55 protein-coding genes (2 of these 55 running past the window's edge) are annotated in these 55446 nt (G+C 66.9%); 40 read left to right on the top strand and 15 right to left on the bottom strand.

Features of this window, described 5'->3' with window-relative positions; translation table 11 throughout:
* The 14 genes from ACN5KJ_RS16170 to ACN5KJ_RS16105 form a co-directional block, all read left to right on the top strand.
* On the top strand, positions 1-418 hold the 3' portion of the coding sequence (locus ACN5KJ_RS16170) for a thioesterase family protein (protein ID WP_418595015.1). It extends 65 nt beyond the left edge of the window; 418 of the gene's 483 nt are visible here — the last part of the coding sequence; its start codon lies off the left edge, out of view; the stop codon is at positions 416-418.
* Positions 419-1101: 683 nt separating this feature from the next.
* A complete protein-coding gene (locus ACN5KJ_RS16165) occupies positions 1102-1407 on the top strand; it encodes a DUF6525 family protein (protein ID WP_418595014.1) in 306 nt (101 codons plus the stop codon).
* 106 nt (positions 1408-1513) lie between these two features.
* Positions 1514-2119, top strand: a complete 606-nt coding sequence (zrgA, locus tag ACN5KJ_RS16160; RefSeq protein ID WP_418595013.1) for a zinc uptake protein ZrgA — start codon at positions 1514-1516, stop codon at positions 2117-2119.
* Positions 2116-2811, top strand: a complete 696-nt coding sequence (locus tag ACN5KJ_RS16155; protein WP_418595012.1) for an ABC transporter ATP-binding protein — start codon at positions 2116-2118, stop codon at positions 2809-2811. Before zrgA ends, ACN5KJ_RS16155 begins: the two co-directional genes overlap by 4 nt.
* The gene (locus tag ACN5KJ_RS16150; protein WP_418595011.1) at positions 2808-4058 is read left to right on the top strand and encodes an ABC transporter permease; all 1251 of its coding nucleotides are present in this window, start codon (positions 2808-2810) and stop codon (positions 4056-4058) included. The genes ACN5KJ_RS16155 and ACN5KJ_RS16150 overlap by 4 nt, the downstream gene beginning before the upstream one ends.
* Positions 4055-4567 carry a DUF3299 domain-containing protein gene (locus tag ACN5KJ_RS16145; protein ID WP_418595010.1) on the top strand — a complete coding sequence of 171 codons (513 nt, stop codon included), beginning with the start codon at positions 4055-4057 and terminating at the stop codon, positions 4565-4567. The genes ACN5KJ_RS16150 and ACN5KJ_RS16145 overlap by 4 nt, the downstream gene beginning before the upstream one ends.
* A 729-nt stretch (positions 4568-5296) precedes the next feature.
* Positions 5297-5803 (top strand): ferredoxin-type protein NapF, encoded by a 507-nt coding sequence (napF, locus tag ACN5KJ_RS16140; protein ID WP_347168547.1) that lies wholly within the window; start codon positions 5297-5299, stop codon positions 5801-5803.
* Positions 5800-6072 carry a chaperone NapD gene (locus ACN5KJ_RS16135; protein WP_418595009.1) on the top strand — a complete coding sequence of 91 codons (273 nt, stop codon included), beginning with the start codon at positions 5800-5802 and terminating at the stop codon, positions 6070-6072. Before napF ends, ACN5KJ_RS16135 begins: the two co-directional genes overlap by 4 nt.
* Positions 6073-6075: 3 nt before the next feature.
* Entirely contained in the window at positions 6076-8571 is a 2496-nt protein-coding gene (gene napA, locus ACN5KJ_RS16130) for a nitrate reductase catalytic subunit NapA (protein WP_418595008.1), read from the top strand.
* Between the two features lie 64 nt (positions 8572-8635).
* The gene (napG, locus tag ACN5KJ_RS16125) at positions 8636-9454 is read left to right on the top strand and encodes a ferredoxin-type protein NapG (protein WP_418595007.1); all 819 of its coding nucleotides are present in this window, start codon (positions 8636-8638) and stop codon (positions 9452-9454) included.
* Positions 9451-10362, top strand: a complete 912-nt coding sequence (gene napH / locus ACN5KJ_RS16120) for a quinol dehydrogenase ferredoxin subunit NapH (protein WP_418595006.1) — start codon at positions 9451-9453, stop codon at positions 10360-10362. Before napG ends, napH begins: the two co-directional genes overlap by 4 nt.
* A 21-nt stretch (positions 10363-10383) precedes the next feature.
* A complete protein-coding gene (locus tag ACN5KJ_RS16115) occupies positions 10384-10824 on the top strand; it encodes a nitrate reductase cytochrome c-type subunit (RefSeq protein WP_418595005.1) in 441 nt (146 codons plus the stop codon).
* Between the two features lie 23 nt (positions 10825-10847).
* Positions 10848-11549 (top strand): NapC/NirT family cytochrome c, encoded by a 702-nt coding sequence (locus ACN5KJ_RS16110; protein ID WP_418595004.1) that lies wholly within the window; start codon positions 10848-10850, stop codon positions 11547-11549.
* A 55-nt stretch (positions 11550-11604) separates the two neighbouring features.
* Complete coding sequence (locus tag ACN5KJ_RS16105) at positions 11605-11877, top strand: hypothetical protein (RefSeq protein WP_418595003.1); 273 nt, start codon at positions 11605-11607, stop codon at positions 11875-11877.
* Between the two features lie 16 nt (positions 11878-11893).
* Here the strand turns inward: ACN5KJ_RS16105 and ACN5KJ_RS16100 are convergent, their stop codons facing one another.
* The 6 genes from ACN5KJ_RS16100 to ACN5KJ_RS16075 all read right to left on the bottom strand — a co-directional run bounded on the left by ACN5KJ_RS16100 (position 11894) and on the right by ACN5KJ_RS16075 (position 18711).
* Positions 11894-12397 carry a DUF2478 domain-containing protein gene (locus ACN5KJ_RS16100; protein ID WP_418595002.1) on the bottom strand — a complete coding sequence of 168 codons (504 nt, stop codon included), beginning with the start codon at positions 12395-12397 and terminating at the stop codon, positions 11894-11896.
* 75 nt (positions 12398-12472) lie between these two features.
* Positions 12473-13162, bottom strand: a complete 690-nt coding sequence (locus tag ACN5KJ_RS16095) for a Crp/Fnr family transcriptional regulator (protein WP_418595001.1) — start codon at positions 13160-13162, stop codon at positions 12473-12475.
* Between the two features lie 456 nt (positions 13163-13618).
* A complete protein-coding gene (locus ACN5KJ_RS16090; protein ID WP_418595000.1) occupies positions 13619-15193 on the bottom strand; it encodes an ABC transporter transmembrane domain-containing protein in 1575 nt (524 codons plus the stop codon).
* A gap of 5 nt (positions 15194-15198) precedes the next feature.
* Positions 15199-16284: a hypothetical protein gene (locus tag ACN5KJ_RS16085; protein ID WP_418594999.1), complete on the bottom strand. Its 1086-nt coding sequence runs from the start codon at positions 16282-16284 to the stop codon at positions 15199-15201.
* A gap of 50 nt (positions 16285-16334) precedes the next feature.
* On the bottom strand, positions 16335-17171 hold the full coding sequence (locus ACN5KJ_RS16080) for an alpha/beta fold hydrolase (RefSeq protein ID WP_418594998.1): 837 nt from the start codon (positions 17169-17171) through the stop codon (positions 16335-16337).
* Positions 17172-17247: 76 nt separating this feature from the next.
* Positions 17248-18711, bottom strand: a complete 1464-nt coding sequence (locus ACN5KJ_RS16075) for a S8 family serine peptidase (RefSeq protein WP_418594997.1) — start codon at positions 18709-18711, stop codon at positions 17248-17250.
* Positions 18712-18824: 113 nt separating this feature from the next.
* On the opposite strand from ACN5KJ_RS16075, the gene ACN5KJ_RS16070 reads away from it, so the two are divergent.
* Both ACN5KJ_RS16070 and ACN5KJ_RS16065 read left to right on the top strand, forming a co-directional pair.
* The gene (locus ACN5KJ_RS16070) at positions 18825-19313 is read left to right on the top strand and encodes an RNA polymerase sigma factor (protein ID WP_206563582.1); all 489 of its coding nucleotides are present in this window, start codon (positions 18825-18827) and stop codon (positions 19311-19313) included.
* 43 nt (positions 19314-19356) lie between these two features.
* Positions 19357-20121: an anti-sigma factor family protein gene (locus tag ACN5KJ_RS16065; protein ID WP_418594996.1), complete on the top strand. Its 765-nt coding sequence runs from the start codon at positions 19357-19359 to the stop codon at positions 20119-20121.
* A gap of 269 nt (positions 20122-20390) precedes the next feature.
* On the opposite strand, the gene ACN5KJ_RS16060 is transcribed toward ACN5KJ_RS16065, so the two are convergent.
* Complete coding sequence (locus tag ACN5KJ_RS16060; RefSeq protein ID WP_418594995.1) at positions 20391-21146, bottom strand: sulfite exporter TauE/SafE family protein; 756 nt, start codon at positions 21144-21146, stop codon at positions 20391-20393.
* A gap of 77 nt (positions 21147-21223) precedes the next feature.
* Here ACN5KJ_RS16060 and ACN5KJ_RS16055 point away from each other — a divergent pair, with 77 nt between their 5' ends.
* The 3 genes from ACN5KJ_RS16055 (at position 21224) to ACN5KJ_RS16045 (ending at position 24455) form a co-directional block, all read left to right on the top strand.
* The gene (locus ACN5KJ_RS16055) at positions 21224-21919 is read left to right on the top strand and encodes a FadR/GntR family transcriptional regulator (protein WP_418594994.1); all 696 of its coding nucleotides are present in this window, start codon (positions 21224-21226) and stop codon (positions 21917-21919) included.
* A gap of 175 nt (positions 21920-22094) precedes the next feature.
* Positions 22095-23207, top strand: coding sequence for a CobW family GTP-binding protein (locus ACN5KJ_RS16050; protein ID WP_418594993.1), 1113 nt, complete (start codon positions 22095-22097; stop codon positions 23205-23207).
* A gap of 36 nt (positions 23208-23243) precedes the next feature.
* The gene (locus tag ACN5KJ_RS16045) at positions 23244-24455 is read left to right on the top strand and encodes a GTP-binding protein (protein ID WP_347168526.1); all 1212 of its coding nucleotides are present in this window, start codon (positions 23244-23246) and stop codon (positions 24453-24455) included.
* Positions 24456-24765: 310 nt separating this feature from the next.
* On the opposite strand, the gene ACN5KJ_RS16040 is transcribed toward ACN5KJ_RS16045, so the two are convergent.
* Positions 24766-25698 carry a hydroxymethylglutaryl-CoA lyase gene (locus ACN5KJ_RS16040; protein ID WP_418594992.1) on the bottom strand — a complete coding sequence of 311 codons (933 nt, stop codon included), beginning with the start codon at positions 25696-25698 and terminating at the stop codon, positions 24766-24768.
* 189 nt (positions 25699-25887) lie between these two features.
* Between ACN5KJ_RS16040 and ACN5KJ_RS16035 the strand changes: the two genes are divergently transcribed.
* From ACN5KJ_RS16035 to ACN5KJ_RS16010, 6 genes are read left to right on the top strand one after another with little or no spacing between them, the layout of a single operon-like run.
* The gene (locus tag ACN5KJ_RS16035; RefSeq protein WP_418594991.1) at positions 25888-27300 is read left to right on the top strand and encodes an aldehyde dehydrogenase family protein; all 1413 of its coding nucleotides are present in this window, start codon (positions 25888-25890) and stop codon (positions 27298-27300) included.
* Between the two features lie 4 nt (positions 27301-27304).
* A complete protein-coding gene (locus tag ACN5KJ_RS16030; protein ID WP_418594990.1) occupies positions 27305-28417 on the top strand; it encodes an iron-containing alcohol dehydrogenase in 1113 nt (370 codons plus the stop codon).
* A gap of 27 nt (positions 28418-28444) precedes the next feature.
* Positions 28445-29110 carry a GntR family transcriptional regulator gene (locus ACN5KJ_RS16025; RefSeq protein ID WP_418594989.1) on the top strand — a complete coding sequence of 222 codons (666 nt, stop codon included), beginning with the start codon at positions 28445-28447 and terminating at the stop codon, positions 29108-29110.
* A 14-nt stretch (positions 29111-29124) separates the two neighbouring features.
* Positions 29125-30087 (top strand): TRAP transporter substrate-binding protein, encoded by a 963-nt coding sequence (locus ACN5KJ_RS16020; protein ID WP_418594988.1) that lies wholly within the window; start codon positions 29125-29127, stop codon positions 30085-30087.
* Entirely contained in the window at positions 30084-30659 is a 576-nt protein-coding gene (locus tag ACN5KJ_RS16015; protein WP_347168520.1) for a TRAP transporter small permease, read from the top strand. The genes ACN5KJ_RS16020 and ACN5KJ_RS16015 overlap by 4 nt, the downstream gene beginning before the upstream one ends.
* Before the next feature lie 27 nt (positions 30660-30686).
* A complete protein-coding gene (locus ACN5KJ_RS16010; protein ID WP_418594987.1) occupies positions 30687-31943 on the top strand; it encodes a TRAP transporter large permease in 1257 nt (418 codons plus the stop codon).
* Positions 31944-32175: 232 nt separating this feature from the next.
* On the opposite strand, the gene ACN5KJ_RS16005 is transcribed toward ACN5KJ_RS16010, so the two are convergent.
* Entirely contained in the window at positions 32176-33975 is a 1800-nt protein-coding gene (locus tag ACN5KJ_RS16005) for an NAD(P)/FAD-dependent oxidoreductase (RefSeq protein WP_418594986.1), read from the bottom strand.
* Between the two features lie 140 nt (positions 33976-34115).
* Positions 34116-35864, bottom strand: coding sequence for a sigma-54-dependent Fis family transcriptional regulator (locus tag ACN5KJ_RS16000; RefSeq protein ID WP_418594985.1), 1749 nt, complete (start codon positions 35862-35864; stop codon positions 34116-34118).
* A 984-nt stretch (positions 35865-36848) separates the two neighbouring features.
* Between ACN5KJ_RS16000 and repA the strand changes: the two genes are divergently transcribed.
* The 15 genes from repA (at position 36849) to ACN5KJ_RS15925 (ending at position 52371) form a co-directional block, all read left to right on the top strand.
* Positions 36849-38033 (top strand): plasmid partitioning protein RepA, encoded by a 1185-nt coding sequence (gene repA / locus ACN5KJ_RS15995; protein ID WP_347168517.1) that lies wholly within the window; start codon positions 36849-36851, stop codon positions 38031-38033.
* Positions 38033-39004, top strand: coding sequence for a plasmid partitioning protein RepB (gene repB, locus ACN5KJ_RS15990; protein WP_418594984.1), 972 nt, complete (start codon positions 38033-38035; stop codon positions 39002-39004). Before repA ends, repB begins: the two co-directional genes overlap by 1 nt.
* Before the next feature lie 220 nt (positions 39005-39224).
* Positions 39225-40538 carry a plasmid replication protein RepC gene (repC, locus tag ACN5KJ_RS15985; RefSeq protein WP_418595065.1) on the top strand — a complete coding sequence of 438 codons (1314 nt, stop codon included), beginning with the start codon at positions 39225-39227 and terminating at the stop codon, positions 40536-40538.
* 361 nt (positions 40539-40899) lie between these two features.
* Positions 40900-41655, top strand: coding sequence for a FadR/GntR family transcriptional regulator (locus ACN5KJ_RS15980; RefSeq protein ID WP_418594983.1), 756 nt, complete (start codon positions 40900-40902; stop codon positions 41653-41655).
* A gap of 21 nt (positions 41656-41676) precedes the next feature.
* Positions 41677-42666 (top strand): TRAP transporter substrate-binding protein, encoded by a 990-nt coding sequence (locus ACN5KJ_RS15975; protein WP_418594982.1) that lies wholly within the window; start codon positions 41677-41679, stop codon positions 42664-42666.
* A 53-nt stretch (positions 42667-42719) separates the two neighbouring features.
* On the top strand, positions 42720-43169 hold the full coding sequence (locus tag ACN5KJ_RS15970; protein WP_347168512.1) for a TRAP transporter small permease: 450 nt from the start codon (positions 42720-42722) through the stop codon (positions 43167-43169).
* Position 43170: 1 nt separating this feature from the next.
* Positions 43171-44445 carry a TRAP transporter large permease gene (locus ACN5KJ_RS15965; protein ID WP_418594981.1) on the top strand — a complete coding sequence of 425 codons (1275 nt, stop codon included), beginning with the start codon at positions 43171-43173 and terminating at the stop codon, positions 44443-44445.
* 21 nt (positions 44446-44466) lie between these two features.
* On the top strand, positions 44467-44916 hold the full coding sequence (locus ACN5KJ_RS15960) for an RpiB/LacA/LacB family sugar-phosphate isomerase (protein ID WP_418594980.1): 450 nt from the start codon (positions 44467-44469) through the stop codon (positions 44914-44916).
* 426 nt (positions 44917-45342) lie between these two features.
* Positions 45343-46203 (top strand): dihydrodipicolinate synthase family protein, encoded by an 861-nt coding sequence (locus tag ACN5KJ_RS15955; protein WP_418594979.1) that lies wholly within the window; start codon positions 45343-45345, stop codon positions 46201-46203.
* Position 46204: 1 nt separating this feature from the next.
* Positions 46205-46861, top strand: a complete 657-nt coding sequence (locus ACN5KJ_RS15950; protein WP_418594978.1) for a GntR family transcriptional regulator — start codon at positions 46205-46207, stop codon at positions 46859-46861.
* Positions 46862-46901: 40 nt separating this feature from the next.
* Positions 46902-47897 (top strand): TRAP transporter substrate-binding protein DctP, encoded by a 996-nt coding sequence (dctP, locus tag ACN5KJ_RS15945; RefSeq protein WP_418594977.1) that lies wholly within the window; start codon positions 46902-46904, stop codon positions 47895-47897.
* A gap of 49 nt (positions 47898-47946) precedes the next feature.
* A complete protein-coding gene (locus tag ACN5KJ_RS15940; RefSeq protein WP_418594976.1) occupies positions 47947-48507 on the top strand; it encodes a TRAP transporter small permease in 561 nt (186 codons plus the stop codon).
* Positions 48504-49799 (top strand): TRAP transporter large permease, encoded by a 1296-nt coding sequence (locus tag ACN5KJ_RS15935; protein ID WP_418594975.1) that lies wholly within the window; start codon positions 48504-48506, stop codon positions 49797-49799. Before ACN5KJ_RS15940 ends, ACN5KJ_RS15935 begins: the two co-directional genes overlap by 4 nt.
* A 568-nt stretch (positions 49800-50367) precedes the next feature.
* Entirely contained in the window at positions 50368-51489 is a 1122-nt protein-coding gene (gene nirK, locus ACN5KJ_RS15930; RefSeq protein WP_418594974.1) for a copper-containing nitrite reductase, read from the top strand.
* Between the two features lie 72 nt (positions 51490-51561).
* Complete coding sequence (locus ACN5KJ_RS15925; RefSeq protein ID WP_418594973.1) at positions 51562-52371, top strand: formylglycine-generating enzyme family protein; 810 nt, start codon at positions 51562-51564, stop codon at positions 52369-52371.
* On the opposite strand, the gene hemN is transcribed toward ACN5KJ_RS15925, so the two are convergent.
* The 5 genes in view from hemN to ACN5KJ_RS15900 are tightly spaced (at most 51 nt apart) and all read right to left on the bottom strand, a layout consistent with a single transcriptional unit that may run on beyond the window.
* On the bottom strand, positions 52368-53723 hold the full coding sequence (gene hemN, locus ACN5KJ_RS15920; RefSeq protein WP_418594972.1) for an oxygen-independent coproporphyrinogen III oxidase: 1356 nt from the start codon (positions 53721-53723) through the stop codon (positions 52368-52370). The genes ACN5KJ_RS15925 and hemN overlap by 4 nt on opposite strands.
* Positions 53724-53774: 51 nt before the next feature.
* A complete protein-coding gene (locus ACN5KJ_RS15915) occupies positions 53775-54455 on the bottom strand; it encodes an NnrU family protein (protein ID WP_418594971.1) in 681 nt (226 codons plus the stop codon).
* A complete protein-coding gene (locus ACN5KJ_RS15910; RefSeq protein WP_206565745.1) occupies positions 54452-54670 on the bottom strand; it encodes a hypothetical protein in 219 nt (72 codons plus the stop codon). The genes ACN5KJ_RS15915 and ACN5KJ_RS15910 overlap by 4 nt, the downstream gene beginning before the upstream one ends.
* The gene (locus ACN5KJ_RS15905; RefSeq protein WP_418594970.1) at positions 54667-54837 is read right to left on the bottom strand and encodes a hypothetical protein; all 171 of its coding nucleotides are present in this window, start codon (positions 54835-54837) and stop codon (positions 54667-54669) included. The genes ACN5KJ_RS15910 and ACN5KJ_RS15905 overlap by 4 nt, the downstream gene beginning before the upstream one ends.
* Position 54838: 1 nt before the next feature.
* A protein-coding gene (locus tag ACN5KJ_RS15900; protein ID WP_418594969.1) for a nitric oxide reductase activation protein NorD crosses the window boundary here: on the bottom strand, positions 54839-55446 show its end. Its footprint extends 1270 nt past the window's final position; 608 of the gene's 1878 nt are visible here — the last part of the coding sequence; the start codon falls outside the window, past its right edge — the gene reads right to left on this strand; it ends in the stop codon at positions 54839-54841.

Here is a 55446-nt window from a genome sequence, read left to right as displayed (position 1 = left end):
CGGACACATGACCGAGTTTCGCTATCTTGAGGTCTTCGGGGACTCCTCCGACTCGCTTTACAAGGAAATCGGCGTCGATCCGGAACAGGCCGTCCTTGGCGCGTTCTTCACCCTGGAAAGCCATGTGCGCCACGTTGCCGAATGCCACCTCGGGACCAAGCTTCACACCACCACGGAACTGCTTGGATACGATGAGAAACGTGTTCATCTTTTCCATCGCCTCTACGACGACAACGATCGGCTGCTGGCGACAGGCGAGCATCTGGCGATCCACGTGGCGCATGGGAAGGCAGGCCCTGCCTCGGACGATATGCAGGCGAGGATCGCCGCGTTCTTCGAAGCGCAAGAAGACTGGCCCCTGGACAATCGGATTGGCAGTGTCCTCGCGAAACCACTCAAGGTGTCGCGGATCACATGACGATCCATCGACATCCGCGCGATTACGACTGACCCGCTCGATACGTCTTGCCGCGCGCACTTTCGCTCGGCGGCCATGTATCGACCGGCGAACTCTGCGCGGGTGAAGCCGTTGATCTAATGCCTCGTCAGGCCTGCGCATTAGCAAGCGCCTGACGAGGGCGCATCCTTGCCGCCATCTCGCCCCCGCCCGGGGTGGCGGCTTCGGCACGGCTGTCGCATTCGTCTTGCCACCGCCAGCACGGACACTGCCGGTGCGGGTCATCGGCGGCGGCGAGCGCAGAGGCGTCACTTTCCCAAAACCCTCCGTCACCCTGCGCCTGTGATCCGCGCACCGCCGGGCAGGCACGCAGGTGCCCGTTGCCCGGTCTCGCCCCCAGAGAGGGCGGGCAGAGGCGACCCGCGCACGGCCCGCCAGGGCGATCCACCGAAATCCGGGCTTGAACATCACGGGCGTTACAAGATAACGTATTTGATACGTTATAACAAACTGACGCCGGATATGGCGGTGGCCCATCATCCCTGCCCCGGCCGCCTGACCCGCCCCGGTCGGAACACGGGAGGCCCCGCCATGCTCGATGCCGCTGTACCCGGCGCCCGCCTCGCTGGCCGCGACACCCCGTCGCAACGCGCCCGCATCGCCGGGGCGACCCCTGTGGCCCGCGCAGAGACGGGGGCCCGCTGATGGCGCGCCGCTCCAACCTGGGCGCGACCGGCCTTCACCGGCGGGCACGCGCGGGCGACCCGATGGGCGCCTTCGATGCCCTGCCCGCCCCCCTGCGGCGCTGGCTGGCCGAGGCCGCGCTGCCTTGGTCGCCCGCCTCCTGCCGCCGCATCTGGACCAGGGCCCGTGCCGAAGGCGCAAGCCCCGAGGACATCCTCGAACGGCTGGACCGGGCCGAGCGGACAACCCTGTCCCGCGACCGGCAGGCGCGGCGCCTCCCGAACGCCCTGCCCCTGAACGACACGCCTGTCCGGCTGCGGCGGTGATGGGCGCGCCCCGATCCTCCCCCAGCGGGAAAACCGGGCCGCGCGCCCAAGGGGCGTTGCAATGCCCCCTTCGACTCTTCATCAATCAACCCCGAAAGGACGCCTCATGAAACCGACCCTTCTGGCCCTGACCGCCGCAACGCTCGCGCTGCCCGCCGCCGCGCAGGACACGCGCGGGATGGACGCCCATGTCCACGGCGTCTCGACCGTGGAAATCGCCATCGAACACGGCACGGTCGGGATCGATCTGCTGTCGCCCGGCATGGACATCGTCGGCTTCGAATACGCGGCCAGCTCGGCAGAGGACAAGGATGCGGTCGAGGCCGCCCTCCGCGCCCTGCTGGTGCCCGAGACCGTCGTGACCCTGCCCGAGGCCGCCGGGTGCCGCCTGACCGAGGTCTTGGCGCATCTGCATACGGGCGATCATGACCACGCCGAGGCGCATGACCACGACCACGACCACGACCACGACCACGACCACGACCACGACCACGCGGAACATGACCACGATCACGGGGACAAGGCGCAGCACAGCGAATTCCACGTCAGCTACGCCTTCGCCTGCGAGGACGAAGACGCGCTGACCGCCATCGCCTTCCCCTTCTTCGACAGCTTCGCGGGTGCTCAGAAGATCGCGGCGCACTACGTCACCGAGGCCGGTGCCGGGCAGGCCGACCTCGGGCGCGACGCGCCGACCCTGACGTTAAAATGACGGTGACGGACCCGGCCCTGACCCTGAGCGATGTCCGCTTCCGCTGGCCGGGGCCGGGGTCCTTCGGGCTGTCGGTTCCGGAGTTCCGCATGGCGCAGGGCGAAAGCCTGCTGCTGCTGGGCGAAAGCGGGTCGGGCAAGTCGACCCTGCTGTCGCTGATCTGCGGCATCGTCACCGCGGACAGCGGGCGGGTGGCGGTCGGCGGCACCGACCTCTCTGCCCTGCGCGCCGGGGCGCGGGACCGGTTCCGGGCCGAAGGGATCGGCGTGATCTTTCAGCAGTTCAACCTGCTGCCCTATGCCAGCGTGGCGGACAATATCTTGCTGCCGCTGCGCTTTGCCCCGGCCCGGCGCAGGCGCGCGGCGCCGGACGAGGCCGCCAGCCTCTGTGCGGCGCTCGGCCTGCCCGAGGGGATCACCGGCACCAGCGCCGGACGCCTGTCGGTCGGGCAGCAGCAGCGGGTCGCCGTGGCCCGCGCACTGATCGGCCAGCCGCCGCTGATCGTCGCGGACGAGCCGACCTCGGCGCTGGATGCGGCGACGCAGGACAGCTTTCTCGGCCTGCTCTTCGACCGCATCGCCGCGACCGGCTCTTCGCTGCTCATGGTCAGCCACGACGAACGGCTGGGGGCGCGCTTCGACCGGGTGCTGCGCCTGACCGAAATCGCGCAGACGGAAAGGCGGGCGGCATGATCCTGCGTCTCGCCTTTGGCTCTCTGATGGCGCGGGCGCTGACCGTCGGCATGACGGTGCTGGCCATCGCGCTTTCGGTGGCGCTGTTCCTTGGCGTCGAGAAGGTGCGCACCGGCGCGCGGGCCAGTTTCGCCGACACGATTTCCGGCACCGACCTGATCGTCGGCGCGCGCTCGGGATCGGTTCAGCTGCTGCTCTATTCGGTCTTCCGGATCGGCCATGCGACGAACAACGTGACATGGGAAAGCTATCAGGACATCGCCGCGCGCCCCGAGGTCGACTGGATCGTGCCGATCTCTCTGGGCGACAGCCACCGGCAGTTCCGGGTCATGGGCACCACGCAGGCCTTCTTCGAGCACTACAGGTATCGCGGCGGGCGGGCGCTGGAGGTCGGTCAGGGACAGGGTCTGGGCGACCTTTACGACGCGGTGATCGGCGCCGAGGTCGCGGCGGCGCTTGGCTATGCGGTGGGCGATCCCATCGTCCTGTCCCATGGCCTTGCCAGCTTCAGCGATCACGCCGACCAGCCCTTCCGCATCGCGGGTATCATCGACCGCACCGGCACCCCGGTGGACCGCACCGTCATCGTCAGTCTGGAAGCCATCGAGGCGATCCACGTCGACTGGCGGTCCGGCGCGCAGATCCCCGGCCAGTCGACCCCGGTCGAGCGCATCCGGCAAATGGACCTGACGCCCTCGGCGGTGACGGCGGCACTGGTGGGCGTGAAGTCGCGCCTGCAGATCTTCGGCCTGCAACGCGCCATCAACGAATACCCCGAAGAGCCGCTGCTGGCGATCCTGCCCGGCGTCGCCCTGCAAGAGCTGTGGCAGATCGTCGGCGTTGCGGAAACCGCGCTGACGGCGGTTTCGGCCATGGTGGTCGTGACCGCGCTTCTGGGCATGATGGCGATGATCTTCTCGTCGCTGAACGAGAGGCGCCGCGAGATGGCGATCTGGCGCGCCATGGGGGCGCGGCCCGCGACCATCCTCGGCCTGCTGGTGCTGGAGGCGGCCATGATGGCCGCCATCGGGGCGGTTTTGGGGCTGGCGCTGCTTTATGGCGCGCTGGTCGTCGCGCAGCCGCTGGTGGACAGCGCCTTCGGTCTCTGGCTGCCCGTCGGCCCGCCCACCGCACGAGAGCTGGCGGTTCTCGCAGGCGTGATCGTCGCGGCGGCCATCGCAAGCCTTCTGCCCGCCCTCCGGGCCTACCGCCTGTCGCTCGCCGATGGCATGATGGTGAGGATATGACCCGGATCCACCCGACCCGCCGCGCCTTCATGGCGCTTACCGCCGCGACCCTTGTGCCGGGGCGTGCCATGGCCAGCCCGTTCCGGCAAATCGGCTGGGACGACCTGATCCCCAAGGGCGTGCCCTACGGCGAGATCATCGGCCCCGGCCAGATCGACGAGGTAAACGACACCTGGGTGCCGCAGTTCGACGAGAACGCCAGCAAGGTGAACACCGCGCTGGACGGCAAGCCGGTGAAACTGCCCGGCTACATCATCCCCTTCGACGTGACCGCTGCCGGTGTCACCGGCTTCATGCTGGTGCCCTACGTGGGCGCCTGCATCCACACGCCGCCCCCGCCGCCGAACCAGCTTGTCTTCGTGACCACCCGGACGCCCTGGCCCAACGAGTCCCTCTGGGATCCGGTCTGGGTTTCCGGGCGCCTGTCGGCCAAGGCGCTGTCGACCCAGATCGCCGAGGTCGGCTATCAGCTGGTGGCCGAGAAGATCGAGGTCTACGAATGGCAGTGACCGGCCCGGCGCGCCGAACGTCCTGTCAGGCGGCGCGGGCGCCGTCCGGTCAGGACAGCAAGCATCAGCGCGCCCCGGCTCTATCCGCTTGGCTCTCTGCGCGGGGCAAACGTTAAACAAGCCTGCCAACCGGTGCCTTCAGACGACCTCGCGCCGGACATCCTGCAAAAGCGCGGCGAGAGCCTTCTGAGCGGCCCGCACCCGTCCCCCTTCGGGACCGGTCGCAACGGGGCCCGGACGCGCGGCTGTGAAAGCGGCTGTCGAGGCCGTAACCCCCGCAGGCCTCGGCACCGCCGAGGAGTGGCGCGGTCAGGCAACCGGGGCAAGACGGGCCCCGGTCGCAAAAAGATGCGCTGCCGCCGAACGGACTGCGAAGAAATCCGCCAGAGCGGGCATCGGGCTGCCGGACTTGGGGCACTTCATCGCGGCCTTCCTCGGGGTGCAGGGCCTCCGCAGGACCGGCGCCATGGTTTGACGGGCCGCAATCCTCGCATGGGAAGACGCGGGGCGCCCCGCCCGGCGCCTGCCACCGGCCCGCACGTGAAAAGGCCGGTATTGCACAGGAAACCTTGGCAACCTTGACGAACGTCAAGGCTGCACCGGGCCGAGCTGGCTTACTGTATGAGTCGCGACGCATTCATTTTCCGGGTGTTCACGTCCTGACCAGCGGCTCCGACCGGTGCCTTGCGACAGGCTGTAACCGCCGGAAACGAAACAGCCAGGCAGTTCATGACGAGCAAGCTCAGCAGACGCAGCGTTCTCAGGGGCCGGCTTTCCCGGACCGACCCGGAAAGACTGCGTCCGCCCGGCGCCCAGGACGATTTTTCCCGCCTCTGCACAGGCTGCGGGGACTGCGCCCGGGCCTGCCCCGAGGGCATCGTCATCCGCCATTCTTCCGGCGAACCCGTGCTCGATTTCACCAAGGGCGCCTGCACCTTCTGCAATGCCTGCGCAGAGGCCTGCGAGACCGGCGCCCTGATCCCCGCGCCCGCGTCGGACTGGCCGTGGCGGGCGGTGATCACCGACAGCTGCCTGTCGCTGAACGGCATTGCCTGCCGCGCCTGCGAGGACGCCTGCGACGCCCGGGCCATTCGGTTTCGCCTGATGACGGCGGGCCGGGCGGCGCCGGTGCTCGATGCGGATCAATGCACCGGCTGCGGCGAATGTGCCTTCACCTGCCCCGCCGGTGCCGTCTCTTTCGAAGCCCGAACCCCCGCAACCGAGGAAATCGCATGAACATCTGTGGCTGCCTTGTCCATGTCGCCCGCGACGATCTCGCCCAGGCCCGCAGCGCGATGGAGGCGATGGCCGGGGTCGAGGTCCATGCCCAGACCGAGGACGGCCGCCTCGTCGTTGTGGTCGAGGATACCGAGGCCGCCTTCGCCTCTGACACGATCATGGCGCTGCACCAGATACCGGGCGTCTACTCGCTGACGCTCAACTACCACCATTTCGAAGACCCCACGCAGCGGGCGCCGCTCGCCGCCACCCAGCCGGAGACCTGACGCATGACCATCTCGGAATCCCGCCGCACCTTCCTGAAGGCCACCGCCGCCGCCAGCACCGCCGCCGCCGCCGGAATCCCGCTGGCGACCGGCCCGGCCCTGGCCCAGACGCCGGGCAATGCCGACATCCGCTGGGACAAGGCGCCCTGCCGGTTCTGCGGCACCGGCTGTTCCGTGCTTGTCGGCACCAAGGCGGGCCGCGTCGTCGCCACGCAGGGCGACCCCGAGGCCCCGGTCAACCGCGGCCTGAACTGCATCAAGGGCTATTTCCTGTCCAAGATCATGTATGGCGCCGACCGCCTGACAACGCCGCTGTTGCGCAAGTCGAACGGCGTCTACGACAAGAACGGCGACTTCGAGCCGGTCAGCTGGGACGAAGCCTTCGACACCATGGCGCTGAAGTGGAAAGAGGCGCTGGCCGCGAAGGGGCCGACAAGCGTCGGCATGTTCGGCTCGGGCCAGTGGACGGTCTGGGAAGGCTATGCCGCCGCCAAGCTGATGAAGGCCGGTTTCCGGTCGAACAACATCGACCCCAACGCGCGGCACTGCATGGCCTCTGCGGTGGTCGGCTTCATGCGGGCCTTCGGCATCGACGAGCCGATGGGCTGCTACGACGACTTCGAGCACGCCGATACCTTCGTGCTCTGGGGCTCGAACATGGCCGAGATGCACCCGATCCTGTGGTCGCGGCTGACCGACACGCGCCTGACCAAGGAAGGCGCAGAGGTACATGTGCTGTCGACCTTCGAGCACCGGTCCTTCGAGCTGGCGGACAACGGGCTCGTCTTCAAGCCGCAGACCGACCTGGCGATCCTGAACTACATCGCCAACTACATCATCCAGAACGACGCGGTGAACTGGGATTTCCTTGAAAAGCACGTCAATATCACGAAGACCGCGACCGATATCGGCTATGGCCTGCGCGACAGCGATCCCCGGCAGGCGGCGGCGGCGAACCCGGATTCCGGCGCCCTGACGCCCATCGACTTCGACGCCTATGCCGCCGCCGTGGCCCCCTATACAGCCGAGTATGTCTCGGAACTCTCCGGTGTGCCGGTGCACCAGCTGGAGAAACTGGCCCAGCAATATGCCGACCCGGACCGCAAGGTGATGTCGCTCTGGACCATGGGCTTCAACCAGCACACGCGCGGCAGCTGGGCCAACGGGTCGGTCTACAACATCCACCTGCTGACCGGGAAGATTTCCGAGCCCGGCAATTCGCCCTTCTCGCTGACCGGCCAGCCCTCGGCCTGCGGCACCGCCCGCGAGGTGGGCACCTTTTCGCACCGTCTGCCGGCGGACCTCGTGGTGACGAACCCCGAGCACCGCGCCCATGCGGAAGAGATCTGGCGCCTGCCCGAAGGCACCATCCCCGAAAAGCCCGGCCTGCACGCGGTGGCGCAGAACCGCGCCCTGAAGGACGGCACGCTGAACGCCTACTGGGTGCAGTGCAACAACAACATGCAGGCGGCGGCCAATCTGAATGTCGAGGGCCTGCCCGGCTATCGCAACCCGGACAACTTCATCACCGTCTCGGACCCCTACCCCACCGTCACCGCCATGTCCGCCGACCTGATCCTGCCCACCGCCATGTGGGTCGAGAAGGAAGGCGCCTATGGCAACGCCGAACGCCGCACCCAGTTCTGGCGCCAGCAGGTCATGGCGCCCGGCGAGGCAAAGTCCGACCTCTGGCAGCTGATGGAATTCGCCAAGCGCTTCACCGTCGAAGAGGCATGGGGCGCCGACCTCGTCGCCAAGGCGCCCGAGCTGGCGGGAAAGACGCTGTACGACGTGCTCTACGAAAACGGTCAGGTGAACCGCTTCCCGCTGGAAGACACCGCCGAGGGCTTCGACAACGTCGAGGCACAGCACTTCGGCTACTACGTGCAGAAGGGGCTGTTCGAGGAATACGCCACCTTCGGACGCGGCCACGGGCATGACCTTGCGCCCTTCGACACCTATCATCAGGCGCGCGGGCTGCGCTGGCCGGTGGTTGACGGGCAGGAAACGCTGTACCGCTTCCGCGAAGGCTATGACCCCTATGTCGCCGAGGGCCGCGATGTCCAGTTCTACGGCTACGAGGACGGCAAGGCGAAGATCATCTTCGCTCCCTACGAACCCGCCGCCGAAGCCCCGGACGAGGAATACGACCTGTGGCTGTCCACGGGCCGTGTGCTGGAACACTGGCATTCCGGCTCGATGACCCGGCGGGTGCCCGAGCTGCACCGCGCCTTCCCCTCGGCGGTGGTCTTCATGCACCCCGAGGACGCCAAGGATCGCGGGCTGCGGCGCGGGCAGGAGATCATGATCTCGACCCGCCGCGGCGAGATGCTCAGCCGGGTCGAGACACGCGGCCGCAACAAGGTGCCGCGCGGCCTGGTCTTTGTGCCATGGTTCGACGAGGGGCAACTGATCAACAAGCTGACGCTGGACGCGACCTGCCCGCTGTCCAAGGAAACCGACTTCAAGAAATGCGCCTGCAAGGTCGAACGGGCCTGATTGTTGCCCAGTGCCGCAGGGGGCCACGCCCCTGCGGATCCCCTACCCGCCAAGGAGGCCGGGAATGCCCGCCGCCACGCCAGTCCTGTCCCCCCAGCGCCGCCGGTTCCTGACCGATACGGCGCGCATGGCCGGCGGCTGCCTTGTCGCTGCAAGCGGATTGGCCTGGCTGGCGCGCGAGGCGCGGGCGCTTCCGGCAGAGGCGCTGCGCCCGCCCGGCGCCCTGCCCGAGGCCGAGTTCCTCGCCGCCTGCATCCGCTGCGGGCTTTGCGTGCGCGACTGCCCCTATGACACGCTGTCGCTGGCCGAACTGGGCGCCGACGGCCCCGCCACCGGCACGCCCTATTTCACCGCCCGCGCGGTCCCCTGCGAGATGTGCGAGGACATCCCCTGTGTCGCCGCCTGCCCGACCGGCGCGCTGGACCAGAGCCTGACCGATATCGACGAGGCGCGGATGGGCACCGCGGTTCTGGTCGATCAGGAGAACTGCCTGAACTTCCTCGGCCTGCGCTGCGACGTCTGCTACCGGGTCTGCCCGGTCATCGACGAGGCGATCACGCTGGAGCTGTCACACAACGACCGCTCGGGCCATCACGCGATCTTTGCGCCGACAGTCCATGCGGACCACTGCACCGGCTGCGGCATCTGCGAGAAAAGCTGCGTCCTGCCGGAAGCCGCGATCAAGGTGCTGCCCCTGCGGCTGGCCCGCGGCGCCTCGGCAGAGCATTACCGCAGGGGCTGGGAAGAGCAGGACAGCAACGGCGCACCGTTGGTCGACGGGTTGATCGACCTGCCCGACCGCCTGCCGGGACCGGGCACCGACAACCTGGCCGCGCCCGGCGGCTTCGATCCGGCGTTCATACTGCCGGAGGCGGGACAATGAAGGCCTCGACCGCCGCGCCCGTCGGGCAGGAGGCCATCCAGGCCAAGGGGTGGCTGCGCGCGCATCGCTTCCTGATCCTGCGCCGCCTGTCGCAGGCGGTCTTCCTGGCGCTGTTCCTGCTGGGGCCCTGGTTCGGCCTGTGGTGGGTCACCGGCACGCTGGCCGGGTCGCGCAGTTTCGGGGTGCTGCCGCTGACCGATCCCCTGGTGGCGTTGCAAAGCCTTGTTGCGGGGCACTGGCCCGCCGCGACGGCGCTGATCGGCGCGGGCATCGTTCTGGTGACCTACGCGCTGATCGGCGGGCGGGTCTATTGTTCCTGGGTCTGCCCGATCAACCCGGTGACGGATGCCGCGCATTGGCTGCACGACCGGCTGGGGCTGCACAAGGGCTGGCAGCCCAAGCGCCAAACCCGGCTCTGGCTGCTGGGCGCGGTGCTGGCCGTCTCGGCCCTGACCGGCACCATTGCCTGGGAAACCGTCAACCCGATCACCATGCTGCACCGCGGGCTGGTCTTCGGCATGGGGTTCGCCTGGGCACTGGTGGGGCTGGTCTTTGTCTTCGACCTGCTGGTGGCGCGCCGTGGCTGGTGCGGGCATCTCTGCCCGGTCGGCGCCTTCTACGGGCTGCTCGGCCAGCGCAGCCTGCTGCGGGTCAGCGCCGCCCGGCGCGCGGCCTGCGACGACTGCATGGATTGCTTCGCCGTCTGCCCGGAAAACCAGGTCATCGCCCCGGCCCTGCGCGGCAAGGACGGCGACACACCGCTGATCCTGTCGCCGGACTGCACCAATTGCGGGCGCTGCATCGACGTCTGTTCCGTCGATGTCTTCGCCTTCACCCATCGCTTCGACACCCATGTCGAAGACCCCTCACCCCCGCGGCCCCGCACGGCCGCCGACCAAGCCGCCTGACGGCGCCAACGGAGAGCTGACATGAAACTGCCGGTCAAAGCGGGCCTCGCCGCAATCGCCTCAACCCTGCTGCTGTCCGGGCTGGTCCTGGCGCAAACCAACAGCCATGTGCAATCGCTGCGGGGATCGGATCTGGACACCACCCTGCCCGCCCCCGACCTCTTCCAGCAGCAGCAAGGGCGCGAGGTGCGCAACTATCGCCAGCAGCCGCCGCTGATCCCGCATTCGATGGAACAGTACCAGATCGACCTGCGCACCAACCAATGCCTCAGCTGCCACGACTGGACCAATGCGGGCGACCGCGGCGCCCCGACGCTGTCGATGACCCACTACCTCGACCGCGACGGCACCCAGCTGGATACCGTCGCGGGCACCCGCTGGTTCTGCAACCAGTGCCACGTGCCGCAGGCGGACGCCCCGGCCCTCGTCGACAACACGTTTGAACCCAGTGCATCGCGCTGAGGCTAGGCACGGAAGGACAAGACATGGCCGAGAACGACACCAAGCCCGGTCGGCGGAATTTCCTGCTGCGCCTCTGGGACGCCTTCTGGAGCCCGACGGGCGTGCTCAGCACGGGCTTCCTGCTGATCGCCGGCTTCATCGGCGGCATCCTGTTCTGGGGCGGCTTTCACTGGTCGCTTGAACTGACCAACACCGAGGAGTTCTGCACCTCCTGCCACACGATGGAAACGAACCTCGGCGAGTACCGCGAGACGATCCACTACAACAACCACTCGGGCGTGCGGGCGATCTGTTCCGACTGCCACGTCCCGCACGAGTGGCAATACAAGATGAAGGCCAAGATCATGGCCGTGAAGGACGTCTATCACGAGGTGCTGGGCACCATCTCGACCAAAGAGAAATACGAAGCGCGCCGGTTGGAAATGGCAGCGGCGGTCTGGAAGAAGATGAAGGCCAGCGACTCGCGCGAATGCCGCAACTGCCATGCCTTCGAATACATGGACTTCACCCTTCAGGAGACCCGCGCCGCCGACAACCACCAGCGCGCCATCGACGAGAACATGACCTGTATCGATTGCCATCAGGGCATCGCCCACGACCTGCCGCCGGGCTACCAGGAAGAATACGATCACGTGGTCGAAACGCTGGCCCGGTCCGGCGCGGCACCGGCCGCGGGCACCGACATGGCTGCCATCCGGACTTGGCTGAAGGACACGGGCGAATGACCGCGCGCGCCCCCATCCGCCCTTCCGACAACCGCCGCACGACGGAGTGACACAGATGCTCAGTTTTCTCGATCTTCTCGGCACCATCGGCGCAAGCGTGCTGGGCCTGCCCGGCATCATCGGCGTCGCGCTTGGCATGGCGACACGGAAATGGGCGCTGGCCGCCGGGCTGGGCGGGCTGATCGGATTGCTGGCGCCGATGATCCTTGGCGGATCGCATTCGACCCATGTGGCGATCACACCGATGGAATACACGGTCTCGGTTCTGGTCGGGCTGCTGGCCGGTCTGGTCGGATGCGCCATCCGCCACAAGGGCGCCAGGATCTGAGGCGCGGCCCGGGGCCCTAACCGGCCAGCGCCCCGCGCAGCCAGTCGTCGAGGGCCGCGCCCCCGGCCTCGACCTGCGAGCCAAGCCCGCCGGCGAAACGCAGGAACCCGTCGAGGTTGCGGGCATTGACCGCCGTCAGAACCGGAATGCCCTGCTCCAGCGCAAGGGCGAGCACCGGCGCAAAGCCGCGCCCGGCGCATTCCTGCGGGCCGAACTTGTTCAGGATCAGCACATCGGCCCCCTCGCCCAGCCGGAGCGTCACCGCCTCCGCCGCCGCTTCCAAAGACCCCGGATCCAGACGGCAGCCCCGGGACCCGGCCCCCAGCTTCTGCGAGATTTCCAGCGCCGGGCCGCGCGGCAGAACGGCAAGCTCCATGTCGCAGGGATGCGCGCCCTCTGTCGGCGCGCGGGATTGCACGATACCGGCAACCACATGGCCCTCTGCCCTCAGTCTTTCGGCAAGCGAGGCCAGCAGGCGATCCGCCTCTCCCCGCGTTTCGGAAAGGATGTATCCGAGCACAACAGCCCCCTTCTTCTGTTCAGGTCGCGCAAGCGGGTCGCCTGCGGTCAGGACAGCCAAGTCCCGACAAACCGGTTACTCGGTTTCGCACAGGTCGCAGAAGCGCGACAGATCATGGGTGTCGGCGATCCGCGCGGTGTTGCCCTCGACCGTCACCCCCCTGTTGCGCAGCCGGGCAAAGGCCCGCGACAGGCTTTCCGGCGACATGCCGATCCGCCCGGCGATGACGACCTTGTCGTAGGGCAGACGCACATCGCAGGCGCCGCCCTGTCCCGGCGGCAGAAGCGACAGCAGGAAGCGGGCCGCGCGCTGCGCCCCGTCCCGCAGCTTCAGCATTTCGATCTCGCGCACGAGGGCGTTCAGATGCGCCCGGGCCCCGGCCAGAATGGCGCCGCGCGTCTCTGGCGACCGGTCCATCAGGGACAGGACAAGGCTGACGGGCAGTTGCAGGGCCTGCACCTGGGTGGTGGCTTCGGCGTGGACCATATGGGCGGGGGCGCCAAGAACGGCGGCGTCCCCGATGGTCTGGCCCGGGCCAAGCACATTGATGACCGCCTCTTGCCCGCGCGCGCTCACGCTGTACAGCTTGACCCAGCCCGCCATGATCACGAAGACATGCTGTGCCGGCGCCCCCGCCGAGAAGACCGTCGCGCCGCGTTCGAACATGCGGACGCTGCCCTGATCGAGCAATATGTCGGCGGCCTCTTTCGGGCACATCCCGATCAGATCCGCCCGGCGCGCCGCGTTCCTGAGAGCCTCGTTCATCCGTCTGACCTTCCGTAGCTGGCCTGACCCGGACAGGCGGTTCGCACAGGCCGGGCAGCACAACGATACGACGCAGCCCCGACAGAGATGTTGCGGCAGCGCAAACTTCTGCCGCGATTTGCGGGACGCCCCCTGGCAGGTCCGCAACATTGGCCTGCCCTGTCAGGAATACTCACTCAACGGTTGTATAAAGCAACAAATTTGGCAGCGAGGCTACGCCTCGGGCTTTTGCGCTTCAACGGAAAGGGCACCGGTCGCGCAGCGCAGGCGCAAGAGAAATGCAATCATCCCAGTCCGTTATCCGGAAATCCCAAGCCATGGCGCCCGGGGCGAGGGAAAAGCGGCGCCGCGACCGGTAAAGGCTTTGCCCCTTGGTTCCCGGGCAAAGCGCCGACAGGGGGGCTTCGGAAAGCCCCCCACCCTTGTGACGGCCAGCGGTTGGGAATCGCGGCGCGGTCACCCACAATCATGCAGGCAGCATGGCTGTGGCGCGGGGTTCTCGGCCCCTTCGGCACCGCCCCAGAGAACCGTCGCGGGGGTCGCATCGATCCAGTGCCGCACGGCCTCCGCGACCTCCGGGCGCGCGGCCGCGAAGTCCTGACCGACAAGCACAAGGCGCGGTTTGCACAGGGAGGCGCGCACAAGGCTGACGGCCGTGCGCTCGGACAGCGACAAGGTCCGCCCGCCTTCCGTGATCCTGCGGTCGAGATCGCCGTCGGGGCACAGCACCGCCTTCAGCCGCAGTTGCCCGAGCCTGTCGCGCAGGGCCGCATCCTCGATCGAGACCCCGGTCCCGAAGGTCAGCGCGCGGCGCAGCGAGCCTTGCAGGATCGGCACATCGGCACCGATCCGGCAGAGATTGCGCCGCAAGGCGCCACGGCTCAGCGCGTCCAGCGGGATGCCCGACATCCGGACCTGCCCGGCGGGTTTCGGGTCGCGCCCCAGAAGGATGTCGAAGAGCGCGGTTTCGGCGCGTTCGCCAAGCGCGATGCGGCCTGCCTTGCCAGCAGCCAGCCGGAAGGAAAATGCGGGCGCGCCCGGCAGCTCCAGCGCCTCGATCCGCAGCGCCACCGGGCCCTTGGGCAGCCCGCGCGTGCCATAGGGGCCGCGCTGGCGGCGGGTCAGCGCGGCGGCGCATTTCTCTCGCGCCGCGCGCCACCCCGCGTGCAGGTTCCAGACCGTGGCAAGGTTGCGCATCGGCGCAAGCAGCAGCCCCAGCGCCGAAAGCGCCGCGGCAATGGTCCCGGTGCCAAGCCCCTCGCGGGCACCGATCAGCAGGATCAGCGCCGCCGTCAGCCCGGCCATCAGCTCGGGCACGGCGGTCAGCGCCTCGGCAAGGCGCAGCCGGTCAAGCGCGGCCTCGATCATCTGCCCCGACCGCCGGCGCAGCCGGTGCAGTTCCTTGTTCCGGCGGCCCAGCCGGTCGAGATCGGGGGCCAGCGCCATGCGTTCGGTCATCTCGGCGGCGATGCGCCCCCGACGGGCGCGCAGGCGCCGGTGCAGCGGCGCAAGACGCCGCCCCCCGACGAAGATCAGCAGCAGCGCGACGCCAAGCGGCGGCAGCACCGCAAGCAGAAGCGCGGGCGACAGAAGGCCCAGCACCGCCAGCGTCGCCGGAATCAGGATCGCCCCCGCTATGAGGCGCGGCACCCCGCGCCCCGCCCAGTTGCGAAAGGCGGTCATGTCGCCGACGAAACGCAGGCTGGAATATCCGCTGCGCCGCGCCGCCACATCGCTGGCGGCCATACCCGCCGCATGTTCGAAAAGCGCGGCGCGCAGGTCCAGCGCATAGCTCTGCGCCAGACGCTCGCCCTGCACCTGCGCCGCGATCCGGGCCGAGGCGATGACCAGACCCGACAGGCTGAGCACCACCACCGGCACCAGCGGCAGGTCGGGTCCGCCCGCGTGCAGCGCCTCGAACAGCGCGCGGGTGGCAAAGGCCGCGGCACCGGCGGCCAGCCCCTGCATCAGCGTCAGCAGCGTCACCCGGGCCAGCGGCGCGCGCCGCCCGGGGGCAAGAAGGCGGGGCATCGGGGTCATGCAGCGTGCGACCAGTCCGCATTCGCCCGCAGCGCAAACCCGTTGGCCTCGGCGGGGTCCGACAGATCCGACTTGCGCAGCACCGGGATGCCGGTGGCGGCCTCGGCCTCGCGGCTGGCCATCGGCGAACAGCTCAGCATTCCGGTCAGCAGGTCGGGGGCCAGCCCCAGTCGCGCCAGTTCGGCCACGCCACCGGCGGCGGCCACCGCATCGCCACAGGCAAAGACCAGGCCCGAGATCCGGCTCTGGAACCACGGATCGGCGATGAGCTGCGCGGTTTCACGCTGGAACAGCCCGTCGGCCACCTCCATCACGGCAATCTCGCAGCCCTGGTGCTGCGCCTCGCCCAGCAGCCGCTCGATACCGCCCCGGATGCGCGGCAGCTCTTCAAGGTAGGTGGTCACCATGCCCGCATCGGTGAAATCGCCGACATATTGCGTGCCGGTGTCGCTGTATTCGTTGTAATCGCCGAAAGCGCCGGTGCCGGTGGCCTTGATCGCGGCGGTCTTCCACCCCGCCCGGCGCAGCCCCAGCGCAAGCTGCGCGGTGGCCAGCGTCTTGCCGGAATTCATCGCCGTGCCCAGAACCGCGATCACCGGGATCCGGGAGGGCTGGGCAGGATCGGGCAGCGCGAAGTGTTCCAGGTTGACCGGCTTGCCGTCCTGCCCCAGCAGGCGCCCCTTGGGCAGCAGCCGCGTGGCGGGCTTGATACGCTCGTTGCGGGCGGTCATGCGACCGATGCAGCCGCCGCCCGCCAGCATGTCGGCGCCGTCCGCCGCGATTTCGGCGACACCCTCGAACTGGTCGGGCGCATAGCGTGCGCCACAGGCCAGCACGACGAGATCGCCGGGAAACAGATCCGACGGCCGCCCCGAGGGCAGCTGGATGCGCCGGTGCTGGCCGATCTGCGCAACCTGCGCGAGGATCAGATCGCCGGGGCGGGCCTCGGCAAAGCCGGTGTCGAGACCGCAGATCTGGGTGCGGTCCACACGGCGGGTCGAAAAGCTCCATTTCGCGCTGTCGAGCTGGGTTGTCAGGGCGGCGGTCGGGGCGGCGGTCGGGGATGTCAGGGCGGTGGTCATGAGAGGGCTCCTTTCAAGAGCGGAGGTGATGTTGGGGATCGGGGAAAGGGTCAGGCGGCGCTGGACAGGCCGGTCTGCGCGGGGGCGGTCACCATCCGGGCCAGCCCGGCGTGCCGGACGGCCCAGGCAACGTCATGCGCGCAGCCCGGAAGCTCATGCAGGGCAATGCGGGGCGAACAGCCCTCTGCGGCGGCGGCACCGCGCAGCGCCTGAATATAGGTGCGGGCGCGGGCCAGACGGGTCTCGCCCTGCAGGCGGTCCAGCTCCGGTGTCTGGCGCAGAGCCTCGTCGCGCGTGGTGTCGCGGCTGCCCACATAGACATGGATGGGACGGTCGAGAAAACGGCGCAGCCCGACGCCATGACGGCGCGCCCAGAACAGATCGCGCGGCGCGGCGCTGTCGGCCAGCCCGTAGGGATAGGCCATCTGCCGGTTCGGCAGGCAGTACCAGCCCGCCGCCGCGATATGCAGATCTGCAACGCGCTGGGGAAACAGCATGGCGAAGCGGTGCGCCAGTTGCGCGCCGCCGGAATGGCCGAACAGGCTGACCGGGCCGGCCTGCTCGGGAAAGGCGGCCTCGAAGGCCGCGAGCAGCGCAAGCAGCGCCTGATCCGGCCGCGCCTTGCGCGAGGGGCGCTGGAACACCGGCCAGGCCCGGTCACCGAAGTGGGGAACGATGACGGTCCGGCCCGTGCGCTCCGCCTCGGGGCGGAAGAGCTCTGTCAGCTCGCGGGCGTTGCGGGAAATGCCGTGCAGCACCAGAAGCGGCGCCGCGCCGCTGGGCCGGCTCGGCAGGACGACCCGGGCAGAAAGCCGCCCGGCGGGGCTGGTGCAGACAAGCCTGGAGATCTGGCGGGGCGGAAGGATCGAAGCGGGGGAACGGGGCATTGCGGGCTCCTTGCGTTGGCATCTGCAAGGATTACGCCCGACCCGCCGCCCTATTCCCGCCGGGCGCGAAAGTTTTTCAGGGGATTGTTTTCTGCTCTGTTTTCATAGACTTGACGCAGGCGTCCGTGACCGGAACCAGCCCGTGACCGTAAACCATGTCCGGTCCGGGATCCCCCAGATCGGTGGCCCCCGCGCGCAACGCCTCGGCGATCTCGGCGGCGCTTCGGTCGGGCTGGGCCTCGCGCAGGATGGCCGCCGCCGCCGTGGCGAAGGGCACGGCGAAAGAGGTGCCGGTCTTCCAGCGTGCCCCGCTGACAGAGGCCGCGGTCCAGACGTTCACGCCCGGGGCGGCCAGGTCGATATGCGGCCCCTGCACCGCACGCCGGTAGACCTGCTTGTCGCGATCCACCGCCGTCACGGCCATCACATGGTCGTAGGCCGCCGGGTAGCGCGGCCCGGCACGCGGCCCGTCGTTCCCCGCCGCCGCAAGGATCAGGATATCGTTCTCGGTAACAAGCTGTGCCGTGATCTCTTCCAGAACCGCGTTTTCGGGCCCGGCCAGGCTGAGGTTGATCACCCGCACGTCCCGATCCGCCAGGAAGGACAGCGCCGATGCGAGGGTGAAGGCATCCGAGCGTTCGTCATTGCCCGCGCGGTGGAAGGAATCGACCGCGACCAGCGAGGCGCCGGGCACAAGCCCGGGCGACCGGGTGTCCGGATCGCCGACCAGCAGCGCGGCGATGGCGGTGCCGTGCAGGCGCTTGGACGGCGGCAGGTCTTCGTCCGAGAGGCGATGCAGTTCCAGATCGGCCCCGGCAAAGGTCTGATGCGCGTCATTGATGCCGGTGTCGATCATGCCGATGGCGACACTGCTGCCGCATCCGCCGCGCGCGGGCGGCAGCGGCCAGCCGATGCTGAAGCGCGCCGGGCAGTCGCCGCCCTCGCAGTCCGGGGCAAAACCCTGCTCGGTCCGGTAGTAGTGATTGAAATCCGCGTCGGGCGCCGAGGGCAGCGCCCGCAGCCGCGTCCGCGCGGTCTCTAGCGTCACGCCGGAGGGCACCGAAAGACGGTGGATCTGAACCCCCAGCGCCGCCAGCTGGCGCTGCTCCAGCGAGCGGTACCCTTCGCTTTCCAGCGTGGCCAGATCCTCGGCGGAAAGACCGTTGGCGATAATCTCCGCCCTGGCCTGCTCGGGCGGCGGCGGCGGAGGGGGCGCCGCGCGGCGCGCTTGCTGTTGCGGTGCCCGTTGCTGCTGGGGCGCGCGCTGCTGCTGCCGCGGCGCTACGGGTTCGCCCCGGAGCAGCCGAAGCAGCCCGCCGCCGTCCCTGGTCCCGCCGCCGCTGCGCGACGGGCTGCGGTCATCGTCGTCGTCATCGTCGTCGTCGTCATCATCATCGTCGTCATCGTCACCGCCGCCATCATCATCGTCGTCGTCATCGTCGGCCCATGCAGAGGTCGCAAGGCCCGGCCATGGGGCCTCGGCCGGAGAAAAGAGGGCGACAGAGGCAAGCAGTTGTACAAGCAAGATTTTTCTGATCATCGGGGCGGGTCTCTTTGTTGAATTGCAAATCGGGTCACGATGACTACGGTTGCGGTCAGACCTAATTCCATCCAATCCGTGCGGCAAACACTTTGGATAGCGGGTACGCGGGTATGAACGGCCGTTTCGAACATGACATCATCGCCCAACTTGTGCCCCTGCGCCGTTTCGCGCTGTCGCTGTGCCGCAGCCCGGATCTGGCGGACGATCTGGTGCAGACGACCGTTGAACGCGCGATTGCCGCGCGCGATCGCTATGATTGCACGCAGCGCCTGGAGCCCTGGCTGTTCCGCATCCTGCGCAATGCCTGGCTGGACGTGATGCGGCGACGCCGAACGCGGGGCACCGAGGTCGATGTGATCGACTCGCCCGATGTCGTGGCGGTCGACGGCCGGCAGATCACCGATGCACGGCTGATGCTGAACGCGACGGAAAAAGCGCTGGACGAGCTGCCCGACGAGCAGCGTGAGGTGATCCTGCTCGTGTGTTACGAAGAGCTGTCCTATGCCGAGGCCGCCTCGGTTCTGGACATCCCGCGCGGCACGGTGATGAGCCGTCTGGCACGGGGCCGCATGGCTTTGGCAAAAAAACTGGGAATATAATCCGGCCCGGCACGTGGACAGAGGGACGAGGAGCAAGAGCGACATGGCAGAGCCCAAGCTGACCGATGAAATCCTGATGGCCTACGCCGATGGCGAGCTGGACGCCGAGACGGCGCGCGCCGTGGAGGCCGCCATCGAGACGGACCCCGAGGTGGCCGAACGGGTGGCCCTGTTCGGCGACACCGCGCGCGTGCTGAAACAGGCCGCACAGGCCCGACCCGAGCCCCCCCTGCCCGACGCGTTGATGGCGAAGATCGACAAGGCCTTCGCGCAGGCGAAGACCGCTTCGGATGCAAGGGCAGAGCCGGTGGCGGATGTGGTTGTCCCCCTGCCCCGGCGCCGCAGGGTCGAATGGCAGCCGATGGCCCTTGCGGCAAGCATCACGCTGGCCATCGGTCTGGGGGGCGGCCTTATGCTTGGCCGGACCTCAACACCGCAGGCCCCCGCGACGGATTTCGCCGTGCTCTCGACCGCGGCGGTCAAGGAGGCGCTGAACGACCTGCCCTCCGGCGAAGAGCGTCAGGTGGCAGGCGGCGTCGTGCGCCCGATTGCCTCTTTTCACGACGCCGAGGGCAAGCTGTGCCGGGAATTCGAGTTCGATGAAAGCGCGCGAGCGCATGTTGCGGTCGCCTGCCACGGCGAAGACAGCTGGGCGCTCCGCTTCGCGGTGATCGCCGAGGTCGCGTCGGACGGCTATGCCCCGGCGTCGTCTCTGGATGCGCTGGAGGCCTATCTGGGCTCGATCGACGCAGGGGCGCCGCTTTCCGTCGAAAGCGAGGCCGACAGCCTGTCCGCCCTTGAACGCTAGTCAGCCGGGGCCGACCCTCATTGCTTGGGGCGTGGTTTCTCTGGCGGAACCGCCTGCCCGCGACGCGGACTTCGGCGGCGGGCCGGGCCAGCGCTGTGCCGCGATCCAGCCCCCCTGCCCCGCAGGGGGCGCAACCGACCGGCACCCGTTGCCGGACCGGCAGGACGGAACCCGCGCCTTGCAGCCACCCGGGCCGGTGACGTCGGAGGGTTCAGCGCGGCGCACCGGCAGGGGGGTCTTTCGAACGGCCTGACCGGACCGCAAGGACCTCAACCGGCGGCGCGCAGGAAGAAGAGCGCCGTCATGATCAGGCCGATCGCGATGATCAGCAGCCGCAGCAGGGCCGTGTTCTGCACCCGCCGGGCCAGTACCGCGCCGAGGTATCCGCCAAGGGCGCAGGACAGGCCGACAACCAGCAGGTTGCCCCAGTCGATCAGCCCCGCCACGGTGTAGGTCGCGACCGAAACGACGGACAGGACCACGGACATCAGGTTCTTCAACCCGTTCATCCGGTGCAGGTTGGTCATGCCGATGATGCCGAAGGCTGCCAGCAGCATGATGCCGAGGCCGCCGTTGAAATAGCCGCCATAGACCGAGACCGCGAAAACCAGGCCAAGGGCGGCGGGGTCGGACATCGTCCGCCCGGACCTGGCAAGGCGCCGGACGAAGGCCGGACCAAGCGCAAAGGCGGCGGTCGCGATCAGCAAGAGCCAGGGGACCACGCCCGAGAACAGCTCTTCCGGTGTCACCAGCAGCAGGCCCGCGCCCGCGAGGCCCCCCACCACGGCGGCACCGACAAGATGGGCGAGCGGCGGCTTGCCCCCGCGCTCGATATCGCCCCGATAGGCCCAGGCGCTGCCGACATAGCCCGGCAGGGCGGCGAAGGTTGCGGTCGCATTGGCCATGATCGGCGGCACGCCCGCCCAGACCAGCGCCGGAAAGGTCAGAAAGGTGCCGCCGCCCGCGATGGCGTTGAGCGCACCGGCGCCCAGGCCGGCCAGCGCGAGCACGAAGATTGTCAGCATGGTTGTTCTCCTAAAGGCCGCGCCGCTGTTGCACGGCGCGTGATTGGTCTGCAAATTGGTCTGGACAGGAGGCATGCATGGCAACGAAACGGACGCAAGAGATCGTCGAGGCCCTGCGCGACTATTGCGCGGCAGAGGCCCTCGGTCCGGGCGGGCAACTGCCGCCGGAACGGGATCTGGCGCGGCGGCTGGGGTGCAGCCGCGAGACGCTGCGCAAGGCGCTGGCCGAGCTGGAGCGCGCGGGCGACCTGTGGCGGCATGTCGGGCAAGGCACCTTCCTTGGCTCCCGACCCCTGGGGCATCCGGTGCGCGAGGCCATTCTGGTACAGGGCGCCTCGCCCTTGCAGCTGATGCAGGCCCGCCTCACGCTCGAACCCTCGGTCGCCGCCGAGGCCGCGATGTTGGCGACACCCGCCAGCATCGCCTACCTGTCCGGGCTGGTCGATCAGGGCCGCCGCGCCAGGACGCGGTCCGATTGCGAACGGCTGGACACCGCCTTTCACCGCGGCATCGCCGAGGTGACGGGCAATCCCATCCTGCTGGGTCTTCTGGATTATCTGGCCGGGGTGCGCCGCCACGCGGCATGGCAGCGCGAATGGGACATCACCTACCGGACGCTCGGCGTCGACGCCTTCACCGAGCGCCACAGCCAGCAGCACAAAGAGGTGGTGACCTGCATCCGCCGGGGCGCGGCGATAGAGGCCTCGGACGCCATGCGCAGGCATCTGCAGACGATCTTCTCGGCCATGAAAGGGGCAGGTCTGCCCTCCTGACGCGCCCCCGCCCCGTCCTGACAGGCTTGCCCGCCAGTTCTGCCGCCACGCGATGCGCCCCGGGACTTGCGCAGGGTTCCGCCAAAAACCTGAGCGGGCGCGCTTGCGCCCCTTGCGTGATGTTATACTATAACTGTATGGAGCAGGCAGCGCAGCACGGCAAGGGAGCGACGGCATGACACTGGGAAGCAGAGACAACCGGATTCCGATCACCCTGCTGACGGGCTTCCTTGGCGCGGGCAAGACGACGCTGCTCAATCACCTGCTGCACGATCCGGATGCCGGGCGGATCGCCGTCGTCATGAACGAGTTCGGCGATATCGGTCTGGATCACGACCTGATCGAAGCCGCGACCGAAGAGACGGTCCTGTTGCAGTCCGGTTGCCTGTGCTGCACCATTCGCGGCGACCTTCTGAAGACGCTCGGCAGCCTCATGGCGCGGCGCAACCGGGGCGATCTGGCCTTCGACCGCGTGGTGATCGAGACCACCGGCATCGCCGATCCCGGACCGATCCTGCACAGCCTGATCGTCGACCCTGTCGTCGCCCCGTATTTCCACATGGACGGGGTCGTGACGCTGGCCGACGCGGCACTGGGTCCGCAGACGCTGGACCGGCAATACGAGGCCGTGCAGCAGGTGGCGATGGCCGACCTGATCGTGGTGTCCAAGGCCGACCTTGTCGATGCCCGCAGCCTGACAGAGTTCAACGCCCGGCTGGAGCGCCTCAACGATACGGCCCGGCGCATCCATGCGGAACGGGGCCGACTCGCGGCGCGCAGCCTGTTCGGGCTAACCGCCCTGCATCAGGACGCGACCACGCAGGACATGGCGCAATGGCTTGGACCGACCGCCACGCCGGAGGATCCGCTGGCGAACCTCTCGGGCTTTGCGACACCCGCCGCCGCGGCGGCCCCCTTGCCCACCCCGGCCTCGGCGAAGGCGCCCCATGACGACCGGATCGTCTCTGTCTCGTATGAGATGGCAGAGCCGATCGCCTGCGAGGTCTTCGACCTCTGGCTCGACACCCTGATCGCGCTCCGGGGGCCGCATATCCTGCGCATCAAGGGCATCGTGCACCTGCAGGGCATTGACGATCCCTTTGTCTTTCACGGCGTGCAGCACATCTTCGACGCGCCGGTGCAACTGAAGGGCTGGCGCGGTCCCGACAGGGTCAGCCGCATCGTCGTCATCGCCCGCGACATGACCGAGGCCGACCTGAGGGCCAGTCTCGACACGCTTCACATGCAGCCCCGCAAGGCGGCGGAAACGGCCGACACGCCGCTCTGACCCCGCCCCTTTCCGACCACGACACAGGAGACAGCCATGTCCGCCACCGACACCCGCTTGCCCGTCACCGTCCTTTCCGGCTTCCTCGGCGCGGGAAAGACCACGCTTCTGAACCGCGTGTTGAACAACCGCGAGGGCCGCCGCGTCGCCGTCATCGTCAACGACATGTCCGAGGTGAACATCGACGCCGATCTGGTGCGCGAGGGCACCGAACTGTCGCGCTCCGAGGAGAAGCTGGTCGAGATGTCCAACGGCTGCATCTGCTGCACCCTGCGCGACGACCTGCTGAAAGAGGTCCGCGCGCTGTCGCAAGAAGGCCGCTTCGACTACCTGCTGATCGAGTCCACCGGCATCTCGGAACCGCTGCCCGTCGCCGCGACCTTCGATTTCCGCGACGAACAGGGCGAAAGCCTGTCGGACGTGGCGCGTCTGGATACCATGGTCACGGTGGTGGACGCGGTGAACCTGCTGAACGACTATTCCAGCCACGACTTCCTGACCGACAGGGGCGAAAGCCTTGGCGATCAGGACGACCGTAGCCTTGTCAGCCTGCTGACGGAACAGATCGAATTCGCCGACGTGGTGATCCTGAACAAGGTCACCGACGCGGGCCCCGACAAGACCGACAAGGCGCGCAAGATCATCCGCGCCCTGAATGCCGACGCGAAGATCATCGAGACCGATCATTCCGAGGTGGCGCCCGAGGCGATCCTCGACACCGGGCTTTTCGATTTCGACAGCGCGCATGAACACCCGATGTGGGCCAAAGAGCTCTATGGCTTCGCCAACCACGTGCCCGAGGACGAGGAATACGGCATCACCTCTTTCGTCTACAACGCCCGCGCGCCCTTCCACCCGGAGCGGCTGCACAGGGCGCTGAACGGCCCCCTGCCCGGCACGATCCGCGCCAAGGGGCATTTCTGGATCGCCTCGCAGCCCAACTGGGCGATGGAGTTCTCGCTGGCGGGCGCCATGTCCTCGGTCAAGCCGCTGGGCTGGTGGTGGGCCTCGGTTCCGAAGGAGCGTCTGCCCACCCATCCCGAGGCGCAGGCCGAAATCGCGCGGCTCTGGGCCGAACCATGGGGCGACCGGCGGCAGGAAATCGTCTTCATCGGCGTGGGGCTCGACCGCGACGCCATCTGCGCCACGCTGAACGCCGCCCTGCTGGACGTGACGGATTTCACCCCGGCGGACTGGACGGACCTGCCCGATCCCTTCCCGCGCATGGACCGGCAACAGGCGGCCTGACGGATCACCGGCGGCCATGACCCCGGGAGGCGCCCCGGCAAGGGCGCCCTCTCACGGGACTATGGGGCGAAGGGCATCGAGGCGGCGGGCAGAACCGCCGCCGCCAGCCTTTGCAGGTATGTCGGCGAAAGCCATGCCCCGCTGCCGTTCAAACCGGCCATGGCCAGCGCTTCCACCCGACGCCGGACGGGCGGGCCGCACGCACTGCCTTCTGTCCGGCGCGGGGCGGATGGTCTTCCCGCGGACTGTTTGCGTCACTTGACGCGCACCAAACCCGTCCGCCAAAGGCCTTCGCCCCGCCAGCGGTGCGCTACGCCTGTTTTCCCGGGAAGGGGTAAAGCCGATCCGACGTCCCCGCCTTCATGACGAACCCCGGGACCGCATGGTTCAGCACATCCGGCAGCGCCTGCGAAATCTCGATCAGCGACCCCAGGTCGGTGCCGGTCGGAATGCCGCACTGATGGAACATGTGCACAAGGTCTTCTGTGCAGACGTTGCCCGTTGCCCCCGGCGCGTAGGGGCAGCCGCCAATGCCGCCAAGCGCGGAATCGAAGCTGCGGATCCCGGCATCATAGGCGGCCAGCGCATTGACCAGCCCCATGTCGCGCGTGTTGTGCAGGTGCAGCGTGAGGGGAAGGCCCGGGTGCCTGTCCAGGATCGTGGACACAACCTTTTCGACCTGGCGCGGATTGGCCACGCCGATGGTGTCGGCAATGGTGATGCCCTCGATCCCCAACGCAAGATAGGCCTCGACGCCCCAGAGGATGCGGTCCATGGATTGCCGCCCCTCGAAGGGGCAACCGAAGGTGGTCGCCAGCGTGCCGTTCACGAAGACGCCGGACCCCTCCATCACCCGCATGATCTCGGCGAACTGGCCGAGAGACTGCGCGCAGGTCATGCGCATGTTCGCAAGGTTGTGCTGCTCTCCGATGGACATCACCAGATTGACCTCGTCGACCTTGCTGTGCAGGGCGCGTTCCGCCCCGCGCACATTCGGCACCAGCGCGGTGTAACGCACGCCCGGAACCCGCTGTAGCCCGGCCAGAACCTCGGCCGCGTCGCGCAGATTCGGGATCGCCTTGGGCGACACGAAAGAGGTCACCTCCAGACGCCGGATGCCGGTTCGGGACAGCCGGTCGCCCAGCCGGATCTTGTCCTCGGTGGCGACGAATGCCGCCTCGTTCTGAAGGCCGTCGCGCAGCACGACCTCGTTGATCTGAACCTGTTCCGACTGTGCAGTCATGGCGGTGTCCTCCGATTTCCGTCGGCGGATCATACCAGTCCCGATTGCGCCTCATCAATAGATATATCATCTGATGTATCAGTTGACATGGATGCGCAGAGCATGCAGCTTGACCCCCGAAATCGAATCTGATGTGTTTACTGATGCATCACACGTCTTGGAGAGGGCCGTGATGCGCGTGGAGGATCTATGACCGAACCGGCGAAGCAGATCGCAGAACTCGTGGCGCGTGCACGCAAGGCGCAGGCCGTGCTGAACGGCTACACCCAAGAGCAGGTGGACCTGATCGCGGGCGCCATCGTCTATCACCTGTCGCAGCCCGCAATGGCCTCGCGCATCGCCGAGATGGCCTTTGAAGAGACCGGCATGGGCCTTGTCGACAGCAAGCGCGCCAAGCTGGCGCAGAAGATGCCCGCGATCTTCCACGACATCCGCAAGGAACCCACCGTCGGCGTCATCGACCGCGATACGGCCAACGGCATCACCACCATCGCCAAGCCCTATGGCGTGATCGCGGCCCTGGTGCCCAGCACCAACTGCGAGGCGACGCCGATCTTCAAGGCGGTTCTGGGCATCCGCGCCCGCAACGCGGTGATCTGCGCCCCGCACCCGGCCAGCAAGAAGACCACCCTTTACGTGGTGGACGTGATCCGGCAGGTGCTGCGCGCCATGGATGCGCCCGAGGACCTCGTGCTGTGCATCGAAACCCCGTCCAAGGCGCTGGCCGCGGAACTGATGGCGCAATGCGACGTCAGCATGGCGACCGGTTCGGGCGACATGGTCCAGGCGGCCTATTCTTCGGGCAAGCCCGCCTATGGCGTGGGGGTCGGCAACGCCGCCGTCATCATCGACGAAACCGTGGACCTTGCCGAGACGGCAGAGAAGATCCGGATAGGCAAGACCGGCGACAATGCCTCGGGCTGCTCGGCGGAAAACTCGATCATCGTGCAGGCCGGGATCTACGGTGGCTTCCTCAAGGCTTTGGAAGCCGAGGGCGCGCATATCGCCTCTGACGAGGAAAAGGCCAGGCTGCGCGCGGTGATCTGGGAAAACGGCCATGTCTCGCGCCGGGTCGTGGCCCGTCCGGTTCAGGAAATCGCGGCCATCGCCGGGATCACGGTCAAGCCGGGCACGCGTTTCTTCGTGGTCGAAGAGACCGGCACCGGCACGGACCACCCCTTTTCCGGCGAAAAGCTGAGCCTTGTGCTGACCTGCTACCGGTACGATAGCTTCGACGAGGCCGTCGGTCTGGTGAACGCCATCACCGACTACTCTGGCTCTGGCCACTCTTGCGGGATCCATTCCAACGACCCCGACCGCATCCTGCGCCTGGGCCTTGAAACACGGACCTCGCGGGTCATCGTGCGCCAGCCGCACGGCGTGGCGAACTCTGGCAGCTGGGCGAACGGGCTGGCCAAGACCTTCTCGCTGGGCTGCGGCAGCTGGGGCGGCAACTCCGTCTCGGAGAACGTGACACAGAAACACTACTACAACACCACCCGCATCGCAGAGCCGCTGGACCGTCCGGTGCCCGACGATCAGGCGATCTACGGCGCGCTTCTGGACCGGATCGCCGCCCTGCGCCTCGGCGCGGAGGCCTGAGCCCATGCATTTCGCCCTGCGCCCGCAGCTTCACGGCCATGACACCTTTGCCGCCTTTGCCGAGGCCCATGCCCTTGGCGCGCGCGACCTGATCTTCACCCAGCGCATCCTGCACGAGACCTTCATGCAGGACAGCGCGGCACAGGTTCTGTTCTACGACGACTTCTGCGACGGAGAGCCGACCGATGTTGCCGTCGACGCAATGCTGAGGGCGATCCGCAAGCTGGATTTCGACCGGCTGGTGGCAATCGGCGGCGGATCGATCCTCGACAGCGCCAAGGTTCTGGCGCTCGACTCGGACGCCGATGTGGCGGGGCTGTTCGAGGCGGGTGTGCAGCCGGGCCGCAAGGTCGGGCTGATCCTTGCGCCCACCACCTGCGGCACCGGCTGCGAGGTGACCTGCGTCTCGGTCTTCGACTTCCCGGCCATCGGCAGCAAGATCGGGAAGGCCTTCGACGCCGGTTTCGCGGACCACGCGGTGCTGGTGGACGAATTCCTGTCCAGGATCCCCTACCCGGTCTTCGCGACCTCCTCGGCCGACGCGCTGGTCCACGCGATGGAAATCTACCTCGCGCCCAAGGCCAGCCCCTACACCGACATGTTCTGCATGGCCGCGATCAAGGCGATCCTTCAGGGCTACAGGCGCATCGTCGAACAGGGCCGCGCGGTCATCGCGCAGGACGCGCGGGCCTACCTGATCGCCAGCAACATGGCCGGGATCGCGCTGGCCAACGTGCTTGCGGGCGGCGTGCACGCCATCGCCATGCACTTCGGCAGCGCCCATCACGTCCCGCACGGCGAGGCGACGCGGCTTTTCCTGCCGCCGGTCTTCAAGGTCTATTACCGCAAGGCGCCCGAGGGGAAGATCGCCGAGATCGCCCGGGTGATCACCGAGGTGCTCGACCTGCCGCAGGACGGCACCAACCCCTTCGACGCGCTGGACGCGCTTCTGGCGCAGGTCGTGCCGACCAAGCGCCTGCGCGACTACGGCATGGCCGAGGGAGACGTCGAACCCTATGCCGCCAAAGTCATCGAAACCCAGCAGCGCCTGCTGGTGAACAATTACGTCCCGCTTTCGGACAGGGACATCGCGGGCGTATACACCGACCTCATGTGACCCAGACAGCATTTCACAGGGGGGCGTATGGCTCAGAACTATTCGAAGAAGGCATACGAAATTCTTCAGGATCAGATCATAAATGGCTCGCTCAGGGCTGGCGCGCCCCTCGATGTCCACCGCATCGCGGCGGAGATGGAGATGAGCATCACGCCCGTCCGGGACGCCATCAAGAAGCTCGAGGCCGACGGGCTGGTCGAGGTGCTGCCGCGCTCGGGCACCTTCGTGCGGCACTACACCATCGAGGACCTGATCAAGGGCTACGAACTGGTCGAGGGGCTGGACGGCATGGCCGGTTACCTGCTGGCCGAGAAAGTGAAGGCGGGCGTGGTCGCGGGCGCGGATATCGACGCCCTTCTGACCTCGCTGGTCGACGAGATGGACCGCAACCTGTCCCGCGAACAGGTGCGGACATGGGCGGAACTGGATGACCGGTTCCACCGGGCGATTTTCGAAATGGCGGAGAACCCGCTGCTCGCCAATGGCTACAATTCGGCGAGAAACCAGATGCGGTCGGTGCTGTCCTTCATCAGCCCGGTCCATGTCGACAGGGCCAATTCGGTGAGGGAGCACCGTCTGATCGTCGCGGCGATCATCGCAGGCGACTGCGAGAAGGCCCGCAAGACCTGTCAGGACCACCGGCATCTCGTCCGGGAGATCCTGAAGACCTTGCATGGTGAGTGTCAAACATAACGGAGGAGTGAGACATGAAGACCAAGATGACTGCGATCCTGGCGGGCAGCCTGCTGCTGGCAGGGGCCGCACAGGCCGAAGACGTGATCTTCGCCCACGGCGAGAACCCCGGAAACCCGCGTTACATCGCGGCGGAGAAATGGGCCGAGCTTTACACCGAATGCACCGGGTCCTCGGTCAACGTGGCGCCTTCGGCGACCATGGGCGATGACGTGGAGATGCTGACCTCGGTCGGCGCGGGCATCATCCAGATCACCGCCAACTCGCAGGGCTCCTTCAGCCAGATCGTGCCGGAAATCGGTCTCTTGGGCCTGCCCTTCCTGTTCCCCGACCTCGAAACCGCCTGGGCGACCGTGGACGGCGAAGTCGGCGCCCTGATCGACGAGCGCGCGCATGCGTCCGGCCTGAAGGTCGTGGGCTACTGGGACAACGGCATCCGCCACATCACCCACCTGTCCAAGCACATGCTGGAACCCGCGGATCTGTCGGGCATGCGCATCCGCACCCCCCCGGCAGAGATGACGGTCGACATCTTCGAGGCGCTTGGTGCCTCCCCTGCCCCGCTGGCCTGGTCCGAGGTGCCCTCGGCGCTTCAGTCCGGTGTCTTCGAAGGTCAGGAAAACCCGCTGACCAACATCTACTTCGCCAAGCTGCACGAGATCACGCCCTACATCACCCTGACCGGCCACATGTACGAGGCCTCGCCCGTCGTCGTGGGCCTTGCATGGTGGGAAGGTCTGGATGAGGCGACCCAGACCTGCGTGACCGACGCCACCCGCGAGGCCGGTGCCCTTCAGCGTCAGCTGAACAAGGAAGGCAACGACAAGCTGCAGGCGACGATGGAAGAGGAAGGCGCAATCTTCGCGACCGCCAACCGCGAGGCCTTCGTCGAGGCGACGGCTTCGGTCTACGACAAGTATGCGGAAACCTATCCCGACCTGGTCGCGGCCCTGCGCGAGGCAGCGCAAGGGCAATGACCCGGTCTTCTTCGGACGCGGCAGGGGGGCGGCAACGCCCCCTTGTCCACGGGCTCCTGACGCTGTGCCGCGGTCTGACCCTCGGGCTGGACTACAGCGCGCGGGTGATCGCGGTCACGGCCATGGCCGTGATGTTCACCCTGCTGCTGATGAACGTCGTGCTGCGCTACATCTTCACGACCGGCATCCCCATGGCCTACGAGATCCACGCGGTGCTGCTGCCCTGGCTGGTGGCCGGCGGGCTGGTGGTGGCCTCGGCCCGCAACCGCAATATCGCCGTGACGCTGCTGCCCGACATGATGCCCCCCGCCCTGCGGCGGCTCATCCTGATCGCGGTGCAGGGCATCGTGCTGGTGATCGCCGTCTCGATCGTCTGGAGCGGCCAGCCGATCCTGCGCGCCTCGACCTTCCAGTCGCTGTCGACGCTGGGGATCAAGCAGGTCTGGGGCTATGCAAGCCTGCCCTATTCCTTCGCCTGCATCAGCGTGATCGCGACCTGCGACCTGCTGCGCCTCATCCTGCGCGACGAGACCCTCGAAGAGAGCCTCGTCACGCCCACGAGTCTGAGCTGATCGGACCCTGACAGGAAAGCCCCGACCATGTCCGCGACAATGATCTGGATCTTCGTACTGCTGCTGCTTGGCGCCGTCCCGGTGGGTTTTGCCATCCTCGGCGGCGTCGCCGGCGCGCTCTGGCTGGACGGCAAGTCCATGGCCGTGCTGGCACAGCGGCTCTATTCACCCACGCAGAGCTTCCCCATGCTCGCGATCCCCTTCTTCATCCTTGCCGGCAACCTGATGATGTCCGGCCGGTTCGGCACCTACCTCGTCAATATCGCGCGCCTTCTGGTGGGCCGCTTCAAGGGCGGCATGGGTCAGGTTTCCGTGCTTGGTTCGGTGATGTTCGGCGGTGTTTCGGGCTCGGCGGTGGCCGATGCCACGGCGCTTGGCAACGCGCTGATCCCGGTGCAGAAGGACAGCGGCTATCCGCCCGCCTTCGCGGCGGCGGTCAATGCCTCCTCCTCGACCGTTTCGGTGCTGATCCCGCCCTCGATCCCGCTGATCCTGTATGGGCTGATCGCCAACGTCTCTATCGTCAACCTCTTCGTCGCGGGCATCCTGCCGGGGGTGCTGCTGGCGGTGGGCATGATGGGTGCGGTGGCGCTGGTCGGCAAGCGGCGCAACCTGCCGCGCGCGCCGCTCGAAGGGGGTTTCGCCGCCTTCAAGGGCCAGCTGTTCATCGCCCTGCCCGCCATGTTCATGCCGGTCTTCGTGATCGGCACCCTGCGCTTCGGCATCGCCACGCCCACCGAGGTCAGCGTGATGGCCGTGGCCTACGCGATGGCCGTCAGCGGGATCCTCTACCGCGACCTGTCGTGGCGCGTCCTGTGGGAGGCCTCGGTCGCCACGGTGATGATGACGGGCGCGGTGATGATCATCATCATGGCCTCCTCCACCATGCAGTGGGTGCTGACGCTTGAACGGGTGCCGCAGCATCTGGCGGAATGGGTCAGCCTGACCTTCTCGGAGCCCTGGATGGTCATCATGGCGCTGAACGTGGTGATGCTGCTGATCGGCACCGTGCTCGACCTTCCCGCCGCCGTGTTGTTGCTGGGGCCGATCTTCGTCGGCATCGGTCAGGCCATCGGGCTGGACCCGGTGCAACTGGGCCTGATGATGGTCGTCAACCTGTCGATCGGGCTTTACACGCCGCCGGTCGGGACGACGCTATTCATCTCGTCGGCCATTGCGCGGGTGGGGATCGGGGCGACGGTGAAGGCCCTGCTGCCATTCTACATGGTGTCCCTGCTGGTCCTCTTGCTGATCTCCTACGTCCCGGCGCTGACCTGGTACTGAGCCGGGCCCCCGGCTGGCGCGATTTCCGCGCCAGCCGGTCGGGCCGGGATCATGCTGAAGCAGGCGAGCCAGAGCCCTGCCCCTGCCTTTGTCGTCCCCTTCGGAACCGCGTGGCAGAGCCGAAAGGGACGATCCTGTGGGCCATCCCGTCCGGCGATCCTGCCCCCGATCCCGGCAAAGCGGAATGCCGGGCACGAGGGCGCGCCCGATCCGGCGCGCCCCCATCGGCGCATCACGACAGGTGATGCACCTCTTGCAACCCGTAGACGGGGGTCTCGATGCCCTCCATCCGGGCCTTCAGTTGCAGCGCAAGATACAGCGAATAGTGCCGCGACTGATGCAGGTTGCCACCGTGGAACCAGAGGTTCTCCTGCTGGGTGGGTTTCCACATGTTGCGCTGCTCGCCCTCCCAGGGGCCGGGATCCTTGGTGGTGTCCGAACCCAGACCCCAGACCTTGCCGACCTTGTCCGCGACCTCGGGGCTGATGAGATCGGCGGCCCAGCCGTTCATGCTGCCATAGCCGGTCGCCATGACCACCAGCTCGGCGTCCAGATGTGTGCCGTCCGACAGCACCACGCCGGTCTCGTCGAAGTGGTCCACCTGCCCCTTCACCAGCCTCACCGCGCCGTCGATGATCAGCTGGCTGGCACCCACGTCGATGTAATAGCCCGACCCGCGCCGCAGGTACTTCATGAAGAGGCCGGACCCGTCGTCGCCCCAGTCGAGATCGAAGCCCGCCTTTTCCAGCCCCGCATAGAAATCCGCGTCGCGTTCCTTCATCTGCTCGTAGAGCGGGATCTGGAATTCGTGCATGATCCGGTAGGGCAGCGAGGCGAAGATCATGTCGGCCTTTTCCGTCGTCACGCCATTGGCCACTGCCTCTTCGGAATAGAGCGCGCCGAGGCCGATATCCATCAGCGTGTCCGAGCGCACGATATGGGTCGAGGAGCGCTGAACCATGGTCACGTCGGCGTCCGCCTCCCAAAGCGCGGCGCAGATGTCATGGGCCGAGTTGTTCGACCCCACGACAACCACCTTCTTGCCGGTCCAGTCATCCGGGCCGTCGTGCTGCGAGCTGTGCTGGATCGTGCCCCTGAAACCCTCCATGCCCGGGAACTGCGGCAGGTTGGGCTTGCCCGACATGCCGGTGGCCAGCACCAGCTGCGTCGGGCGCAGCGTGACCTCTTCGCCGTCGCGATTGACCTTGACGGTCCATGTGCCGCTGGCCTCGTCATATTGCGCGCTCTGCACCTCGGAGCGGGACCAGTAGTTGATCTCCATCACCTTGGTGTACATCTCCAGCCAGTCGCCGACCTTGTCCTTGGGTGTGAAGACCGGCCAGTTGTCCGGGAACTTGATGTAGGGCAGATGGTCGTACCAGATCGGGTCATGCAGGCAGAGCGACTTGTAACGCGACCGCCACTGGTCGCCGGGCCGGTCGTGCTTGTCCAGAACGATGGTCGGCACGCCAAGCTGCCGCAGCCGCGCACCAAGGGCGATGCCGCCCTGCCCGCCGCCGACGATCACGGTATAGGGCTGTTCGGTATAGCCCAGCTCGGCGGCCTCGGCCTCGCGCTTTTCCTTCCAGGACTTGCGGTTCTTGGCAGCGCCGTGTTCCGCGCCCATCGGGCGGCGGCGGCCCCGGTTTTCCTCATGCCCCTTCAGTTCCTGAAGCGCAGTCAGCAGCGTCCAGATCCGCCCGTCCTTCAGGCGCATCAGCCCCCAGCCGCGCCCGACGGCGGTCTCGAAAGTGATCCAGGCGGTGATGACCCCGCCCTCTTCGCCCGGCACCTCGCCCTGCTGAATGGCGAAGCCACGCGGCTGGGTGTGATTCAGTTGCGCGGTCAACATGTCCTGAACGCCGGACGGCCCCTCCACCGTCTTCAGGTTCCAGGACACGGCGATCAGGTCGCGCCAGTAACTGTCCGTGGCAAAGAGCGCGCTTGCGGCCCTGGCATCGCCTGCCTCCAGCGCGGCGTTCAAGCTATCCAGCGTCTCTTGCACCTGATCGGTGACTGTCGAGTCGAGCATTGCGTTTCCTCCTCATCGGCAATGTGATGCCCGGAGAGTGGCGAAACGGCCCCCGTTGACTCTACGAAAATCTGGCAGGTTTGCCCGGGAAACACGGTGCTGCGAAGCAGCATGTTGCACATGCAACGCCGCGCAACATCTCAGTCGGGCGCGCGCAACCCCTCCCTGCGGATGCGGCGCAGGACAGTCGAGCGGTTGACCCCAAGGCGGCGCGCGGCCCGGGCCATGTTCCAGTTGCAGGCGTCCAGAACCGCCTCCAGATCCTGCTCTGGCGCCGGGGACCGGGGCGCGGCGGGCAGGTCCGGCAGGTCGATCACCTTGGTTTCCGCCAAGGCGCAGGCCACGTCCAGCGTATTGCCAAGCGCGCGCAGGTTGCCCGGCCAGTCGCGCGCCATCAGCTCTGCCCGCGCCGAGGGGGTCAGCCGCATCTCGCCGCCGTCGCGGCGCCGAAGCAGGCGGTCGATCAGCCAGCCAAGGTCCTGCCTTTCGCGCAGGGGCGGCAGCGCCAGCACCGCCCCGGCCAGCCTGTGATACAGCATCGCGGGCAATCTCCCCTGCGCCAACAGTTCGGACGCGGCCTGCCCTGTTGTCGCGATCGGGCGCATGTCGGGATGCGCATCCAGAAGACCCGCAAGGACACGCGCGGCCTCGGGCGCCAGATCCTCGACCCGGCGCAGCAGCAGCGTGCCCGGGACCGTCTGACCAGAGAGCGCCGCGCGCAGCGTCTCAGCATCGGCCCCGGCACAGTCGAGAGCCAGGAAACCGCCGCGCCGCGAAGCCATGTGCACCGCCCGCGCCAGCTTGGTCTTGCCGGTGCCGCTTTCACCGCACAGCATCAGGGGCACCGGCGTCGGCGCCAGCCGCTCGGCCTGCGACAGCAGCCGGGTCATGGCCGGGTCGCCCCCGGCGAGGGTGGCCAGAACACCGCCGCGCGCCCGCAGGGCCGGCGCACTCGGCTGACCCGGTGCCCGGCGGGGCGCTTGCGGCGCAATGGCGTGGCCGAAGACGGCGCCGCCATCGCCAAGCGCCACCACCCGGTCCTCGGTCGGGCGGTCGCGCATCAGGTCGGGCAGGTCGTCGACGCTCAACCCCAGCAGGGCGTCTATCCGCGCGCCGATCAGGCTCTTGCCGCCCGACAGCATCCGCGTCGCCGCGCGCGTGGCACCTATCACGCGGCCCGCCCCGTCCAGCGATACCGCTGCCTCGGGGTCGACGTCGAGGAATTCCGGGCTGGTCGAGAACCGCAGCACCCATTCGCGGCGGCTGGCCGCCATCAGGTTCGCCATCTCGACCCGCCGCGCCGCGGCCGTCACCAGCGACATGGCGAGGTTCTGGCTGCTCTTCGGCGCCGGAGAGCGCAAAAGCGAGATGTCCAGAACCGCCGCCAGCTGCCCGAGGCTGTCGTAGATCGGCGCCGCGGTGCAGGACAGCCCGGTGTGGGCGTTCCCGAAGTGATCGTCCTGATGCACGGTCACCGGCTCGCCGGTGACGATGCAGGCGCCGACACCGCAGGTCCCCGCAAGGTCTTCGGACCAGTTGGAGCCAAGGTAGAGCCCCGCCTTGCGCAACTCGTCCACCAGCAGGTCGTCGCCGTAGAAGTCGACGCAGACGCCCTTGGCATCGGTCAGGAGCAGCACGTAGTTCTGGCCCGTCACCTGCCGGAACAGGCCCTGCAGGCTGGATCGCGCGGCGCCGATCATCCAGTCGGCCTGATCGCGGTGAAGGCGGAACTCGGTTTCGGTGACGATATGGGCCGGATCGCTGCGCGTCGGATCCATGCCGTATAGCTCGACGCAGCGCCGCCACGAGGCATCAACGTAGCTGTCCCGCCCGGACGCGCGCCCGCCCAGAACCTCGGCAATTTCCTCGACGTGATGCCGCTCGACCATATGACCGTCCTCCCGCCCAAGACTGTACATCCAAGCGCGGCTCACCCAAGGGAGGACTTTGGTAGCGGCCCTTGGGCTGCCGGACCCCGGGGTTTCGCGGAGCGGCGCCTTGCCCCCCTGCCCTGCTCGGAACGGCGACCGACAGGCGCGGCGGGGTTGCCGCATAGACGTGGCCCTGCCGCAACCCGTCCCGAACCCCGGCTCACCGCCGGAGGGCTGTCACCTCTGAATCTACCGAGACAAGGGCCACATTGAAGGCAACACACTCACTGATGAAGATAACCGACTGAAATCGCGCGAAATTACCCTGTCCAGTCCCTTCGCGATGCAACAAGGGCGATTTCAACGACATTTTTCCGGCCTGAGGCAGCTTTTCGGCGCCTCGCCTGCTGCCAGAAGCCAAGACAGCGCCCGGTTCAGAGTTGCGATCGCCTGAGCGCCCGGCCCTTCCGCGCGGTCGGACAGACCGGGGATATCGCCTGGCCGATCTTGGATCATATGACCCCGGCCCACGCCGGACCAGCCGGTCGGTCCGGCGCGCCCTTTGCCCCGGCCCCATGCCCCCCCTGCCCGGCACAGATCCTCCGCCTTAAGGCGCCTCTTGCGGCTATGGCCGCTTTCAAAGGTATCTCCGCCGATGATCGCACCGGCCGCGGATTGGCGGACATTTTTCAGGCCTTGCCCTGCCCGTTTACCAAGCGGCCTTGCCAGCGCCCCCCCTATCCCGACATGAATAGCAGGTAGCGATTTCGAGACCCCGCATGGCCCCGCCATGCCGAAACCTCGCAGCGCGTTGTCGAAGGTCTGGCCTCTGCCCGCGAGTTTACAGCTGTAAACGCAGAATGAAGCCCGGCGACAGCCCTGGGCACGCGCGGTTTAAATGGGCACTATATCGAGGAAAATTCTTGACTTAGCCTCTTGAATCAATGCTCTTACCCCAAAGTGGCGTGGAAAAGGCCACATTTTCGAATTTGGGGCAACTAGATGATTCCTGTGACACCACTGGCAAGCGAGAAGCCGTCGGCGCTCGCGACGGATATTTCCGAACGGTTGAATGCCGCAATCCGGGAACATCTCCTCTCTGCTTTTGCCCCAGACAGCACAAAATCGCTACGCTCTTTTTCGGCGCCGGAAGCGGCAGAGCTGCTTGGGGTCTCTGGCCAGTTCATGCGCAAGGTGCATGCCGAGGGCACGATCCCCGAACCTGAAGACGTTCGTGGCGGGCGGCGCTATTACACGGCGCAAGAGATCTGGAACGCGCGCGAGATCCTGGAAAAGTCGTCCCGCAAGAAAGGCCGCTACCTGCCGCGTCGGTCCGGGGACGAGAAGCTGCAGGTCTGGCAGCTGATGAACTTCAAGGGCGGCTCCAGCAAAAGCACGACAACGATCCACCTTGCCCACTATTTCGCCCTTCGCGGCTACCGCGTTCTGGTGGTCGACCTCGACCCGCAAGGGTCGCTGACCTCCATGTGCGGCATCAGCCCCGAGATCGATTTCGACGGGCTGACGGTCTATGACGCGATCCGCTATGACGAACCCGTCAGCATGGCGGATGTCGTGGTCCCCACCTATTTCCCGGGCCTGTCAATTGCGCCGTCGCGGCTGATGCTGTCCGAGTTCGAAACCGAATCCGCGGTGCATTCGAACCCCGACCAGCCGTTCTTCACCCGCATCCGAAACGCCCTGTCGCAGGTCGAGGACGATTTCGACCTGGTCCTGATGGATAGCCCGCCGCAGCTGGGCTTCCTGACCATCGCCGGGATGGCGGCTGCAAGCTCTCTGATCGTGCCGCTGACCCCCTCGATGCTGGATGTCTCGTCGACCGCGCAGTTCCTCGAACTGGCGGGCGCCTACATGGGCGTCATCGAGGACGCCGGGGCGACGCTTCAGTACGATCATTTCAAATTCCTGATCACCCGGGACGAACCGACAGACGTCCCGTCGCAGCAGCTGACCTCTTTCATGCGCGCCCTGTTTCAGGATCGGGTCATGTCCGCGACCGCCCTGAAAAGCACCGCGATCAGCGACGCAACCATGCTGAAACAGTCGATCTACGAGGTCGTGCGGTCCGAGATGACCCGCGCGACCTACGACCGTGCAAAGGGGTCGGTGGATGCGGTCGGGCACGAGGTCGAGACGATGATCCAGCAATCATGGGGACGTCAGTAATGGCACGGAAAACCCTTCGCGACATGTCCGGCATTGCCAGCACCATTGCCCGGTCAGGCAATGCCTCGAAAGAGCGCGCGCCGAAGACAAGCGCACCCGCCCTGGGGGCCTTGCAGGGGTCTCTGGCCTCGATCCGCGAGATCGATCCCGGGCTGATCGATGACTGGGGCCCCAAGGACCGGCTGGATGAGTTTACAGCTGTAAACACCGAAGAAAGCGACGATGGCTTCGAGGCCCTCAAGACCAGCATCCGCGATGGCGGGCAGCAGGTGCCGATCCTCGTGCGGCGTTCCAAGACGGCAGAGGGGCGCTTTGAAGCTATCTATGGCCGCCGCCGCCTGAAGGCCTGCCGCGAACTCGGCATCAAGGTCCGGGCCAATGTTCAGGATCTCGATGACGCCACGGCCTTGCTGGCCAAGGGGCTGGAGAACGCGGCGCGGCGCAACCTGTCGTTCTACGAAAAGGCGCGTTTCGCCGACGCCATCCAGGCCGCCGGCCATGAAGGCGCGACCGTGCGGCAGGTTCTGAACCTGTCCGCATCGGGGCATTCGCACCTGACCAAAGTGACGCAGAACGTCCCGTCGGCGGTTGGCGATTCGATTGGCCCGGCGCCAAAATCCGGCCGGCCCAGATGGACGGAACTGGCCCAGCTGTTCCTTGATCGCAAGCTGACCGAAGCGGTCGCGCTTGGCGTCCTGGCCAGGATGAGCCCTGCGTTGACCTCTGACGAACGCCTGGATGCGCTTGTCAGGGAAGCGCTCAAGCGTGGAACCAAAGGGAGCCATGGTCCCCGAGAAATCACCCCCATGGAGGGCGTGGTCATCAAGGCAGGGCGAGGCAGCCTGTCCATGTCGGTCAAGAAATCCGGTGCAAACGCCGAGTTCGCGACCTGGCTCGAGAGCAATCTCGAGGAAATCATAAAGAAATCCTACGCCGAGTTTACAGATGTAAATTCGAAGGATGACACCTGAGGACGAGCAGAAAGGAGGAAAGGTAAACAAAGAAAACCCCCGAAACCGAAGCTTCGAGGGCTGCTGCGCAAAGCGCAATTCTTAGATTAGACACCTGGAACTTAGCAGCCAACGAATCGCCATACAAGAAGAATCGCTCCTGAGCGAACGGGATTTCTTTGTCTGCTGATACAGGATGGAACAATTCATCGATGCCCCCAACGGGGCAACTGGGGTCATCATGCCTCAGACCGGCGGAGCTGTGCCCAACAGCAAGCGCACGTCGGGTTGGCGCAAGGCCACCGTCGGCCTTGCCGTCGCAGAGCGCCATGCAGCCGCCGGAGAACGGGTCGCAGTACCCAAATCGCGGGCTTTCGTGGCCGTGAAGCGGGTAGGGGCCGCCATTGGCCTCAAGGCCGGCGACATGATGCTGCTGGACACGCTCGGGGCCTTCACCCAGCCCCAGGACTGGGACGAGGGACAGCGCCCGATTGTCTGGGCGTCGAACGCCTACCTGATGGCGCAGACCGGCTTTTCGCTGTCTGCGCTCAAGCGCCACGCGCGGCGGCTTGCCGAGGCGGGTGTCGTCTCTTTCCGGGACAGCCCCAATGGCAAGCGCTGGGGCCACCGGGACGCCGGGGGCCGCATCGTCGAGGCCTATGGCTTCGACCTGTCGCCGCTCTCGGCCCGTGCAGCCGAGTTCGAGGCCCTGTACGCCGATTTGCAGGCCGAACGCGCGCTCTGCCAACGCCTGAAACGCCAGATCACCGTCGCGCGCCGGACGATCCGCGCACGGATCGAAGCCGCCGTCAGCGCGACCCTGCGCGGCCCCTGGACGCAGCTCACCCATCTCTTTGAAGAGCTTCTGGGACGCCTTCCGCGCCGCCACCAGACCCCGGAACAGCTCGCAAGATTGCTGGCTTGGTTCACCCAGCTTCTGGAGCGCGTCGAGGCAGCCTATCTGCAGGCAACAGATCAGCCGCAAGCTGTGGAAAACGCAGAGAAAACCTGGGGACAAAGCACGCAAAACACTATGGAAACGGACCCCAGGGAGGCCAATTCCGAACCCCACATACAAATTACCAATCAACTTGATCAAGTAACCCGTAATGACACCGAAAATGCCGAGCTCCCGACCGTTCTGCCGAGCCCCCGCATGCGGGATCAGATCGAAGCGACCCCCAAAGAAAGGGCAAGCGACGCACCCAAGACCCCCGCGCCGGTGGATCTGTCCACGGTCATGCAGGCCTGTCCCGAATTTGCCTCTTGGGCGCGCAATATGGGCGGCTTCCTGAGAGATTGGGGCGATCTGCACCGCATTGCCGGGCAGCTCAGACCGATGATCGGGGTCTCGGAACAGGCCTGGACCCTGGCACAGGTTCGATTGGGCGGACAGCTGGCAACGGCGGCACTGGCGCTTGTCTTCGAAAAGCACTGTGCGGGTGAACTTGCCTCTCCCAGCGGCTATCTGCGCGGCATGGTTGCAAAGGCCGGGGCAGGGGAGCTGCATCTTCAGCGCAGCTTCTACGGCAGGCTGAAAGCCCAGGCGGCATGACGGGGCAGGGGAGGGGGCCTGCCGCCAGACCGGCAAGCCCGGTCATCTCCGGTAAGGGCGACAGCCACGCGCCGCGTAGGGCAGGGCAAAGAGGCCGCGGGCGCTCCGAAGACGACCGACATGCGGCAGGGCGCCCTTGGGCAGGGCTCTGGTTGACCAAAGGCACGGACGCGGTTGAACCAAAGTGGTCGGACCACTTTCGCTCGGGATTTCGGTCGTGATTTTTCATAAAGTATTCATGATTACAGAGGTTTAATAAAAGACTTTGCCCGAAAGCGGCTGAAATCCTTGGGTGCCATTCCTGTCCTGGATTGTCGTGACCCACAGTGTTGGACCATTCTGCGGGGCAGGGAGGACCGGCATGGACCGCGTTGAAGGCAGGGAATCAGGAACCGGGAAGGGCGCCGACCGCGTCGTGGCCTATTTCATGACCCGGTTGCGGCAGGGCGCGCTGAAACTGGGCGACCGCTTGCCGTCCGAGCGCGAGCTGTCGCGCGAACTGGGCGTCGGGCGTCCGCTGTTGCGCGAAGTCATGCGTTCGCTCTCGATGCTGGGGGTGCTGGACATCCGCCACGGTTCCGGCGCCTATGTGGGCAAGGTCGATATCGGGCTGATGTCGGATTTCTTCACCTTCTGCCTGTCGCAGGAGCAGGACGTTCTGGACGACGTGCTGCAGGCCCGCATTGCCATCGAATGCCAGGCGATCCGGATGGCCTGTTTGCGCGCCAACGAACGCGATCTCGCCCGCATCAGCCAGTGGCTGAACGTATTGCTGCATACGCTCGACGATCCCGAGAAGGGCGGTCACGCGGATTTCATGTTCCATCAGGCGGTTGTCGCCGCCAGCCATTCACGCTCGCTGATCGTGCTGCACGGTGCGCTGGCGGACCTGTTGAAACAAAGCCATGTCGAGCGCCGCCGCACCTATCGCAGCGGCCCGATCATGCAGGATTTGGTGGAGGCGCATCGCGATGTGTTTCTGTCAATCGTGGGGAAGGATCCCGACAAGGCCGACCAGCGGCTGCGGGAGCATTTCGCCATCGGCGACGAGTTGTGTCGCCAGAGCCTGATTTCCGAGTACGAACGCAAGGACTTTCGGGCACCGCACACGACCTGAAGACAAACACCGGAGGAGAGAATGTTTCACGCATCCACCCGGCGGCTGATGGCCGCCGCCGCTATCGGCCTGCTTGGCACCCAGGCCATTGCCGCCGATCTGCGCTATGCCCATGTCGGCGCCGAGGGCGATTTCCAGACTCGTTTCGCCGCCGAGGCGGCGGAAGAGGTCAATGCCGCCACCGATGGCGAAGTAACCATCAACGTCTTCCCGGCCAGCCAGCTTGGCAATGTGGCCGAGATGGTCGACGGGGTGAAGCTGGGCTCGATCCACATGGGGCACCACGACTTTGCCTCGCTGGCCCGCATCGTGCCCGAGATCGCGGTCTTCAACGCGCCCTTCATCTACCGTGACGGCGCCCATGCGCTGGCCGCGACCGACCCGGCCACCTCCGAGGCGCTGATCGCGCTGAACGAGCGGCTGGTCGAAGAGGGCGGTGTCCGCGTGATCGGTCGCATCTATCGCGGCGCGCGCCACATCTCGTCGAACTTCGAGATCAAGTCGCCCGACGACATGACCGGCAAACCCTTCCGCGCCGTGCCGCTGGACCTGTGGATCTCGATGATCAAGGGCATGGGCGCCACGCCGACGCCGGTCGAGGTCAGCGAACTGCCGACCGCGCTGATGACCGGCCTCGTGGTGGGTCAGGAAAACCCGCTGACCATGATCTCGGCCAATGCGCTGCACGAGGTGCAGAGCCACGTCGCGATGACCGGCCACATGCAGTCGGTGCTGGCGGTCTTCGTGAACGAGAACGCGTGGCAGGGCCTGACCGAGGACCAGCGCGCGGCGATCACCAAGGTGCTCGACGACAAGGCGCAGCAGTCGCTGGAATGGGCGCAGGCCTCCGAGGCCGACCTGATCACCGAGCTCGAGGGCAAGGGCATGGTCTTCACCACCGAGGACAACGGTCTCGACCTCGCGGCCTTCCGCGACAAGGTGCTGCCGCAGATCACCGCGGATTTCCCCGAGTACGAGAGCTTCATCGCGCAGATCTCTGCCGTCGAATGACCCCATGTGCGGGCCGGGCATCGCGCCCCGGCCCGCATCTGACCGGAGGCGATATGACCCGACCCCTGCAAATCCTCTGCGTGCTTCTGGTGGCGGCCCTTGTGGTGACGCCCTTTGCGCAGGTCATCATGCGCGGCGTCTTTGGCCGTGCCATGATCGGCGCCGAGGAGCTGACCCGCGTTCTGCTGATCGCCTCTGTCTTCGTGTCCTATCCGCTGGTGGTGGCGGCGCGCGAGAACATCGGCATGACGGAAATCCGCGACGCCCTGCCAAGCCCCGCCCCGCGCCTGCTGGCGCTGATCAACACGCTGATCGGGCTGGGCATTTCCGTGACCATGGCGGTGATCACCGTGCAGAACATTTCCGGCAACATGCGCAACGCGACGCCGACCCTGGGCATTCCCTTCTGGTTGTTCCTCGGCGCCGCCGGTCTGGGCTTCGCGGGGGCCGCCGTCTACCACGCGCGCCGCTTCGTGATCCAGCTGAAGACGGGGGAGCTGTGACATGGGTCTCGTGCTGATCTTCCTCTTCCTGATCCTCTTCATGCTGGGCGTGCGGGTGGTCTATGCGATCCTGCTGCCCTCGATCCTCTATGTCTTCATGGAGGGCCTGCCGCCGGGCATGCTGGCGCAGCGGGTGACCTATGCGCTCGACAGCTTTCCGCTGGTGGCGGTGCCGGTCTTCATCTTCGTCGGCAACCTGATGAACCTCTCAGGTGTGACCGACCGCATCTTCAAGTTCGCCGATACGCTGGTGGGCCGGGTGCCGGGCGGGCTGGCGCAGGTCAACATCTTCTCCAGCCTGATCTTTTCCGGCATGTCGGGCGCGGCGCTGGCCGATATCGGCGGCCTTGGCCGGATCGAGATCGACGCCATGAAAAAGCGCGGCTTCTCCGGCCCCTTCGCTGGGGCGGTCACGGCAGCCTCGGCGGTGGTCGGCCCGATCTTTCCGCCCTCGATCCCGCTGATCGTCTATGGCTCTGTCACCAGCGTCTCGATCATCCAGCTTCTGATCGCGGGCATCGTCCCGGCGCTGATCTGCATCGGGCTTCTGATGCTGACCGCCTTCGTCATCGCGCTGGTGCAGGACATGCCGCGCGCCGAGCGCTGGCCCAGGGTGGGCGAGGTTTTCGCCGCGCTCTGGCCCGCGCTGCCCGCCATGCTGGCGCCGGTGCTGATGATCGCGGGCATGATGCTGGGCTGGTTCACGCCCACAGAGGCGGCCAGCGTCACGGCGGTCTACGTCATCCTCATCGCGCTGTTCTTCTACCGCGAGCTGACTTGGGCGCATCTGTGGACTGCGACGGTCAACACGGCGCTGTCGACCAGCGCGATCCTGATCATCGTCGCGGCGGCCTCCATGTTCGGCTGGATCCTCGCGGTCGAACAGATCCCGCAGGATTTCGCCAAGTTCATCCTGCAATTCGCCTCCAGCCCCATTGTCCTGCTGCTGATCGCCAACCTGATCTTCTTCGTCGCAGGCATGTTCCTCGACTCGACGACGGCAACGCTTCTGGTGGTGCCGATCATCGCGCCGCCGCTGGTGGCCGCCGGCATCGACCCGGTGCATCTGGGCATCATCGTGATCTTCAACCTGATGCTGGGGCTGCTGACGCCGCCCATGGGCCTGTCGCTGTTCCTTGTGTCGTCGATCGCCAAGGTCAGCCTGCGGCAACTGCTGGTGGCGCTCTTGCCCTTCTATGTGCCGCTGCTTCTGTGCCTCGGCATCATCACCTTCGCCGAGGACCTCGTCCTCTGGCTGCCGCGCATGTTGCGGTGACTTCTCAACACGGAGACTGACATGAAAATCGTTATCGGATCGGATCACGCGGGCTTCCCGATGAAGGCAGGGGTGATCGAGACCATCCGCGCCGAGGGGCACGAGGTCACGGACGTGGGGTCCTTCAACCCGGAGCCGGTGGACTTTCCCGATGTCGCGCGGGCGCTCTGCGACAAGATCCTGAAGGGCGAGGCAGAGCGCGGGTTGCTGGTCTGCGGCACCGGCGTCGGCGCGGTGATCGCCGCGAACAAGGTGCCGGGCATCCGTGCCTCTGTCTGTCACGACGCCCATTCCGCGCATCAATGCGTCGAACATGACGACGTCAACGTGATGTGCATCGGCGCCCAGATCATCGGGCCCTGGCTGGCGGCGGATCTGGTGCGCTCTTTCCTGACCGCCGAGTTCTCGAGCGACCCCGATTGCCGCCGTCGGGTCGAGAAGCTGAACGCGATGGATCTGGCGCGCGGCTGACCCGGCGCGGGACCGCCCACCGGGCCTCTTGTGCCCGGTGGGGGCTGTCGTCCCGGATCAGGTCGCAGGGTGTTCTCTTACAGGCGGGTGACAGGGAAACTGACGGCAAGCAGCGGCACCAGGGGCTTCAGCCTATTCTGCGAAGCGACGGGGCGGGCAGGGCTGCCAGAGCGGGGAACAATGGCGGGGCGGGCCGCTCTTGTCGTCCCCGGCGGCAGATCCATTCGGCGCCGTCGAGCGTGCATGTCCGGGGTGTTCGGGCTTACCGCAGACCGTGAACTGACACTGACGCACCGGCGTGCCATCCGAGAGACCGTCTTGGTGAAAGGCGGGTACAGGAAGCGACCGAACATCAATAACTGACATGTCAGTTGTGCAATCAGAATTGCCCTGCTAGGTTTCCTCCGAAGACGAGGAGAATCTCAGTTGGAACACTTCGGTATCTCGGTTGCCTTGCTGACGCCCTTCACGGCGCGCGGCGAACTCGACACCGCGCGGCTGGGGACGCACGCGCGAAGCCTTCTGGATCGTGGCGTCCAGGGCGTCACGCTCTTTGGCACCACCGGAGAAGGGGCCTCGGTGGGGCTGTCGGAACGCGCGGCGGGGATCGACGCCCTGCTGCAGCACGGCTGCCCGGCGGGGGCGATCACGCTTGGCGTCTGTGCGACCGCGCTTGCCGATGCCCTGGAGCAGGTGGCGCAGGGCACCCGCCGTGGCATCCAGTCGTTCCTGCTGCTGCCGCCGTTCTACTTCAAGGGATGCAGCGACGACGGTCTGTTTGCCTGGCATGCAGAGCTCTTCGCGCGGGCCGATCCCGGGGCCCGGTTCATCCTCTACCATATCCCGCAGGTGTCGGGGGTGGGTCTGTCAGTCGATCTGGTGGGGCGACTGATCGATCATGCGCCCGACCGGGTGCGGGCGATCAAGGACAGCTCCGGCGACTGGGAAACCGCCGCGGCGCTGATCGACCTGGGAAAGACCACGGTGCTTGTCGGAGACGAACGGCTTCTGCACCGTGCCGTGGCGCGCGGTGCCGGGGGCGCGATCTGCGGGATGGCGAACCTGTACCCCGAGCGGATGGTCCGCATCGTGGAGACCGCCACCGAAGACCCGGAGCTGAGCGCCGAGGTTTCGCGGATCGTGGCGAAGCCGGTGATCCCGGCACTGAAGGCGGTGCTGGCCGCGCGCAGCGCAGAGCCCGCCTGGGAACGGATGCGCCCGCCGCTTACACCGCTCGGCGAGGTCGAGCGCGCGACACTGCCGATGCAAGAGAAGACCGAGGCCTGAGATGGGCGAACCGGTGGCCCGGCAGCGCGATCACGCTTATTCAAGCTTCACGGACAAGCTTCTGTCGCGGGATATCCAGCCGGGTCAGTTCGTGTCGCAGCGTGAGCTGGTCGAGCTGACGGGCATGCCGCTGGGCGCCATCCGCGAGATGATCCCGAGGCTAGAGGCCGACGGGCTGATCCGCACCTCGCCGAAACGCGGATTGCAGATCCTGTCGATCGACCTCGACCTGATCCGCAACGCGTTTCAGCTGCGCCGCATCATCGAGGCGGAAGCCTTCGCCGGCTTCTGCCGGACCGCGCAGCCGGACGATCTGGCGCGCATCGCCCGCGAGCACGCGGAAATCCGGGAGGAAGCCGCAGGCGGGGTGACGCCGGATGTGCTGGACCGGGCGCAGCGCATGGACTGGGCCTTTCACGACCATGTGGTCGATCACATGCAGAACCGCATCGTGTCGGACATCTACCGGGTAAACTCGATCAAGATCCGCTTGATCCGCAACGAGAACACCCGGATGCTGCCCGAACTGGTGGTTTCGGTCATGGACGAACACATGCCCATCGTCGATGCTCTGATTGCCCGGGACGAGGCGGCGACCATCGCGGCCGTCCAGGCCCATATTAACAGCGCGAGGAGTAGGGCGCTGGAGTTCGAATAACAGCAAGGGCGCAGGCCCTGCCAATACCGGAGGAGGAAACATGACACAGATTTTCAGAACAGGCGCGATGGCGCTGGCGACGGCGGCAGTTTTCGCGGCGCCGGTCGTGGCGCAGGACACGGTGACGGTGCGGATGTCGACCCCGGCATCGGAAACCGACCAGCGTTCGGTTGCGCTGGCCGAGGTTTTCGCCCCGGCTGTCTCGGAGTTCATCACCTACCAGCCGCATTACAACGGCTCGCTCATCGCGCAGGGCTCGGAACTCGAGGCCATCGCCTCGGGCGACCTGGAAATGTCGATCGCATCGGCGCAGGAGCTGGCGCAGTTCTTTCCCGAGTTCTCGATCTTCGCCACCGGCTACGTGCACCAGGATGCGGCGCATCAGGTTGCCGTCTTCAACGATCCGCTGATGGACCCGTTCAAGCAGAAGGTCGAGGACGAGCTTGGCGTGAAGCTTCTGACGGTGATGTATCTGGGGCGTCGGCACGTCAATCTGCGGCAGTGCCGGGACGAGGTGGACGTGCGGACGCCGGAGGACCTGAGCGGGATCAACCTGCGGATGCCGGGCACCGATGCATGGCAGTTCCTGGGCAAGGCGCTTGGTGCGAACCCGACGCCGATGTCCTTCACCGAAGTCTATACCGCGCTGCAGACCGGCTCGGTCGACGGGCAGGACAATCCGCTGCCCACCGTGGTGGATTCCAAGTTCTACGAGGTGACCTGCCAGATCGCGCTGACCTCGCATCTGGTCGACCTGAACTACGTGGCCTTCTCCAAGGAACTCTGGGACGGGCTGAGTGCCGATCAGCAGGCGGCGGTGCAGGAGGCGGCAGATGCGGCCGCCGAGTCCGGGCGCCAGAACCAGCTTGCGAAAGAGGAGGAGCTGGTGTCCTTCCTGCGCGAGAACGGGCTGGAGATCTATGAGCCCGACCTCGCAGCCTTCCGCACGCATGTTCAGGCGCAGTACCAGGGCACCGAATTCGCGGCCGCCTGGCCCGAGGGCGTGCTGGACCAGATCAACGCGCTCGGCAACTGATCGACTGCCGGGCGGCCCACGGGCCGCCCGGCCACCCGGGATCCCAGCGATGATGCACACCGTTCACCTCATCAGGCGCGGCGCCGAAATTTTTGTCGGTGCCCTCATGGCCTGCATGTTCCTGACCTTCATCCTGCAAATCACCATCCGCTACACGGCGCGGCTGTCGTGGATTGCCGAGGCGGTGCCGCTTCTCGATCCCAGCCGCTACGGCTGGACGCTGGAATTCTGCCTTCTGCTCTGGATCTGGATCATCTTCGTCGGCTGCGCCTTCGTGGTGCGTGACGAGGATCACGTGACCTTCGACATGATCTCGGGCCATGTGCGCCCGGGACTCCGCCGCTGGTTCATCATCCTCGGCGGGCTGGCCATCGCCATCGGCCTTGCGGCCTCGATACTGCCGACCTGGGACAAGTTCTACATCCTGCGCCTGAAGAAGACCGCCACGCTTTCAGGACTGTTCGGCGACTGGATCCGGATGCGCGATATCTACTCTGTCTACATGCTGTTTCTCGTGGTGGTCACGCTGCGCTCTGCATGGGAGGTCTGGCGCGCGATCCGCGGCCAGGTTCCCGCGCCCGGTGACGGCATGGCGGGGCCCGAAGCATGAGCGGCGCCTTCCTTCTTTGCCTCGGCACGATCTTCGTGATCGCCGGGATCGGGCGGCCCATCGCCCTGGCGATCCTGCTCGGCGCGATCGTCTACATGGTGGCCATCGGGCAGGACATCGGGCTTGCGGGCAAGGTGTTGATGGATGGGCTCTACAACAGCTTTATCCTGCTCGCGGTGCCGCTTTTCATCGTGGCCGCGAACATCATGAACGCGGGCACGATCAGCGACCGGCTGCTGGGTTTCTGCGTCGCCATGGTGGGGCGGTTCCGCGGCGGCCTGGGGCATGTCAACGTGGTTGCCTCGCTGATTTTCTCGGGAATGTCGGGGTCGGCGGTGGCCGATGCGGCGGGGATCGGCAAGATCATCATCGAGATGATGACCAAGTCGGGCCACTACACCCGGGGCTATGCCGCGGCCATCACCGCGGCCTCTGCCACCATCGGCCCGATCATCCCGCCCTCCATCCCGATGGTGCTATACGCCCTCGTCTCGAACACCTCGATCGGCTACCTGTTCCTCGGCGGCATCGTGCCCGGGGTGTTCATGGGGGTGGTGCTGATGGCGATGAACACCGTGATCTCGCATCGGCGCGGCTTCACCCTGGAAGAACCGGTTCCGCTGGTCGAGCTTCCCAAGCGGGCCATGACGGCCTTTCCCGCGCTCCTGATGCCGGCGATCCTGCTTTATGGCATCTACGGCGGTGTCACCACGCCGACCGAGGCTGCCGCCATTGCCGCCTTCTACGCGCTTGTGCTGGCCGCGGCCTTCTACCGGGCGCTGAGCCTGCGGGCGCTGAGCGGCATCCTCGTCGAGAGCGCGCGATCCTCGGCAGCCGTGGGCCTGGTGATCGGCGGGGCGCTGATCCTGAACTACGTGGTGGCCTCCGAGAACATCCCGACCCTGCTGGCCCAGAAACTCGTCGGCCTGGACGTGCATCCGCTGGTCTTCCTGATCGGGGTCAACATCCTGCTGCTGCTGCTTGGCTGCGTGCTCGATGCGACCACGATCATCCTGGTGATCATCCCGCTGTTCCTGCCGACCTGCCGCGAACTTGGCATCGACCTTGTGCATTTCGGTGTTGTTGCCGTGGTGAACTGCATGGTGGGGCTGATCACGCCGCCCTACGGGGTGCTGCTGTTCGTCATCAACGCGGTGACGCGGATTCCGCTGGCAGAGATCATCCGGGAGATCTGGCTGTTCCTGTTCGCCCTCATCGTGGCGCTTGTGCTGATGATCCTGTTTCCGGGGATCGTCCTGTGGCTGCCCAGGGTCTTTGGCTACGCCGGGTAGGGGAGGCCTGCGTGCGGCTTCGGCTGCGCCGGCCTGCAAGAACGGCGCTTCCGTCCGGGCCTTGGACGATCTCGCCCCGGGGGCAGCCGGACGGAAGGTGAAAGACGTCTGCAGGCGTTGGCCGGTATGGCCCGAGGCCGGGCGCGGCAAGCATTGGTCCGACCATGCGGGGCTCGACGGGAAGGGCGCAGGATTGGCCGGCAGCGCGGCTCTTGATGGGGGCCGCTCCTTCGCGGGCCGCAATCCCGGCGTCCGGGCCTGCTGCCCGGCACGACAGCGCCGCCGTGCCGGATGGGGTGTCGACGGCTGCCCTTGTCCTGCCCGATGACCGGCTTCACCGGGACGGGGTCCACCTCCTGCGCGTCTGACACCTCTGACGCCCCCGGCTGTTGCGCCCGCGCATCCCATGCGGGCGTTGCGTTTAGTCCGCCACCATGCCGGCAGGTCGCTGCTGAGACGCGCCAAATACACGACAAGTTGGCCGAAGTTTGCAGTTCAGCAACGTTCCGTACCGGGCTTCCGGGTAACCTTTGCGCGACGCGCAGACATACCGAGAAGGAATGAGAACATGCTTACGAGAAGAGCCGCACTGGTGGGTGCAGCCGGAGTTGCGTCGCTTCCGATCCTGGCCAGGACCGCCCATGCCGAGACGGCGGCCACGCCACTCGCGGTTCCGGCGGACCTGTCGAGCCTCACCCGCATCAAGCGCGACCTCGTCGCGCCGCCCTTCGTGCATGACCACGAACAGGTTGCGCCGGGCGCGCCGCGCATCGTCGAATTCGAGATGACGATCGTCGAAAAGGAAATCGAGGTCGATGACGGCGCCTATCTGCAGGGCATGACCTTCGACGGGTCGATCCCCGGACCGATGATGGTGGTGCACGAGGGCGACTATGTCGAGCTGACCCTGATCAACCCCGCAGACAACCTGCTGCAGCACAACATCGATTTCCACGCCGCGACAGGGGCCTTGGGCGGCGGTGCGCTGACCCATGTGAACCCCGGCGAAAAGACGATCCTGCGGTTCAAGGCGACCCGCCCGGGCACATTTGTCTATCACTGCGCCCCGGGCGGCCCGATGATCCCCTGGCACGTGGCCGCGGGCATGGCGGGCACGATCATGGTTCTGCCGCGCGACGGGCTGAAAGACCACGAAGGCAACCCGGTCCGCTATGATCGCGTCTATTACATCGGCGAGAACGAATACTACATTCCGAAGGACGAAGACGGCAATTACAAGCGCTACGACGACCCGGGCGAAAGCTATCCCGACACGCTCGAAGTCATGAACCGGCTGATCCCGACACATGTGGTGTTCAACGGCAGTGTCGGTGCGCTGACCGGCGACAAGGCGATGACCGCCAGGGTCGGAGAACGGGTGCTGTTCGTACACAGCCAGGCCAATCGCGATACGCGCCCGCACCTGATCGGCGGGCATGGCGATCTGGTGTGGGAGCACGGCAAGTTCAACAACCTGCCCGACCGCGACCTGGAAACATGGTTCATCCGTGGCGGCTCGGCGGGCGCGGCGCTCTACACCTTCCTGCAACCGGGGGTCTATGCCTACGTGAACCACAACCTCATCGAGGCGGTGAACCTTGGGGCGACGGCACATGTGAAGGTCGAAGGCGACTGGGACAACGACCTCATGGAACAGGTCCTTGCACCGGTCGATCTAGCCGCCTTCTGACAATGACACGGGAAGAAAGGGCAGGGGCGGTCGCAGCATGCGGGCGCCCTTTGCCTTTTCGAGGAGAGTGCGATGAAGACCCTTTTGCTCTTGCCGGTGCTGGCGGTGGCCGGCGCGATGACCCTACCGGAACCGCGGCTTGCCGCGCCGCCATTCGACCAGCCCGACATGGTGCGCGTCGCTGCCGGGCAGATTGCCTTCCGCCCCTTCGGGAGCTTTTCGCAGAACGGCAAGGCGCGCAATCCGCGGCGCTCGGCACTGACGGTGCCCGGCTTCGAGATCATGAAGTTTCAGGTGACGGGCGGACAATACGCGGCCTGCGTGGCCGACGGGGCCTGCGAACCGGCCCGCGCGGTCCCGCCGGAGGCCCCGCAGACCGGCGTGAACTGGAATGACGCCAGCGCCTTTGCCGCCTGGTACGCCGACCGGACCGGAGAGCCCTGGCGGCTTCCGACCGAGGCCGAGTGGCAATTGGCCGCCGCCGAGCGCTATGGCGACAGTGGCGCCGAGTATGAGGCGGCGGACCCTGGCGCGCAGATGCTGGCCAGTTATGCCAAGGGGATCTCGCTGCGAACCAAAGCCGACCCAGGCCTTTACCCTGCGGGCGCGTTCGGGCTGAACTCCAAGGGGCTGGCGGATGTGGCGGGCAATGTCTGGGAGTGGACAGACGGCTGCATGCAGAACGGCCAGCTTGCGCCGGACGGCACCGTGGCCGAAACCGACCCCTATTGCAGCGTGCGGATCACGGGGGGCGTGCATCGGGCGGCGGTGATCGACTTTGTCCGCGATGCCAGTGTCGGCGGCTGTGCCGTGGGACTGCCGCCGGATCACCTTGGATTTCGCTTGGTGCGGGCAGAGCGACCGCCCGCACCAACCGCCTAGGATGCCTGGCTGTACCGGATGCCCTCGGGCACATGCGCGTCGAAGGCGCTGGCGATGATCCGCGTCAGCGCGCGGCCCTCGGGCGCGATGGTCAGGGCCTCGTCGGTCACGGTGACAAGATCGCCAAAGCGCTCCGCCACCAGTGCGATCTGCGCATCGAGCGTCGCCGCCTGCCCCCCAAAGGCATCGCGCAGCGCGGTGCGATCAAGCCGGAAGGCGCACATCAGCATTTCAATCGCGCGGGCACGCAGCAGGTCGTCGCGGGTCATCATGTGCCCCCGCGCCCCGGCCAGCTGCCCGGCCTCGATCCGCTGGATATAGGCGGCGGTGGCGGGCGCATTCTGGACGTAGCCGTCCGGCAGGCGCGAGATCGACGAGGCCCCCAGCCCGATCAGGGTGGGGCAGGTATCGTCGACATAGCCCTGAAAGTTGCGCCGCAGGTGTCCGGTGGCCGCGGCGCGGGCCAGCCCGTCGCCGGGCCGGGCGAAATGGTCGATCCCGATGGCCGTCAATCCCGCCTCTGTGAACCGTGTCGCGGCAAGGTTCGCCAGCGCGTGCCGGGCCTCTTCGGCGGGCAGGGCGTCTTCGGGGATCAGTTTTTGCCGCTTGGACACCCAGGGCACATGGGCATAGCCGAACAGCGCGACGCGGTCGGGCTCAAGCTCCAGGACCTTGGACAGGGTATCCTCCAGCCGCACGGCCGTCTGGTGCGGCAGGCCATAGACGAGGTCGGCGTTCAGCGACCGGATGCCCGCCGCGCGCAGGTCGTCGACGCAGGCCCGCGTGATGTCGAAGGGTTGCAGGCGCCCGATGGCGGCTTGGACCAAGGGGTCGAAGTCCTGAATGCCGATGCTGGCGCGGTTCATGCCCTCGGCGGCCAGCGCTGCGATCTTGGCCCGGTCGACCATGGTCGGGTCGATCTCGACCGAGAATTCGCAGGTCTCGGTCGGCGGGATCACCGCGCGCACCGCCTGCGCCAGGCGGTGGATCATCTCGGGCGGCAGGATCGTCGGGGTGCCGCCGCCCCAGTGCATCCGCCCCATGCGCAGCCCCTTGGGCAGGATCTGCTTCAGCAGCGCCAGCTCCTGCTCCAGCGTGCCAAGGTAGCTTTCCACCGGCGACAGGGTCTGTGTGCCCTGGGTCCGGCAGGCGCAGAACCAGCACAGGCGTTCGCAGAAGGGGATATGCAGATAGACCGAGACCGGCTGGTCAGGGTCCAGCGCGGCCAGCGCGCGGGTTTGCTCGGCCGCGCCCACATTCGGCGAAAAGACCGGCGCGGTGGGATAAGACGTGTAGCGGGGCACCCGTTGGTCGAACAGGCCAAGGAGTCTGAGGCGGTCGATGTGTTTCATGCCTGCGATATGCGCCTTTTCGCCGATGGCGACTTTGCGCAGGATCAACCTTCAGGCCGGAAAGGGTGAGACGCCGATCACAAGGCGATGCAGATGCAGGCTGCCCTGCCAGAGCATCAGGCCGATGGCGCCGCGCACAAGCAGCTGGCGCAGGTTGGCGGCCCGCCAATCCCGGTCGGCCAGCGGCCTGAGCGAAAACAGCGGGGTTTGCGCGAGGACGCCGGGGCCTGCGATCCGCCGTGCCTTTGCATCGAAGGCCGGGATGGCCAGCAGCGCCATGGCGGTGAAGCTGCCGAACAGGATGACATGTGCAAGATCGCCATTCGGCAGCAGATGCGCCCCGGCCCACACCGCCAGGGCAAGGAACAGGGGATGGCGCGAAACGGCGGCGAAACCGGGGTTTGCCGGATCGAATGCGCCCTTGCGCCCGCCCAGCGTGAAGGGCTGCGCCATCCCGGCCCCGCAGGTGATCAGCAGAACCGCGACAGGCATCGCGAGGTTCGGCACCCATCGCGTCCATGGCAGCTGCGGCCAAAGCTCGACATGGGGTGCGCGCCCGGCGGCAGAGATCAGCCAGACCAGCAGCCCAAGGGACAGGATACCATAGACAGAGAAATACACGGGCCGCCCGACCGCCCCGATCAGCCTGTCGCGCAGGCCGCCGAGGCGGGGGATGAAATGGCTGGCTGCGAAGAGCGCCAGCGCAGCCGTGTATTCGGTCCATCCGGTCATGCCTCGTCGGCCTCCTTCATCAATCGCGCGATGTGGCAGGCAAAGGCATAGGTCGCCGGGACGCCGATCACCAGCCCGCCGGCGGCAGACTGCCAGGGCGTCAGCACAGGCCAGCCCAGCCAGGACCCGATCAGCGAGGCAAAGTAAAGGTTCACCCCCATCGCGCCCGCGCCGAAGGGATAGAGCCCCGCCAGCAGCTTCCGCGAGGGTCTCATCGGCGGCTCACCAGAACCTGCACGGCGACAAGCGCCGCTATCAAGGCGACGGAGCCGACGAAGAACCAGAATTCGGCGATGTGGGTTTGCGGTTGCGGGATGGGTCGCTCGAAGGCGGCAAGGGCCGGGGCAGGGATCAGGGCGGCAAGGGCGCACAGGCGTTTCATGTCAGCTCTCCATGGTCAATGTCTGGTAGATATCCGGCAGGGCGCGGGGCAGGCGCCCGGGATCGGACAGCAGGGTGAACCCGGCACGGCCGAAAATGCGCGCGAACCAGTCCTGACCGTCCTGATCGACGATGACGCCATGCACGGCTTGCCCAAGGGCACGGGCCTCGCGCACGGCCATGCGGCTGTCCTCGATCCCATGCGGGCCCTCGTAGTGGTCGAGGTCGTTGGGCTTGCCATCGGTCAGCACCAGAAGCAGGCGCCGGGTCGCGCCCTCGTCGGCCAGCTGCGTCGAGACATGGCGGATTGCGGCCCCCAGCCGCGTGTAGTGGCCGGGGCGGAAGCCGCCGATGCGGGTGGTGACCGCCTGCGACATCGGCTCGGCAAAGGTCTTGGCCCGGTGCAGGAAGACGCGGTCGCGTTTCAACGACGAGAACCCCCAGATGCCCAGCCGGTCACCTGCCGTATCGATGCCACAGGACAGCGCGGCCAGCGCCTCGCGCGCGGTATCGATCACCGAGGCCTCGCCAAGGGCCGCCTCCGTAGAGCGCGAACAATCCATCAGGATCGCGACGGAGAGGTCGCGCGCCATCGGGCGGCCGGATTGCC

Source organism: Ponticoccus sp. (in: a-proteobacteria) (assembly GCF_048381735.1).
The sequence above is the reverse complement of the archived record's forward strand: the minus strand, read 5'-3'. Positions and strand labels throughout refer to the sequence as shown.

Coding starts and splice junctions, on each gene's coding strand:
- ACN5KJ_RS16165 (WP_418595014.1), top strand. CDS start 1,102: ATGGCGCGCCGCTCCAACCTGGGCGCGACCGGCCTTCACCGGCGGGCA.
- zrgA (WP_418595013.1), top strand. CDS start 1,514: ATGAAACCGACCCTTCTGGCCCTGACCGCCGCAACGCTCGCGCTGCCC.
- ACN5KJ_RS16155 (WP_418595012.1), top strand. CDS start 2,116: ATGACGGTGACGGACCCGGCCCTGACCCTGAGCGATGTCCGCTTCCGC.
- ACN5KJ_RS16150 (WP_418595011.1), top strand. CDS start 2,808: ATGATCCTGCGTCTCGCCTTTGGCTCTCTGATGGCGCGGGCGCTGACC.
- ACN5KJ_RS16145 (WP_418595010.1), top strand. CDS start 4,055: ATGACCCGGATCCACCCGACCCGCCGCGCCTTCATGGCGCTTACCGCC.
- napF (WP_347168547.1), top strand. CDS start 5,297: ATGACGAGCAAGCTCAGCAGACGCAGCGTTCTCAGGGGCCGGCTTTCC.
- ACN5KJ_RS16135 (WP_418595009.1), top strand. CDS start 5,800: ATGAACATCTGTGGCTGCCTTGTCCATGTCGCCCGCGACGATCTCGCC.
- napA (WP_418595008.1), top strand. CDS start 6,076: ATGACCATCTCGGAATCCCGCCGCACCTTCCTGAAGGCCACCGCCGCC.
- napG (WP_418595007.1), top strand. CDS start 8,636: ATGCCCGCCGCCACGCCAGTCCTGTCCCCCCAGCGCCGCCGGTTCCTG.
- napH (WP_418595006.1), top strand. CDS start 9,451: ATGAAGGCCTCGACCGCCGCGCCCGTCGGGCAGGAGGCCATCCAGGCC.
- ACN5KJ_RS16115 (WP_418595005.1), top strand. CDS start 10,384: ATGAAACTGCCGGTCAAAGCGGGCCTCGCCGCAATCGCCTCAACCCTG.
- ACN5KJ_RS16110 (WP_418595004.1), top strand. CDS start 10,848: ATGGCCGAGAACGACACCAAGCCCGGTCGGCGGAATTTCCTGCTGCGC.
- ACN5KJ_RS16105 (WP_418595003.1), top strand. CDS start 11,605: ATGCTCAGTTTTCTCGATCTTCTCGGCACCATCGGCGCAAGCGTGCTG.
- ACN5KJ_RS16095 (WP_418595001.1), bottom strand. CDS start 13,162: ATGAACGAGGCTCTCAGGAACGCGGCGCGCCGGGCGGATCTGATCGGG.
- ACN5KJ_RS16090 (WP_418595000.1), bottom strand. CDS start 15,193: ATGCCCCGCCTTCTTGCCCCCGGGCGGCGCGCGCCGCTGGCCCGGGTG.
- ACN5KJ_RS16085 (WP_418594999.1), bottom strand. CDS start 16,284: ATGACCACCGCCCTGACATCCCCGACCGCCGCCCCGACCGCCGCCCTG.
- ACN5KJ_RS16080 (WP_418594998.1), bottom strand. CDS start 17,171: ATGCCCCGTTCCCCCGCTTCGATCCTTCCGCCCCGCCAGATCTCCAGG.
- ACN5KJ_RS16075 (WP_418594997.1), bottom strand. CDS start 18,711: ATGATCAGAAAAATCTTGCTTGTACAACTGCTTGCCTCTGTCGCCCTC.
- ACN5KJ_RS16070 (WP_206563582.1), top strand. CDS start 18,825: ATGAACGGCCGTTTCGAACATGACATCATCGCCCAACTTGTGCCCCTG.
- ACN5KJ_RS16065 (WP_418594996.1), top strand. CDS start 19,357: ATGGCAGAGCCCAAGCTGACCGATGAAATCCTGATGGCCTACGCCGAT.
- ACN5KJ_RS16060 (WP_418594995.1), bottom strand. CDS start 21,146: ATGCTGACAATCTTCGTGCTCGCGCTGGCCGGCCTGGGCGCCGGTGCG.
- ACN5KJ_RS16055 (WP_418594994.1), top strand. CDS start 21,224: ATGGCAACGAAACGGACGCAAGAGATCGTCGAGGCCCTGCGCGACTAT.
- ACN5KJ_RS16050 (WP_418594993.1), top strand. CDS start 22,095: ATGACACTGGGAAGCAGAGACAACCGGATTCCGATCACCCTGCTGACG.
- ACN5KJ_RS16045 (WP_347168526.1), top strand. CDS start 23,244: ATGTCCGCCACCGACACCCGCTTGCCCGTCACCGTCCTTTCCGGCTTC.
- ACN5KJ_RS16040 (WP_418594992.1), bottom strand. CDS start 25,698: ATGACTGCACAGTCGGAACAGGTTCAGATCAACGAGGTCGTGCTGCGC.
- ACN5KJ_RS16035 (WP_418594991.1), top strand. CDS start 25,888: ATGACCGAACCGGCGAAGCAGATCGCAGAACTCGTGGCGCGTGCACGC.
- ACN5KJ_RS16030 (WP_418594990.1), top strand. CDS start 27,305: ATGCATTTCGCCCTGCGCCCGCAGCTTCACGGCCATGACACCTTTGCC.
- ACN5KJ_RS16025 (WP_418594989.1), top strand. CDS start 28,445: ATGGCTCAGAACTATTCGAAGAAGGCATACGAAATTCTTCAGGATCAG.
- ACN5KJ_RS16020 (WP_418594988.1), top strand. CDS start 29,125: ATGAAGACCAAGATGACTGCGATCCTGGCGGGCAGCCTGCTGCTGGCA.
- ACN5KJ_RS16015 (WP_347168520.1), top strand. CDS start 30,084: ATGACCCGGTCTTCTTCGGACGCGGCAGGGGGGCGGCAACGCCCCCTT.
- ACN5KJ_RS16010 (WP_418594987.1), top strand. CDS start 30,687: ATGTCCGCGACAATGATCTGGATCTTCGTACTGCTGCTGCTTGGCGCC.
- ACN5KJ_RS16005 (WP_418594986.1), bottom strand. CDS start 33,975: ATGCTCGACTCGACAGTCACCGATCAGGTGCAAGAGACGCTGGATAGC.
- ACN5KJ_RS16000 (WP_418594985.1), bottom strand. CDS start 35,864: ATGGTCGAGCGGCATCACGTCGAGGAAATTGCCGAGGTTCTGGGCGGG.
- repA (WP_347168517.1), top strand. CDS start 36,849: ATGATTCCTGTGACACCACTGGCAAGCGAGAAGCCGTCGGCGCTCGCG.
- repB (WP_418594984.1), top strand. CDS start 38,033: ATGGCACGGAAAACCCTTCGCGACATGTCCGGCATTGCCAGCACCATT.
- repC (WP_418595065.1), top strand. CDS start 39,225: ATGCCTCAGACCGGCGGAGCTGTGCCCAACAGCAAGCGCACGTCGGGT.
- ACN5KJ_RS15980 (WP_418594983.1), top strand. CDS start 40,900: ATGGACCGCGTTGAAGGCAGGGAATCAGGAACCGGGAAGGGCGCCGAC.
- ACN5KJ_RS15975 (WP_418594982.1), top strand. CDS start 41,677: ATGTTTCACGCATCCACCCGGCGGCTGATGGCCGCCGCCGCTATCGGC.
- ACN5KJ_RS15970 (WP_347168512.1), top strand. CDS start 42,720: ATGACCCGACCCCTGCAAATCCTCTGCGTGCTTCTGGTGGCGGCCCTT.
- ACN5KJ_RS15965 (WP_418594981.1), top strand. CDS start 43,171: ATGGGTCTCGTGCTGATCTTCCTCTTCCTGATCCTCTTCATGCTGGGC.
- ACN5KJ_RS15960 (WP_418594980.1), top strand. CDS start 44,467: ATGAAAATCGTTATCGGATCGGATCACGCGGGCTTCCCGATGAAGGCA.
- ACN5KJ_RS15950 (WP_418594978.1), top strand. CDS start 46,205: ATGGGCGAACCGGTGGCCCGGCAGCGCGATCACGCTTATTCAAGCTTC.
- dctP (WP_418594977.1), top strand. CDS start 46,902: ATGACACAGATTTTCAGAACAGGCGCGATGGCGCTGGCGACGGCGGCA.
- ACN5KJ_RS15940 (WP_418594976.1), top strand. CDS start 47,947: ATGATGCACACCGTTCACCTCATCAGGCGCGGCGCCGAAATTTTTGTC.
- ACN5KJ_RS15935 (WP_418594975.1), top strand. CDS start 48,504: ATGAGCGGCGCCTTCCTTCTTTGCCTCGGCACGATCTTCGTGATCGCC.
- nirK (WP_418594974.1), top strand. CDS start 50,368: ATGCTTACGAGAAGAGCCGCACTGGTGGGTGCAGCCGGAGTTGCGTCG.
- ACN5KJ_RS15925 (WP_418594973.1), top strand. CDS start 51,562: ATGAAGACCCTTTTGCTCTTGCCGGTGCTGGCGGTGGCCGGCGCGATG.
- hemN (WP_418594972.1), bottom strand. CDS start 53,723: ATGAAACACATCGACCGCCTCAGACTCCTTGGCCTGTTCGACCAACGG.
- ACN5KJ_RS15915 (WP_418594971.1), bottom strand. CDS start 54,455: ATGACCGGATGGACCGAATACACGGCTGCGCTGGCGCTCTTCGCAGCC.
- ACN5KJ_RS15910 (WP_206565745.1), bottom strand. CDS start 54,670: ATGAGACCCTCGCGGAAGCTGCTGGCGGGGCTCTATCCCTTCGGCGCG.
- ACN5KJ_RS15905 (WP_418594970.1), bottom strand. CDS start 54,837: ATGAAACGCCTGTGCGCCCTTGCCGCCCTGATCCCTGCCCCGGCCCTT.